This window comes from Cumulibacter manganitolerans, from assembly GCF_009602465.1.
Classification (GTDB): domain Bacteria; phylum Actinomycetota; class Actinomycetes; order Mycobacteriales; family Antricoccaceae; genus Cumulibacter; species Cumulibacter manganitolerans.
Genome location: NZ_WBKP01000023.1, coordinates 1 through 52,223, shown reverse-complemented (window position 1 = coordinate 52,223; position 52,223 = coordinate 1). Strand labels below are relative to the sequence as shown.

Below are 52,223 nucleotides of genomic sequence, written 5' to 3'. Positions count from 1 at the left end.
GAGCACCCGGCTCGCCGCTGGGAACCCAAACGGCTACGTTTCCGAGTCTTTGCCGTGGCCGGGCGCATCATCCGCAGCGGCAGACGAAGACGTCTACGCCTGCCCCGCGACTGGCCCTGGAACCACCTCATCGATACCGGTTGGAACGCGATCCGGACCGCTTGAACAGCCAGACCCCCGCCAACCAGGAACACGGAGAACCGGCGAACGCCAACGCCGGCGATCACCCACGCCCGCCGCCACCACCCGGCCAGCCCGGCCACACCGACAGGCCAGCCGCCCCTCGTGAAACATCGAGGTTAGCGGCTCCGCTCGCTCGACGACCGTGAAGGGGGCGACCTCGACGACCGTGAAGGGGGCGAGTTCGACGACCGTGAAGGGGGCGACCTCGACGACGGTGAGGGGGCGACACCGCGAACCGCGCGGGCGAGGCTAGCTGTAGACCTCGGGCTTGAGGACGCCGATGTAGGGCAGGTCGCGGTAGCGCTCGGCGTAGTCGAGGCCGTAGCCGACGACGAACTCGTTGGGGATGTCGAACCCGACGTACTTCACGTCGACCGGCACCTTGACCGCCTCGGGCTTGCGCAGCAGCGTCACGACCTCGATCGAGGCGGGGTTGCGAGCGCCGAGGTTCTTCAGCAGCCACGACAGGGTGAGCCCGGAGTCGATGATGTCCTCCACGACGAGCACGTGCTTGCCGGAGATGTCCTTGTCGAGGTCCTTCAGGATGCGCACGATGCCCGAGGACGACGTCGACGAGCCGTACGACGACACCGCCATGAACTCCAGCTGCACCGGAAGCGGGAGGGCGCGGGCGAAGTCGCTCATGAACATGACCGCGCCCTTGAGGACGCCGACCAGCAGGACCTCCTTGCCCTCGTAGTCCTGGGCGATGAGCTCCGCGAGCTCGACGGTCTTGGCCTGGATCTCGTCCTCGGAGATGACGGTCTTCTCGATCTCGGCGTCGTACACCTGGGAATCCTCAGCGTTGGGGAGCTCGGGGGGCCGCCCGGCCGGCACTGTCGGCGGGCGCATGTCGAATCCTCCCACGCTCGCGGACGACGCGGCTACCGCCCGGCAGGTAAACCGGTCCCTGGCCGTGATAGCGCGCGATGAGCGCGTCGACGGCCTCGACGTGCGCGGCCGCGGTGAACCCGCCGAGCCGCGCGTCGAGCCACCGCTTGACCACGGCGCGGCGGGTCGGGTCGCTGAAGCGGGCCAGCTGCCGCGGATCGAGCTCGGCACCCAGCAGCGCGCAGATGGCGTCGGCGTCCGCCTCGAGGTCGGTCTCGCGCAGCTGCTCGGCGGTGCGCGCCAGCGCGCCGGCGACTCCCCCGCCCAGGATGTCCTCGAGCAGCGGCAGCGCCTCGGTGCGCAGCCGGACCCGCGTGAACCGCGGGTCGGCGTTGTGCGGGTCGTCCCACGCGGCGATCCCGAGCGCCGCGCAGTAGTCGCGCGTCTGCGCCCGCCGCACACCGAGCAACGGCCGCCCCCACGGCGGGTCGTACGCCGCCATGCCCCGCAACGACCGCGGGCCGGAGCCGCGCCCGAGCCCGAGCAGCACGGTCTCGGCCTGGTCGTCGAGGGTGTGGCCGAGCAGTACGTCGCCGTGCCGCGCGACGGAGAGGGCGCCGTATCGCGCCGCGCGGGCGGCCCCCTCCGGACCGCCGGCGATTCCGACGTCGACCCCGATCGCGCGGGCGGTCACGCAGCCGGCCGCGGCCATCCAGTCGCGGACGTCGGCCGCGCGCTGCGCCGACCCGTCCTGCAACCCGTGGTCGATCGTCACCCCGTGCACGACGACGTCGTCCCGCGCCTCGAACAACACCGCGCTGCACAGCGCCAGCGAATCGGCCCCGCCGCTGACCGCGACGGTGACCTCCGGCTGCGGATGCCCCGCCAGCCAGTGCCGCGCGGCGCGCCGGACCGCGGCGACCGCCGGAGGTGGACCGACCACGGCCGGCTACTCCTCGACTCGCCGCTCGATGATGATCTCGGAGTCGCCGGCCGGTTCGTCGCTCATCGCGATGTGCTCCCGCTCGCGCGGCACGCTGTAGTGCCGCGTCGTGTTGCCGTGCTCGTCGGTCACCTCGGTGGTCGCCTCGATACGACCGTTGGGCCGCACGCGGGCGATCCACGCGGCCGGGTCGGCGAGCTCGGCGCGTGACGGCAGCGTGTCCGGTGACGTCCAGACCCGGTTGAAGCCGGCCATGCCGACCTGCTGGACGACGCCGTCGACGAACCTGCGCCCGTCGGCGTACTGCCGCATCTTGGCGTCGAGGCCGAGCAGCCGGCGCAGCAGCCGGTCGAGCGGCGAGCGGCCCCGCCGACGCTGCGTGAACTTGCGGCGGATCACCGCGACCGAGGGGATGACGTCTGGCCCGACCTCGTCCATCACGTACTCGGCGTGGCCCTCCAGCAGGCTCATCGCGGCGGTCATCCGGTCGAGCACGGCGCGCTGCTCGGGTGACTGCACGAGCGCGAGGATGCCACGCGGCGCATCCTCGTCCCCGCCGTCCGCGACGCGGGTCTTGATGGACGCCGCGATCTGCTTGAGCTGGTCACGCATCGAGTCGGCATCGAGGTTCGAGACCTCCACGAACTCGGCGATCAGCCCGCGCATGTAGTCCTCGAGCCACGGATTGGCGGTGAACTGCAGCCGATGCGTCACCTCGTGGATGCACACCCACAGCCGGAAGTCGGAGGCGTCGACGTCCATCTTCCGCTCGGCGTCGACGACGTTGGGCGCCACCAGCAGCAGCCGGCCGCCGTCCCTCCCGAACACGTCGTACTGGCCCAGCACGCGGCTGGACATGAAGGCCAGCAGGGCGCCCGCCTCGCTGCCGGTCACCCGGCTGCCGATGGCGCGCCCGATCCGGGTGGAGTTCGAGCTCCTGGTGATCTTCTCGATCAGCGGGCTCATCAAGGCGCCGAGCGACTGCGCGTTGACGTCGATCCAGCCGGCGCGATCGACCACGACGGTGGGCGCGTCGTACGCCGGATGCCGGATGCCGGTGACCTCGCTGACGTACGCCTCAGCCCGGGCGGCCGCCGTCTCCAGTTCGGCGACCGCGGCCCGCGCGACCGCCAGGTCGACCCGGGGTCCCGGCTGCACCATCCGCTTCGCCGCTCGGGCGGCGACGCCCCAGTCGATGAACACCTCAGAAGTCATGAGCGCCACGGTACCCGCGCGCCCTGAGCGCCCACCGCTTGTGAGCTGCAGCACGATCCGGGTGCTCCACCCGATTGGTAGTTGACAGTTCAACCAAACTAGTTGTAAATTCAACTTGTAGCCAGGAAGCGGCACCCGAGCCGCTGGTTCACCACAGACCGAAGGAGCCCCGCATGACCACCGCCCAGACCCTCAGCATCACCCCCGGTGTCTACAACATCGACACGACCCACTCGCACGTCGGCTTCAGCGTCCGTCACATGATGGTCAGCAAGGTTCGCGGCGTCTTCAAGGAGTTCTCCGGCGCGATCACCGTCGCCGAGAACATCGAGGACTCGACCGTCCAGGCCTCGATCGTCGCCTCGTCGGTCGACACCGGCAACTCGCAGCGCGACGGCCACCTGCAGAGCGCCGACTTCTTCGACGCCGCCAGCCACCAGACCCTGGAGTTCCGCTCCACCAAGGTCACCGCGGACGGCGGCGACTGGAAGGTCACCGGCGATCTCACCGTCAACGGCGTCACCCGCCCGGTCGTGCTGGACGTCACCTTCGGCGGCGCCGGCAGCGACGGCCAGGGCGGCCAGAAGGCCGGCTTCGAGGCCAAGACCGAGATCAACCGCAAGGACTTCAACGTCAACTTCAACGCGCCCATGGAGGGCGGCGGCGTCGTCGTCGGCGACAAGATCGCCATCAGCCTCGACATCGAGGCCGACCTCGCCAAGTAGGCATCGCAGTCTCGAAAGGGCCGGGAGCGCACGTTCCCGGCCCTTCGTGCGTCCGGGCGGGGCCACGGCCGGCGGGGTGAGCGCCTATCGGCAGCCGCACCCGGCGATCGCCGCGGCGATCTTGTCGAGCGCGGCACGCACGGCCTCGGTGCCGCCGCCACCGTTGGAGACGAACGAGTAGACCAGGACGCGCCCGTCCGCCGTGAGCACGGTGCCGGCCAGCGAGGAGACGCCGGTGAGCGTGCCGGTCTTGCCGCGCACCCGGCCGGCGCCGGACGCCGAGGCCCCGTCGTACCGGGCGGCCAGGGTGCCGTTGTAGCCGGCGACCGCCAGCGCCGAGTCCACCACGTCCAGGTGCTCCTGCTTGCCGCTGGTCGCCACGGCCAGCACCGACGCGATCGAGCGCGCCGACGTCCGGTCCAGCTGCGACAGGCCGCTCGCGTCGTGCCCCTGGTAGCCGGTGAGGTCGACGCCCATCTCCTGCATCACGGCCGAGATCGCGGTGACCGCACCCGCGAACGTGGTCGGCTGGCCCACCTTCTGGGCGACCAGTCGGCCGAGGCACTCGGCGAGCACGTTGTCCGAATGCACGATCGCCTGCTCGATCAGCTGCTCGATCGGGGCCGACCGCACGGTCGCGACCGGCTTGGCGGCGGCGTCCACCGTGCCGCGGACCACCTGGGCCTGCGGGCTGCCGAGGTCCGCGGCCAGCAACGAGGCGGCGTGCAGATCCGGCTCGCCGTACCGCATCGAGTGGTCGTCGGCCGGATTGGTGCGTCCGCCGTCGGCCATGAACGGGTAGATCGGCGCGGCGTACGTCGAGGGTGCGTCGCCGGTGCCCCAGCCCTCGGCCGTCGGCGCGCCCTGGAAGATCGCGTTGTCGACGGTGATCTTGGTGACCTGCGTGACGCCCGCGGCCTTGACCGCCGCGGCCAGCTCGGCGATGGTCGCGGCGCCGGGGTTGAGCACCGACTGCGGCCGGCTGCTGAGCGTCGGGTCGCCGCCGGCCACGATGGTGATCTCGGTCGGGTTGGGCCCCTGGGCCACCGTCGTCGTCAGCCGCATGCCGGGGTCGAGGACGGCGGCCGCGGCCGCCACGGTGTACAGCTTCATCGTCGAGCCGGGCTGCATCGGGGCGTCCGAGCCCCGGTCCAGCAGCACCTCGCCGGTGGCCGGGTCGAGCACCTGCGCCGCGAGCTGCCCGAGGACCCCGTTGCTCATCGGGCCGGCGAGCGCGGCCTGCACGCCTGCCGCGGTGGGCGTCGGCGCGTGCGGATCCAGGTCCGACAGCGCCGGCGCGGGCGCGGGATTGGCCGGGAGTGACACAGTCGGCGCGGACTGGCTGCCCGAACCGCCGCGCGCGCTGTCAGAATCAGTAGGTCCAACGAGTGCGGCGACGCCGACCACTCCGCCGATGCCGACCGCAGCGGCCAGCAGCACCGCGCCCACGCTCCCGAGCGCGCGCCGTGCCGCGGCGCCTCTACCCGGCCTCGGGGAAACGGTGTCGGTCATCGTCGTCCTGCGCTTCGTCGGTCGTCACGGCAGCAACCAGACTACGGGCCACCGGGTGCCGCCCGGCGAAAGCCGAGCCCCACCGGCCAGCCAGGAGATGAATCACAGTGGAGTACGACGTCCTCATCGAGATCCCGAAGGGCTCGCGCAACAAGTACGAGGTCGATCACGAGACCGGGAAGGTCGCGCTCGATCGGTACCTGTACACCTCGATGGCCTACCCGACGGACTACGGCTACTTCGTGGACACCCTCGCGGACGACGGTGACCCGCTCGACGCTCTCGTGCTGCTGCCGGAGCCGGTGTTCCCCGGCTGCTACCTGAAGGTTCGCCCGGTCGGCATGTACAAGATGGTCGACGAGGCCGGCGGCGACGACAAGGTGCTGTGCGTGCTCGCCGGCGACCCGCGCTGGGAGCACATCCAGGACCTCGGCGACGTGTCGACCTACGAGCTGGACGCGATCAAGCACTTCTTCGAGCACTACAAGGACCTCGAGCCGGGCAAGCACGTGCAGGGCTCGGACTGGGTCGGTCGCGACGAGGCGCTCAAGGTCATCGAGAGCTCGGTCGAGGCCTTCGGCAAGGCCGGGCACTAGGACCACCCGGACCGGGCGGTTACGTACCCTGGAGGGGTGCGCCGCATTCTCACCCCCGGATGGATCGCCTGGCACCTGTTCGTGCTGCTGGCGGCGACCGGGTGCATCTGGGCGTTCCAGTGGCAGCTCGGCAAGGCCGAGTCGAGCATCGGCGACTGGCAGAACTGGCTGTACGCCATCCAGTGGCCCGGATTCGCGCTCATGGGGCTGTGGGGCTGGGGCAAGTCGATCTGGCTGGCCTACCACCCGCCCGGGGCCGACGTCCCGCCGCTGCTGCACGACGACCCCGACCCGGGTCGGGTAGTGCACGACGTCCGGCCCAAGGCGATCACCACGGCGCCGCACTACGAGGAATACCCGGACGTCGCCGATCCCGAGCTGGAAGCCTACAACGCCCGGCTGAAGGACCTCAACGAGCGAGCCACCAACCCCTAGGAAGATCTGCGTGACCGAACAGACCGACAAGCTCACCGCCAAGCGGGAGGCCCTGCGGGCCAAGCGCGCGGCCACCCCCGAGGGCAAGACCCGCACGCTGCTGCGCAACTACCGCATCGCGGCCTGGGTCGTCGGCGTACCGCTGGCCCTGCTGTTCCTGGTCGCGATGCCCATCAAGTACTTCGGCGACGACGGCACGCCGGTGACCGTCATCGGCATCGCGCACGGCTGGCTGTACATGGCCTACATCGCCTGCGCCGTCCTGCTCGCGGTGCACCGCCGCTGGTCGCTCGGGCGCACCGTGCTGGTCGTTCTCGGCGGGACCATCCCGCTGGTGTCGTTCTGGACCGAGCACGTCGTGCACAAGAAGGTCGCCGCCGGCGAGCCCGGCTGGTAGCCACCCGACAAACCGTCACGTCAGAGGGCCGCTGTCCATCCTTCATGGACAACGGCCCTGTCGGCTGTCGTTTTCCGGGGCGCATGGGAGATGATCTGGCTGACGACGGTCGGCAGACGGCAACCGTCGGCTGCCCAGGAATGGAGCGAGACGTGAGGCTGGCCAAGCAGAGCATGGACGTGGGGCTCTACTCCAACCGGCGCGACGAGCAGCTGGCGTTCTGGCGGGACCTCGTGGGGCTCGAGTACGACCACCTGGGCAAGCTGGGCGGCGGCGTCCAGCAGCATCGCCATCACATGAACGGCTCGATCCTCAAGATGAACCACGCGCGTGATCCGCTCCCGGACACCGCGCCGTCCGGGATCATCGGGCTGCAGATCGCGCGGGACGGCGTCCTGGACCCTCGGCCGCTGGTGGACCCGGACGGCGACCGGGTGACGCTCGTGCCGCCCGGCCACGACGGGGTCACCGGCATCGCCATCGAGCTGCGCGTCGGCGACCCCGATCAGCACGACCGGTTCTGGACCGAGGTCATGCAGCTCGAGCGCCTCGCGTTCGGCCGCTACCGCTGCGGGACGACGCTTATCGTCCTCGCCGAGCAGGGGCCCGTCGCGCCGCCGACCGAGGCGATCGGTCCCGGGTACCGCTACACGACGGTGCAGGTGCACGACTGCGTCGCGGAGTACGAGGGGATCCTGGCCCGCGGCGGCCAGTCGGCCGGCGCGCCCCGGGTGCTGGGCGACACCGTGCGCTTCGCGTTCGTCGCCGATCCCGACGGCAACAGGATCGAGATCAGCGAGCGGGCCAGCCTCACCGGCCGGGCCCTGACCGACCCCGCCGGCTAGCGCTGCGCGCCCGGCCGCCCTTCCAGTGTCGGTCGGGCCGCCGGGACATCGGGCCCTCCTCACAACGTCGCGATTCTGCGCGCCGGGTCGTTCGGGACGAGCAGCCGCCCGCACAGGTGACGTTTTCCGGAGGGCCGGGAGGGCGGACGGCGACTAGGCAGGTTCTGCGGCGGCGTCCGAGGTCAACGCAGGTTCTCGAACTGCGGGGCGACCCGGCGCTCCCCCTCGGCGTACTCGTAGACCAGGCGCCCGTCGATGACCGTCTGCACGCAGCGCGACATCACGTCCAGCGGATCGCCGTCCCAGATCGCCAGGTCGGCGTCCTTGCCGGCCTCCAGCGAGCCGACGCGATCCGCCAGGTCGAGCATCTCGGCGGGGTTGATGGTGACCGTCTTCAGCGCCTCGTCACGGTCGAGGCCCTCCTTGACCGCGAGCGCCACCTGGTAGATCAGGAACTCGATCGGGACGACGGGATGGTCGGTGATGATCGCGATCTTCACGCCGGCGCGCACCAGGTGGCCCGGGTTCTCCAGCGAGCGCCGCCGCAGCTCGACCTTGGAACGCGTCGTGAACAGCGGCCCGATGACGACCGGGATCTCGCGCTCGGCGATGTACGAGGCGATCAGATGCGCCTCGGTACCGTGGTTTATCACGAGCCGGTAGCCGAACTCGTCGGCGAGCCGGATCGCGGTCGCGATGTCGTCCACCCGGTGGCAGTGCTGGCACCACGGGATCTCGCCGTTGAGCACCCGAGCCAGCGGCTCCTTCGCGAGGTCGCGCGGCGTGTTCTGGTCGCGGCTGCGGGCGGCGGCGTACTCGCGCGCGCCGTTGAGCGCCTCCCGGATGACGGTCGCGACGCCGAGCCGCGTCGACGGGAGCACCTTCTTGTCGCCGTACACCCGCTTGGGGTTCTCGCCGAGGGCCGACTTGATCGAGCACGGCTCCTTCAGCACCATCTCGTCGACGATGCGGCCCCACACCTTGATGGCCACGGTCTGCCCGCCGATCGGGTTGCCGGAGCCGGGCTTGATGACCGCCGTCGTGACGCCACCGGCGAGCGCGTCGCGGAAGCCCTGGTCGTCGATGTTGATCGCGTCGAGCGCCCGCAGGCGCGCGCCGTTCGGGTCGGTCAACTCGTTGGTGTCCTCGCCGGCCCAGCCCTCGGCCTCCTCGGACACGCCGAGGTGCGCGTGCGCCTCGACCAGCCCCGGCGTGATCCAGCTGCCGGCGACGTCGATCCGCTCGACGTCCTGCGGGACGTCGACCTCGGTGCCCACCGCGGCGATCTTCCCGTCACGGACGACGACCGTGCCCGCCTCGACGACGTCGCCGGTCATGGTGAGCACCCGCCCACCGACGAGAGCGAAGTCCTGCTTCTGTCCGAGCCTCAGTGCCATCTTCGATTCCTCTCGTCGGCGACGCGCAGGTCGTCTACAGGGTGAGCAGCATGCGTGAGTTGCCCAGGGTATTGGGCTTGACCCTCGCGAGGTCGAGGAACTCGGCGACGCCGTCGTCGTGCGAGTGCAGCAGCTCGAGGTAGACGTCCGGCGTCACCGGCGTCCCCTCGATCTCGGTGAAGCCGTGCTTCTCGAAGAACGCCACCTCGAAGGTCAGGCAGAACACCCGCTGCACCCCGATGTCGCGGGCGTCGCTCACCAGCTGGTCGAGCAGCGCGTGCCCGACCCGGTGCCCGCGGTAGCGCTGATCCACCGCGAGGGTGCGGACCTCCGCCAGGTCCTCCCACATGACGTGCAGCGCACCCACGCCGGCGACCTCGCCGTCGACCTCCGCCAGCCGGAACTCCTGCAGACCCTCGTAGTACGCCACGTTCTCCTTCGCCAGCAGGATCCGGTTCTCGACGTACGGCTCGATGATCTCGCGGATCCGTCGCACGTCCTTCGTGCGCGCGCGACGGAGGGTGACGGTCGGATAGGTGTCGCTGGTCATGACCCCATCTTGCTCTCCGGTCACAGCAGCGATGCGAGGACCACGACTGCCAGGCCGCCGCCCATCATCACCAGCGGTCCCCAGCGCTGCATGAAGCGCGGCTCGGGGTCGGGGAAGCGCACGTCCTGCCCCGTCAACGGGTCCCGGATCGGATGCGCGTTGTGGTAGGCCAGGTACCGCGCCACATAGGCCATCGCGCCGAGCCCCAGCCCGAGCCCGAGCACCGCCGGCAGGACGGCGCCCACCGACAGCAGCGTGGGTGTCGCCGCGTTGCTCAGGAACACCCACACGAGCATCAGCACGATCGCGGAGCCCAGCACCGCCATGCTCGAGTAGCGCCGAAACGCCCACAGCAGGGCCGGTATGCCGGCGATCACGAGCACCCAGGACAGCAGTCCTCCGACCGTGAGGTCGTACGGTCGGCCGGCCTTCATCGCCCGCAGGGCGTCGATGAGCATGAACGCGCCGACGACGTGCGCCGCGCCGGCGAGCGCCTCCGCGAGGTTGGCGACCCGCCCGCGGTAGGGCAACGCGGCGGCGTACGCCTGCGGGTCGCCCAGGGCGCCCTTCGGCGTCTTGCCCTCGGCCCGGGCCTTCGCGTACGCCGCCGCCAGCTCGGTGCTGATCTCGTCGTTGGAGGCGCGGGTCCGCCGCATGGCCGCGACGAAGCCGTCGCGCCAGGAGTCCTCGTTGTCCACCGTTCCATCCTGCCGCACGGCAACCCGTCGGCCCGGATGCGTCTTGGTGGCGGCCGGACGCCGCATGCGGTAGGAAGGCACGAGCCCTGCACGGAAGAGGACGATGACAGCGGACCTGGTGGCGATCGCGATCCTGGTGGTCGTGTTCGCGGTGGCGGCGATACGCAAGGTCCATCTCGGTGTGGTCGCGCTCGCCGCCGCCACCGGCGTGGGGCTCTGGCTGGCGGACCTGCCGCTCGACGACATCATCGCGGGCTTCCCGGTCGGGATCTTCCTCCTGCTGGTCGGCGTCACCTACTTCTTCGGCATCGCCCAGGTGAACGGCACCATCGACACGCTGGTCGAGAAGGCGCTGCAGAAGGTGGGCACCCAAGCCGTCCTGATCCCGTTCGTGTTCTTCTTCCTCACCATGGGCGTCTCCGCGATGGGCTCGGCGCTGGCCGGGCTGGTGATGGCGCCGGTCGGGATGCCGCTGGCCAGGCGGTTCCGGATCGACCCGATGCTGATGGCGCTGGCCATCGGCTGCGGCCTGAGCGCCGGCGGCTTCGCGCCGACCAGCCTGTTCGGCATCGTCACCTACGGCACCGCTCGCGACAACGGGATCGCGCTGTCCCCCGTCGTGCCGTTCGCGGTCGCGCTGGTGGTCAACCTGCTGCTGCTCGGCCTGGCGTTCCTGCTGTTCGGCGGCCGGGCCCTGCTGCGGTCACGCGGCCCCGGCGCACGGCAGCGTCTCGTCGAGGAGTCCGTGCCGGACGACGCCACGACGGACCGGCGGCTGGCTCCCATCCATTGGGTGACGATCGCCTTCATGGTGTTGCTGGTCGCCGTCGTGGTCGTGCTGTCGCTGACCGGCCACGAGCCGGAGATCGGCACCCTGTGCTTCGCGTTCGCCGCCGTCCTGGCGCTGCTGCGTCCTCTCGACACCAAGCGCGCGATCGCCCAGGTGGACTGGTCGACCGCGCTGCTCGTGGGCGGCATCGTGACCTACATCGGCGTCCTGCGGTCGATGGGCGCGCTCGACACCCTCGGCGAGCTCGCCGCGCGGGTCCACGCGCCGTTGGTCGGAGCCGTGCTGATCCTGATGGTCGGCGCGCTGATGTCGGCGTTCGTGTCGACGACCGGGATCCTGGCCTCGCTGGTGCCGCTGGCGATCCCGATCGTGGCGTCCGGAGCGGTGCCGGGCTGGGCGCTGATCGCGGCCCTCGGCGTGTGCTCGTCGCTGGTGGACGTCTCGCCGTTCTCCACGGTCGGCGCCACGCTCACGGCGACGTCGGACGCCGACGACCGCGCTCGGGTGACGCGGCTGCTGACCCGCTGGGGCATGTCGATGGTGGTGATCGGCCCCGTGCTGCTCATGCTCACCCTGGTCGTTCCCGCCGGCATGTAGCGGGCCACGGGGAATCCCTAGCGGATGGCACTGCTCCGGACGGCGGCGCGCGCGATGAGGGTCTCCGCGGCGCGGCGGCGTGCCGCGCGGCGTCCCTGGGTGCGCTCGATCTGCTCGATGTCGGCCGTGGCGCCCAGCTGGGCCAGGCGCGATCCAAGCATGGTCGTGATGTCCATTGAAAAACAGCTCCGTTGGCAGTGCGGGAAGTCAGGCGCGGTAGCGCACCTGGCACCTATCCATTGTCGCCGCTTTCGCTACCAGCGGGTACGTTCCAAGCCCCCCGGGCAGCAGATCACAGTGAGCCCGCTTACGGGACGACGCTGACGGTGGTCCCGACCAGCACGTCGCTGCGCGCGGCGCCGTCCGCGGACCGCAGATCCAGGGCCGCGACGCCCTCTCCGCGTCCGTCGGTGACCGGCACGAACCGGATCACTCCCTCGTCGAGCTCGATCCGCGGCTCGCCGTCGCTGACGGTGACGCCGCGGTCCAGCACCTGCCCCCAGCGGGCGGCCATCGCCTCCGGGTCGTCGGCCTGGATCGCCACTCCCACGATGTCGGTCACCACGTCGTCGCGGACGTGCTCACGCCACGACGGGCCGGCCCAGCCCCAGTCCGCCCAGCTGTCGGCCTGGTCGACGGAGAGGATCGCGCCGCCGACGTCCTTCGGGTGCAGGTGCAGCCCGGCGATGCCGTCTCCGGCGGGCTCGGAGACGATCCGGATACCGAGGTCGTCGAACCGGCGGCGCAGCGCCGGCAGGTCGTCCACCTGGAGGATCACCATGTAGCCGCCGTCGCCGCCGCGCTTGTCCAGCAGCCGGCCGGCGGTGGTGCCCTCCTGCTGCGGGGAGACCACCTCGAGCAGCTTGTCGCCGATCGCGAACAGCGCGTTGTGCAGACCGTACGTGCCCACACCGGGGTCCCGGAAGCACAGCTCGACGCCGAGCCGGTCGGTGATCTGCCGCTCCGCGGCCTCGAGGTTCGCCGCGACGAGCGCGACCTGACGAAGTCGGATCTTCATGCCCGCACGTTAGCGCGATCGTCCGCGCACGTCACCTGCGCGCACGGTCAGGAGGGGTCGTGGCGGTGGTACATCGGGGTCAGCCTGCCATCGGGGTCGAGGCGCTGGAGGATCGCCTCGCCGATCTCGCGCAGCTGGTCGATCTGCCGGGAGCTGAGGGCGTCGATGACGTCGTGCCGGACGGCCGCGACATGGCCGGGCGCGGTAGCCAGCACCTTCTCCCACCCCTCGTCGGTCAGCCGGGCGTTGGTGACCCGGCCGTCGGTGGGGCACGGGAATCGGGCGACCAGCCCGCGCTTCTCCAGCCGCTGCACCACGTGCGAGAGCCGCGGCGCGGTCGCGTTGGTCTGCGCGGCCAGGTCGGTCATCCGCAGCGTGCGGTCGGGCGCCTCGGAGAGCATCGCCAGCACGTAGTACTCGAAGTTCGTCAGGCCGGCGTCCCGCCGCAGCTGGGCATCGAGGCGGCCGGGCAGCAACTCGAGGACGGCGACCAGCCGCACCCATGCCCGCAGCTCATCGGTGGTCAGCCAGTTCGTCGCCATCCTTCGAGTCTTCCCCACACTGCTTGTAATGACAACTAACTCGGTAGAGCGCGCGGCCGCGACCGACGGGCCGCTGTCGTAGTCTGAGCCGACGTACCGAGCGGAGGCCGCCGTCATGACCGCACCGTCCGTCCTCGTCCGACCCGCCGGGCTCACCGACGAGCAGCGCTGGAGCGAGCTGTTCACTGCCTACCGGGCCTTCTACCGGCTGCCGCCGGACGAGGACGTCGTCCGCCGCGTGTGGTCCTGGGTGGCCGACCCGGCGCACGAGGTCTCGGCGCTCGTCGCGGAGGTCGACGGCACGGTCGTCGGGATCGCCGACTACCGGCGCTTCGCCCGGCCGTCGACCGGCACCACCGGGCTGTGGCTCGACGACCTGTTCACCGACCCGGCCGCCCGCGGGCACGGCGTCGGGCGGGCGCTGATCACGACGCTGCAGGAGATGGCCGCCGCCGACGGGCTCAGCGTCGTCCGCTGGATCACCGCCGCGGACAACGCGACGGCGCAGGCGCTGTACGACGCGATCGCCACCCGCACGACGTGGGTCACCTACGACGCCCCGCCGGTCTCCCGCTGAGCGGGCCCGGTTGTCACCGGCCCCCGCCGGCCGGAATACTCCTGGTCATGGACGAGAAGGCGACCGAGTACATCCGTTCCCAGATGCCGTTGTGCGGCACCCTCGGCATGCGGGCGATAGAGCTGTCTCCGGCGAAGGTGGTGCTCGAGATGGACTGGGCCGCCGAGCTGTGCACCGCGAACGGGCTGCTGCACGGTGGGGCGCTGATGGCCCTCGCCGATGCCAGCGGCGGCGCCTGCGCAGCGGCCAACCTGCCCGAGGGCGCGGTCGGCACGTCGACCATCGAGTCGAAGACGAACTTCCTCGGCGCGGTCAAGGGTGGCACCGTCGCGGCGACGACCACGCCGCTGCACGTGGGCGGCTCGACGATCGTCGTCGAGACCGAGCTGCGGTGCGGCGAGAAGCTCGTCGGCAAGACCACGCAGACCCAGACGGTGCTGCGCCCCCGCTGAGCCGCGTCGCGAGTCGCGTCAGCGCACCGGGTGGGCCCCCGCGGGGCTGACGTGGATCAGCACGCCGGTCAGCCGCGGCACCTCCCGGCGCAGCCGGTCCTCGATGTCGTGGGCGATCCGATGGGCGTCCGCGACGGGCAGGTCGGCGGCGACGGTCACCTCGGCGTCCAGGTGCAAGGCGTGGCCGATCCACCTCAGGCGCAGCGCCCCCGCCTCCTCGGCGCCGTCGGTGCCCAGGATCAGCGCCCGCGCGCGCCGCACCAGCGCCGGGTCCACGGCGTCCATCAGCCGCGCGCCGACCTGCGCGAGCGCCGAGCGCAGCACGCCGAGGATGGCGACCGCGATGAGCAGGCCGACCACCGGATCGGCCCACGGCAGCCCGAGGGCGACGCCCCCGGCGCCCACGACGACCGCGAGGGACGTGAACCCGTCGGTTCGAGCGTGCAGGCCGTCCGCGACGAGCGCCGCCGAGCCGATCTGCCGCCCGACCCGGATCCGGTAGCGGGCGACCAGCTCGTTGCCCGCGAAGCCGATCACGCCGGCCGCGGCGACGGCCGGCAGGTAGGAGACCTCCTGCGGATCGATCAGGCGGTCGATCGCCTGCCAGCCGGCCAGCACGCTGGACAGCGCGATCATCGCGACCACGAACAGCCCGGCCAGGTCCTCGGCACGCCCGTAGCCGTAGGTGAACCGGTCGTTCGCGGGGCGCCGCGCCAGGCGGAAGGCGATCAGCAGCGGCAGCGCCGTGGCGGCGTCCGCCACGTTGTGCAAGGTGTCCCCGAGCAGCGCGACGGAGCCGGTGAACGCCACGACGACGCCCTGCAGGAGCGCGGTGACGGCCAGCGCGGCGAGGCTGATCCACAGCGCGCGGCGTCCTCGCGCGTTCGCCTCCAGGGCCTCGTCGACCTGCTCGGCCGCGTCGTGCGAGTGGCCTCCGAGCAGCGCGGAGCCGAGATGCCGCAGCCGCGACAGGATGCCGTCGTGGTGGTCGTGACCGTGCGGGTCGTCCCCCGGGTGGCCGGCGTGCCGATGCACGCCGCTCACGACGCGGTGCCCTTGGGCCGGTGGTGGGCCGGGACGTCGTCCAGCAGGTGCTCGACGTGCCCGATCGTGTCGATCACGAGCTGGCGCACATGGCCGTTCTCCACCCGGTACAGCACCGAGGTGCCGCGCTTGCGGGTCTCGACCATCCGGGCCATCCGCATCTTCGCCAGGTGCTGGGACACCGCGGGCCCGGGCTTGCCGAGCGCCGTCGCGAGCTCGGAGACGGCTCGCTCCTCATCGAGCAGCAGCCCGGCGATCTGCAGGCGGGTCGGGTCGGCGAGCATCCGCAGGACCTCGACGGCGAGGGTCACCACGTCGTCCGACCACACGGGCGGCTGCGTATCTGCGTGCATGCGCATACAGTACCGGAGTCGCGTCGTCACAGCGTCCACAAAGGTTCGCACGCGCCGATCGACTGCGCCGAGTTTCGCGCGACCCGCTCGTAAGGTCGGTGGCGATCCGGGCGCCGCACTGCCCGGGCGCCTGCACGAACGGTGGCCCCATGCTTCCTCTACGGCCCCAACGCCGCTCCTCGACCGCAGCGTTGATCATCGCCGCCATCCTGCTGCTCGCGGCCGCGTGCACGACCAATGCCCCTCGGGTCGCGGCCGGCACGTCGGCCACAGCCGCGCCGTCCACGGCCGACCCGGCCGCCGGACTGGTCGCCAAGGCCGCGCGGCAGGCGGCCCAGTACGACTACGACGCCGCCATCGCGACGCTGTCCGCCGGCGGCAGCGCCGCGGCGAAGAAGGAGCTCGCCGCCGTCCAGGCCGCGAAGGCACAAGCGGTGACGTGGCGGGACAACAGCACGATCCCGCACCTCTTCTATCACTCGCTGATCGTCGACCCGGCCCGCGCATTCGGCGCCGGGACCCAAGGCGTCGGCTTCAACCAGTACATGGTGACGGTCTCCGAGTTCACCAAGCAGCTGCAGCAGATGTACGACAAGGGATGGGTCATGGTGCATCCCGAACGCATCGCCGCCCCCGGGCCCGACGGAGCGATGGCCGCCCAGCCGATCGTCCTGGCGCCCGGCAAGAAGCCGTTCGTGCTGAGCATCGACGACGTCAACTACTACGAGTTCATGTCCGGCAAGGGGTTCGCGACGAACCTCGTAGTCAAGGGCGACGGCCGAGTGGTCAACACGTACACGAACGCCGCGGGCGCCACGACCGAGGGCAGCTACGACGTCATGCCGATCGTCGACGACTTCGTCCGCGAGCACCCCGACTTCGCCTACCGCGGCGACAAGGGATCGATCGCCGTCACCGGATACAACGGCGTCCTGGGCTACCGCTCCAGCGTGCAGACCTACGGCGACACGCAGAGCACCAAGTCCGCGCAGCAGAAGGCCAAGACCGCGGCGGACGCGCTGAAGAACGAGGGCTGGAACTTCGCGTCGCACTCCTGGGGCCACATCAACATGACCACGCAGAGCCTGGCCCGGATCACCGACGACGCGCAGCGGTGGGACGCCGAGGTGCGGCCGATCGTCGGCGACACGCGCGAGCTGGTCTTCCCGTTCGGCGCCGACCTCGCCGGCATCGAGCACTACGGGCCCGGGAACGCGAAGTTCAGCTACCTGCACGACGCGGAGAAGTTCACGTACTACTTCGGCGTCAACGGCGCGACGCTCCACTGGATGCAGCTCGATCCGTCCATCGTGCGGCAGGCGCGGATCAACGTCGACGGGATCTCGATGCAGCGGGTGCTCGACGGGAAGAAGAGCCCGCTGCCGGAGTTCTTCGACGTGCAGTCGACCATCGATCCGAAGCGTCCGCTTCCGGTGCCGTCCAGCGGCGGCCCGAAGGCCGGCGGCGGCTGACGGACCGGCCCTCGGGGCGTCCCCGGTGCGTCGCCAGGGCGCCGCCGGTCATCCGCTGAGCGCCGAGGCGACGATCCGCGCGGTGGCCTCCCACCCCGGCAGCCGCATCCGATCGCGCAACGCGCCCGCGCGCCACCGCCCTCGCTGATCGGCGTCCTCGAGCCAACCGCGCAGCGCGGCCGCGAGCGCTGCGTCGTCCCCGGGCGGGAACGTCCCCCCGGGCCCTTGCGCCTCGACCGCACCGGTGCCGCTCGCCACGATCGACGGGATGCCGCGAGCCAGCGCCTCGGCGACCACCATCCCGTAGGTCTCGAACCACGAGGTGTGCACCAGCAGGTCGGCGCCGTCCCACACGTCGTCGAGGGCCGCGCCGGTCCGCGGCCCGAGCAGCCGGATGCGCCCGGCCAGCCCCGCGTCGTCGATCCGCCGCCGCACCTGCTGCGTCAGCATCGGGTGCGCCGCGTCCGGGCCCACGATCAGCGCCGTCCACTCCAGGGCGCGCAGCCGCGCGAGCGCGGCCACGAAGGTCAGCGGGTCCTTGGTCGGCGTGAGGCTGCCGAGCCACAGCAGCGTCGGGGCCCGGCCGCGGGCGACCGAGCCGGGAGCCGGCGCGGCGGCATCGACGCCCGGCGGCGCGACGACCGCGTCGTCCCGCCCGTATCTCCTCGCCACCTCGGCGGCGGCCCAGCCACTGGTGACGACGACCGCGCCGGAAGTGGCCACCGCGTCGGCCTCGGTCACCGCGAGCCGGGCGCGGTCGGGCGCCGGCAGCGCCGGGTCGTCGGCCGGGAAGTAGTGCATGAGCAGGGTGACCCGCGCGCCCGCGGCGACCGCGGCCTTGATCGCGTCCGGCGCGGCCGAGCCGACGATGTTGTTCAGCAGCCAGTTCCGCTCGGCACCGAGCACGGCGTCGAGCCGCCGCCGGTCGTCGGGGCCCGGAAGCGGCCACGGCCCCGTGACGGCGTACTCACGTAGCGGGACCCCAAGCCGGTGCAGCCCGGCGACCAGCTCCTCGTCGTACCGGTTTCCGCCGCTCGGGACGTCGCTGCGCCACCGCGCGAATCCCGTCGGTGGTGTACGCATCGGTGTCCCCCGGTCTCGCTCGTGGCCTCACGCTATGCCGCCGTGGCCGGCCAGTGGTGGCCACTTCGTACGCCGCTGCCCGCCAAAACGACGAGCGAGAGCCGCGCTGTGCCCTCCGGGCGGTCCAATCACCTCTCGGCCGACGTTTTGTCGGACGTCGAGGACACCGGCGCGACGCACGGCACGGTCCGCGGCCGACGTCGGCGAGCGCCCGCGGTGTCCGACCACACACTGGCTTTAATTGTCATCTCAGATACCAAATAAGTACCCTGACATCGTGCAGCTAGCCGTGTTCACCGACCTCGCGCTCCGGATCGTGATGCGCCTCGCCGTCCTCGGCGACGAGGAGTCGATCACGACCGCCACGCTGTCCGAGCAGCTGAAGGTCCGTTACAGCCACGCCGCCAAGGTGGTCGCCGCCCTGCGCAAGCTGGGCGTCGTCGACACCCGCCGGGGCCGCGCCGGCGGGCTGTGGCTCACCGACGAGGGCAAGCAGGCCTCCGTGGGCAGCATCGTGCGCGAGCTCGAGGGCGACCGCGAGGTCGTCGACTGCGACGGCGTCAACCCGTGCCCCCTGCGTGGCGGCTGCCGGCTGCGCTCGGCCCTTCGCAAGGCGCAGGAGGCGTTCTTCGCCAGCCTCGACGCCATCCAGGTCAGCGATCTGGTCGCCGCGCCCACCCGCACCGTGCTGCTCACGCTGTCCCCGACCCCCACTTCTTAGCAGCGAGGATTTCGCTGCAGGGCACCCCGACGAAAGGACACCTCGTGCTCTCTCCCGAATCGACCCAGATCGTCAAGGCCACGCTGCCGGTCATCGGCGCCGCGATCGACGACATCACGCCGATCTTCTACAGCCGGATGTTCGCCGCGCACCCCGAGCTCCAGCGCGACCTGTTCAACCGCGGCAACCAGGCGCAGGGCACGCAGCAGCGCGCGCTCGCCGCGTCCATCGCCGCGTACGCCACGCTGCTGGTCGACCCGAGCGCGCCGGACCCGCGTGAGGTGCTCTCGCGGATCGCGCACAAGCACGCGTCGCTGGGCATCCGCCCGGACCAGTACCCGATCGTCCACGAGCACCTGTTCGCCGCCATCGTCGAGGTGCTCGGTGACGCGGTGACGCCGGAGGTCGCCGCGGCGTGGAACGAGGTCTACTGGAACATGGCCGAGACGCTCATCGACATCGAGCGCGAGCTGTACGCCGAGGCCGGGGTCGAGGTCGGCGACGTCTGGCGGCGGCTCGTCGTCCGCCGCCGTACCCAGGAGTCGCCGGACACGGTCGCCTTCACGATGGCCAGCCCGGACGGCACGCCGCTCCCGCGGCCGCGGCCGGGCCAGTACGTCTCGGTCGCCGTGGTGCTGCCCGACGGCGCGCACCAGATCCGGCAGTACAGCATCACCCGAGTGGACGACGCCGACGCGATCGGCTTCTCGGTCAAGCGCGTGACCGAGACGCTGACCCCCGACGGCGTCGCCCCGGCCGGCGAGGTGTCGAACTACCTGCACGACAACGTCTTCGAGGGCGACCTCGTCGAGGTCTCGGCGCCGTTCGGCGAGCTCACGCTGACCGAGTCCGACGCGCCGCTGATGCTGATCTCGGCCGGCATCGGCGTCACCCCGATGATCGGGTTCCTGAACCACCTCAGCCGCACCAACTCCACCCGGCAGGTGCAGGTGCTGCACGCGGACCGCACGCCGGCCCGGCACGCCCACCGTTCCGAGCTCAAGGAGCTCGTCGCGGCACTGCCCGGCGCCAGCCTGCACCGGTGGTACGAGAGCCTCGGCACCCGCGAGGCGCACGAGTACCTGCGGACCGGGCTGATCGACCTCGAGAAGATCGACCTGCCGGACGACGCGGACATCTACCTCTGCGGACCGCTGCCGTTCATGGGGACCGTCCGCAGCACGCTGCGCCGGCGCGGCGTACCGGAGGACCAGATCCACTACGAGATCTTCGGCCCGAGCCAGGAGCTCGAGTGGGTCTAGCCGCCGGTCGCGGCGGCCGCGCGGATTGACGGCTTCGGTCGCCGCTTCCCTGGTACAGCCGCCAAAACGACAGACGAGAGGCGCCTTGCCCACCCCGGGTGGACAAGGCGCCTCTCGCTCGTCGATCTCCGGGCAGCGGCGAGACCGCCGCCCGGGCCGGACGCCGCTACGGGCGCATCACCGGGACCTCGTCGTCGGAGGAGGTCTTGTTCTTCGAGCCGAGCATCGGGTTGATGCGGAAGGTCCCGTCGTGCTTGAGGATCTCGCGGCGCGCGATGGTCATCTTGTGCACCTCGTCCGGGCCGTCGGCGATCCGCAGGGTGCGCATGCTCGCGTACATCTCCGCCAGCGGGGCGAACTGGGTGACGCCGGCGGCGCCGAAGACCTGGATGGCGTCGTCGATGATCTTCAGGGCCATCCGCGGGACGGCGACCTTGATCCCGGAGATCTCGGTGGCGGCGGCCTTGTTGCCGACGGTGTCCATCAGGTGCGCGGTGCGCAGCACGTACTCGCGGTGCATGTCGATGTTGATGCGCGCCTCGGCGATCCAGTCCTGCACGACGCCCTTGTGGGCCACCAGGTTGCCGAACGTCTCGCGCTCCAGGGAGCGCTTGACCATCAGCTCCAGCGCGCGCTCGGCGACGCCGATCGACCGCATGCAGTGGTGGATGCGGCCGGGGCCGAGGCGGGCCTGGGAGATGGCGAAGCCGCTGCCCTCCTCGCCGAGCAGGTTCTCGGCCGGGACGCGGACGTTCTCGTAGTGCACCTCCGGGTGCCCACCGCCGTGGTCGTAGCCGAACACGTGCGGCTGGCGGCCCATCGAGACGCCGGGGGTGTCCTTCGGGACGACGATCATCGACTGCTGCAGGTGGCGCGGCGCCGACGGGTCGGTCTTGCCCATCACGACCAGCACCTTGCAGTTGTCGCGCATGGCGCCCGAGGAGAACCACTTCGTGCCGTTGAGGACGTACTCGTTGCCATCGCGCTCGATGCGCAGGCCGATGTTGGTGGCGTCGGACGAAGCGACCGCCGGCTCGGTCATCGAGAACGCCGAGCGGATCTCGCCCTCCAGCAGCGGATCGAGCCAGTCGCGCTTCACGCGCTCCGAGCCGTACAGGTTGAGGATCTCCATGTTGCCGGTGTCCGGCGCCGCGCAGTTGAGCGCCTGGGAGGCGAAGCCGACCTTGCCGAGCTCCTCGGAGATGGGGGCGTAGTCCACGTTCGACAGCTTGGTGCCGGGCGCCGACGGGTCCAGGTGCGGGATGAACAGGTTCCACAGGCCGCGGTCGCGGGCCGCCTGCTTCATGTCATCGAGCATCGCGGGGAAGCCGCTGTGGCCGAGGCGCTCCGCCTCCTCGTGGTACTCGTCCACCTTCGGGTAGATGAACTCGTCCATGTAGGACTTGACCTTCTCGAGCAGGTCCCGGCCCTGCTGGGTGAACTCGTACGTCATCAACAATCTCCTAGCAGCGCTGGCGCGAACGGTGGTGCGGGTCACTCTCACCATAAACGGCGCGCTCGCGGCGCTTCACCCGGCTCTCACGGCGCGAGACGCTGCCCGGGTGCCGTCCGCGCACCGGGCCGCGCCGCGGCCGGGCGGCCCGTCCGGGACGTCGGCGTACGATCCGAGCGTCGGCACCGGAGACGATGAGGCGTTTGATGTGGTGAGCACGCAGGAGACGGCGGGGCCGGCCGCACGCATGACCGGTGAGCAGCGCAAGCTGCTGGTCGCGATCCTCGTCCCGCTGTTCATGTCGCTGCTGAGCATCTCGATCGTCAACGTCACGCTGCCGACCATGCAGACCTCGCTCCGCGCGTCCGACCAGGCGATCCAGTGGGTGCTCTCGGGCTACACGCTCGCCTTCGGCGTGGTGATGGTGGCGGCCGGTCGGGCCGGGGACCTGTACGGGCGCGGGCGGCTGTTCATGGGCGGCCTCGTCGTGTTCGGCCTCGGCTCGCTGCTGTCCGGTCTGGCGCCCGATCCCGTGGTGCTCAACCTCGCCCGGGTCCTAATGGGGCTCGGCTCCGGTCTGCTCAGCCCGCAGGGCGTCGGGATGATCCAGCAGTTCTTCTCCGGCAAGGCGCGCGGCATCGCGTTCGGGATGTTCGGCAGCGTCGTCGGCGTCTCGGTCGCGATCGGGCCGGTGCTCGGCGGCGTGCTGGTGCTGGGCTTCGGCGACCAGTGGGGCTGGCGGACGGCGATGCTCATCAACGTCCCGATCGCGGCGATCGCGATGGTCGTCGGCCGGATCTGGATGCCATCCGCCGCCTGGACCGGGCCGGCGGCGGCCGATCGCGCGCAGACCGGCCCGCGCCCCAAGGTCGACCTCGACCCGGTCGGCGTCGCGCTGCTCGGCGTGGCGATCCTGTTCATCATGCTGCCGTTCCTCGAGCGCAGCATCGGACCGGCGATCTACGTGCTGCTCGTGGTAGGAGCCGCGTTGATCGTCGTGTGGGTGCGCTGGGAACGGCGGTACGCCGCCCGCGGCGGCGCGCCGATGGTCGACCTGCAGCTGTTCCGCACGCCCAGCTTCGCCTACGGCTCCACGCTGGCGGGCGTGTTCTTCATGGGCCTGACCAGCGTGTGGGTGGTCAGCGCGCTGTACCTGCAGAACGGCCTCGGCTTCAGTGCGCTGGCGAGCGGCCTGATGGGCGTGCCGTCGGCGGTCTTCTCGGCGATCGTCCCGCAGATCACCGGGCGCATCGTGTTCACCTACGGCCGCAAGCTGGTCGTCGCCGGAATCGGCGTGGCCCTGATCGGCGTGGTGGCCTCGATCGGCATCGTGCTCGCGCACGAGTCGCACGGCATCAGCCCGTGGTGGCTGATGCTGACCTTGTCGTTCATCGGCATCTCGCAGGGCATGGTCATCAGCCCCAACCAGGCGCTCACTCTCGCCGAGGTGCCCGTCGAGTACGCCGGAAGCTCCGGCGGCATCATGTCGACCGGCCAGCGCGTCGGCACGGCCATCGGCATCGCGATCATCACCGCCGCGTTCTTCGTCGCGCTCGACCGCGGGTACGACACGGCCTTCATCGCGGCGTACGGCGCGATCGGGGTGTTCATCGCCCTCGCCGGCGTGGTCGGCCTGATCGATCTGGCCAGCGGCCGCGCCCGCCGTCGCGTCGCGCAGCGCGAGCCGGCCTGAGCGACCGGTCGTGCTCTTGGCTGTCGCTCAGCCTCGTTAACTAGCGTCAGGTGATACGGGCGGCACGTCGACAGGAGGCACCCACCGGACGGGCCCACGAAGGTACCGACGGGAGGCGTGGCGATGTGCCGGTTGTTCGGGCTGACCGCGGGCCGCACGCGGGTGGCAGCGACGTTCTGGCTGCTCGGCGCGCCCGACAGCCTCCGGGCTCAGGGGCACGCGAACCCGGACGGCACCGGCCTGGGCACCTTCGACGAGCGGGGCCGGCCCCAGGTGGAGAAGGAGCCCATCGCGGCGTACGTCGACGCGTCCTTCGCGACGGCGGCGCGAAAGCGGCACAGCGCGACGTTCGTCGCGCACGTGCGCCGGTCCACCGGGACGCCGGTGTGCACCGAGAACACCCACCCGTTCACGCTGGACGGGCGGATCTTCGCGCACAACGGAAGCGTCGGCGACCTGCCGAGGCTGGAGGCGCATCTCGGTGCGGATCTGGCCCGGGTGCGCGGCGACACGGACTCCGAGCGGGTGCTCGCGCTCATCACCCGGCAGATTGCCGCGACCGGCGACGTCCACGACGGGATCGTCTCGGCCGTGGGCTGGATCGTCGACAACCTGCCGGTGCGCTCGCTGAACTTCGTCCTGATCGAGCAGCACGACCTGTGGGCGCTGCGGCTCCCGGAGACGAACGAGCTGTGGATGCTGGATCGCCGCGACGGCGACGAGCCGCTCGATCACCGCAGCTCCCTCGGCACCCGCGTGCACAGTGACCATCTCGACGGCACCGCCTCGGTGGTGATCGCCAGCGAGCCACTCGACGAAGGCCGCTGGCGACTGCTCGAGGCCGGCGAGCTGATGCACGTCGACCCCGATCTCCGCATCAACCGGACCGCGATCCGGCGCGACCACCCTGCCGCGCCGGCATCGCCCAGAGAGGAAGTTCGATGACCCGTAGCAGCTCCGTTCGTTCCGTGCTCGCGGCACTGGGCGCCGCCGTCGGTGGGCTCGCCGCGCGCGACCTGGCGCAGAAGAAGCACAGCATCCTGCGCAACTACCCCGTCGTGGGGCATCTGCGCTACCTGCTCGAGGACATCCGGCCCGAGATCCAGCAGTACTTCATCGAGCGCGACTGGGACGGACGGCCGTTCGACCGGGACATCCGGACGATCATCTACGAGCGCGCCAAGGGCATCCACGGCGAGCAGGCCTTCGGGACCGAGCGGGACGTCAACGCGATGGGCTACGAGTACCTCGTGCACTCCATCGCCCCCGTGACGGCGCCGGACACGCCCCCGCGGGTCCGCATCGGTGGCCCGGACTGCGCGCAGCCGTACTCGATGTCCCTGCTGAACGTCTCGGCGATGAGCTTCGGCGCCCTGTCGCCGAATGCGATCCGGGCCTTGAACAAGGGCGCCGCGATGGGCGGGTTCGCCCACGACACCGGCGAGGGCGGCCTGTCGAAGTACCACGAGGAGAACGGCGGCGACCTGGTGTGGGAGATCGGCACCGGGTACTTCGGGTGCCGCACCAAGGACGGCGGCTTCGACCCGCACCAGTTCGCCGAGAAGGCGCGGAAGGACCAGGTGAAGTGCGTCTCGCTGAAGCTCAGCCAGGGCGCCAAGCCGGGGATCGGCGGCGTCCTGCCGGGGCCCAAGGTGAGCCAGGAGATCGCGGAGGCCCGCGGCGTCCCCGTCGGGGAGAAGTGCGTCAGCCCACCCGGGCACAAGGTGTTCTCGACGCCGGTGGAGCTGATCGAGTTCATCGCGCGGATGCGTGAGCTCTCCGGCGGCAAGCCGGCCGGCTTCAAGCTGTGCGTGGGCTCTCGCGAGCAGGTGCTGGCGATCTGCAAGGCGATCCGGGAGGTCGGCACCGCCCCCGACTTCATCATCGTGGACGGCTCGGAGGGCGGTACCGGCGCGGCGCCCCTGGAGTTCGAGGACCACGTCGGCATGCCGCTCACCCAGGGCCTGATGCTGGTGCACAACGCGCTGGTCGGCACCGGGCTGCGCGAGCACATCAAGGTGGGCGCCTCGGGCAAGATCGCGGCCGGCAACGACATCGTGAAGCGGCTGATCCAGGGCGCGGACTATACGAACGCCGCCCGAGCGATGATGATGGCGGTGGGCTGCGTACAGGCGCAGCGCTGCCAGACCAACACCTGCCCGACCGGCGTCGCCACCCAGGATCCGCGACGCAACCGGGCGCTGAACGTGCCGGACAAGAGCGAACGGGCGTACCGGTTCCAGAAGTCGAGCGTGGAGGAGGCGGTCAGCATCATGGCGGCGATGGGCGTGCGTGACCCGGCGGACCTGCGTCCGTCGATGCTGCGGCGCAACGTGACCGAGACCGAGACCGCGTCGTACGCCGAGCTGTTCGGCTGGCTGCAGCCGGGCGAGCTGCTCGAGCAGCCACCGGCGTCCTGGGCGGACGACTGGGCGCACGCGCGCGCCGACAGCTTCGGCACCGATCTCCGCTCGACCGTCCACGGGAGCCGCTGATGACCACCATCGCCGAGTGCATCGTCACGGCCCTCGCCGACCACGGCGTCCGGCAGGTGTGGGGCGTCGTCGGCGACGCGCTCAACCCGATCACCGACGCGATCCGCCGCGACTCGCGGATGGAGTGGATCGGCGTCCGCCACGAGGAGGCCGGCGCCTTCGCGGTGTCGGCGCAGGCGCAGCTGACCGGGACGATCGGCGTCGCGGTGGGCACGGTGGGGCCCGGCTCGATCCACCTGCTCAACGGGCTGTACGACGCGAAGAAGTCGCACGCGCCGGTGCTCGCGATCTGCGGCCAGGTGCCCAGCTCGGAGATCGGCAGCGACTTCTTCCAGGAGGTCGACAACAACCGGCTGTTCGCGGACGTCGCGGTGTTCGCGCGGACCGTGACGAGCGCCGAGCAGATGCCGCTGATGCTCGAGCAGGCGGTGAACGCCGCCTACGCGGAGTCCGGCGTCGCGGTGCTCACCCTGCCGGGCGACCTCGGCGAGCTGAGCATGCCCAAGGGCGCCCGCGTCCCGACGTTCGCTCCCCCGGCGCGGTGGGCCGCGGCACCGGCCGCCCAGATCGACGAGGCGCTCGGCGCGATCGGCAACGCCGCGAAGGTGACGCTGCTCGTCGGCATCGGTGCCCGCGAGGCCCGCGCCGAGGTGCTCGAGCTGGCGCGCATCCTGCAGGCGCCGATGGTGCTGACGCTGAAGGCGAAGGAGGCGCTCGAGCACGAGAACCCGTACCAGGTGGGCCAGTCCGGGTTGATCGGCAACCCGGCCGCGGTGCAGGCGCTGGACGACGCCGACCTGCTGGTCATGCTGGGGACCGACTTCCCCTATCGCGAGTGGTACCCGGAGGGCACTCCCGCCGTCCAGCTCGACGCCCGGCAGTCGCACATCGGACGACGTACCGCCGTCGCGCATGCCCTCGTCGGCGACGTCCGGCAGACGCTCGTGGCGCTGCTCCCGCGGCTGGCCGAGCGGTCGGACAGCGCGCACCTGGACGCAGCGACCGAGCGGTACGCGGACTGGCAGGAGAGCCAGCGCAAGCTGATCGACCCGGACTTCGACGACCGCTCGCTGCTGACGAAGGCGCGCAGCGTCTTCGACAACCCGGACGACCGGATCCGGCCCGAGGCGCTGGCGGCGGCGATCGACCAGCATGCCAGCGCCGACGCGATCCTGACCAGTGACACCGGGATGTCGACCGTGTGGCTCTCGCGGTTCGTGCAGATGGGCCCGGGTCGGCGGCTCATCGGCTCGTACAACCTCGGCTCGATGGCCAACGCGATGCCGCAGGCACTCGGCGCGCAGGCGCTGGACCGGCACCGTCAGGTGATCGCGTTCTGCGGGGACGGCGGCCTGATGATGCTGCTGGGCGATCTGCGGACGGCGGTCACCTACGACCTGCCGGTGAAGCTGATGGTCTTCAACAACGGCCGGCTCGGCATGGTCAAGCTCGAGCAGGAGCAGGGCGGCCTGCCGGAGTTCGGCACCCAGCTGGACAACCCCGACCTCGCTGCCGTCGCGCAGGCGATGGGGCTGCAGGCGCGCCGCGTCGAGGATCCGGCCTCGGTGCCGGGCGACGTCTCGTGGGCGCTGGCGACCCCCGGGCCGGTGCTGCTCGACGTCCGCACGAACCCCGACGAGATCTCGGTGCCGGGCAAGGTGAAGGTCGCCCAGGGGTGGGGCTTCGCGATCGCCAAGATGAAGGAGCAGCTCTCCAGCCGGTAAGCCCCGCACGCTCGAGGGCCGGCGCGGAGCCGTGCGCATCCGGTGGACCTGTGCACGAAAGCCGGGCCGACCGGCCCCACGTCCGTACCGAACCCCAAGGTGCGTGCACAACCCCGATCCACGTGCCGGACGCGCGCACCCCCACGGTCGTCGAGCGAGGGAGCGCCAGCGACCGACGTCGAGACGCCGCACGTCAAGGGCCGGCACGGACCCGCACGCATCCCCACGGTCGTCGAGCGAGGGAGCGCCAGCGACCGACGTCGAGACGCCGCACGGCCCGAGCTCACCCGCCCCGCTCCGTTGGGTCCAAAGGCCCGAAGTCGCGCCGGGCACTGTCGAGCGGCGACGCGGTGACGGATGATGGCGGCATGCCCGCTGAATCGGTCATCCGCACGAGCGGCCTGACGAAGAGCTACGGCCGGACGCCGGCGCTGGAGGACCTCACCCTGGACGTGGCTCCGGGTGAGGTCTTCGGCTACCTGGGACCCAACGGTGCGGGGAAGACGACGACGCTGCGGCTGCTCATGGGGCTGCTGCGGCCCACCCGCGGACGGGCCGAGGTGCTCGGCCGGGATCCGTGGCGCGAGGCCCCGCAGCTGCACCGCGACATCGGATACGTCTCGGGCGAGACGTCGCTGTACGACAAGCTGACCGGCGGCCAGCACGTGGAATACCTGTCGCGGCTGCGCGGTGAGCCGCCGCCGGTGCGCGCCGGCGAGCTCGCGACGCAGCTGGGGGTGGACCTGGCGCGTCGTACCCGGGAGCTGTCCAAGGGCAACCGCCAGAAGCTCGCGCTACTGCTGGGCATGATGTCCTCGCCGCGGCTGCTGATCCTCGACGAGCCGACCAGCGGGCTGGACCCGTTGGCGCAGCGCTCGGTGCACGATCTCCTGCGCGAGCACACGATGGGCGGTGGGACGGTACTGCTGAGCTCGCACGTCCTCAGTGAGGTCGAGCAGATCGCCGACCGCGTGGGAATCCTGCGCGGCGGCCGGCTGATCGCCGTCGAGCGCCTCGCCGACCTGCGCACCAAGTCGCTGCACCACGTGCGGATCGCCTTCAGCGGGCCGATCCGGCGAGAGGACTTCGAGCCGATCCCGTCGCTGCGCGAGCTGTCCGTCAGTGGCAGCGAGCTGGTCTGCCAGGCCCCGCAGTCCGCCCTCGACGACCTGATGAAGGCCGCTGCCCGGCATCACATCGTCGATCTGGACTGCGCCGAGGCCGGGCTCGAGGAGACCTTCCTGGCCTACTACGGCGCACAGCAGGCGATACAGCCATCGGCCTCGGTCGCGGGAGGAGGGCCATCCGATGCTGCGTAGCGTGCTGCTGAAGGCGTTGTTCGACCAGCGCCGCACCCTGCTCGCATGGGCCGTGAGCTTCGCGGCGCTGGAGGCGATGTACATGTCGTTCTGGCCGTCGATCCGCGACCTGCCGACGTTCTCGGACTACCTCGACCAGATGCCGGAGGTGCTGCGCAATCTGTTCGCGATGTCCGGCGCGGACATGAGCACGCCCGTCGGCTACGTGCAGATCGAGCTGTTCGCCTTCATGGGGCCGATCCTGGTGCTGCTGTACACCATCGGCGCCGGCGCGAACGCGATCGCCGGCGAGGAGGACAGCCGCACGCTCGACCTGCTGCTCGCGCAGCCGGTGAGCCGGACCCGGATCGTGCTGGAGAAGCTGGGGGCGATGGTCATCGGCGCGGCGGTGCTGGGCGCCGTCGCGGCGCTCACGTTCCTGGTGCTCGGGCCGGCCTTCGAGCTCCACGTCGACGGCGACAAGATCGCGGCCGCGCTCACGCACCTGGTTCTGCTCGGGCTGGTCTTCGGTGCGCTGGCGCTGGCGGTCGGATCGGCGACCGGGCGGCCCGGCCTGGCCAAGGCGGTGGCCGGCGTCGCGGCGGTCGCGGCGTACGTCGTCAACGGCCTCGCCCCGCTGGTGGACTGGCTCGAGCCGGTGCAGCGGGTCTCGCCGTTCTATCAGTACGGCGCGCACGACCCGCTGCGCAACGGCATCTCGGCCGGCGGGGCGGCCGTCGCGATCGGCACGGTCGTCGTCCTCGCCGCCATCGCCGTACTCACCTTCCGGCGCCGCGACGTCGCCGGCTGACGAGCTGCTCGCCCCCGCTAGGGTCGGGTTCATGACATCCCGAACGGTGCCGGTGATCTTCGAGGGCGGGCCGGCCGACGGCGAGCGCGACCAGATCCGCGAGGACGCCGTCGGCACGCCGGTCGACAGGAGCGGCGAGCTCTACCAGTGGACCGAGGAGACCCGCGATCCCACCGAGCCCGGGGCCGAGGCCTGCCGCGTCCTGCGCCCCGCGAACAGCCTGTGAGGGCCTGACCGCCCGCGACCGCTTGACCTTGACACCATGACAAGGTGCCTAATGGGTCCCGGAGGTAGCGAGATGAGCCAGGACCACCCCACCGGAACAGCCGAGCGGCTGCGACGCGCATTCACGGCGCCGTCGTCCTCGACGCGGTTGCGGGCGGCGCTGACCGCGGGCAGCACACCCAGTTCGCACTACATCGACGTCCTGGTCGAGCAGTGCCGGACCGAGCCGGACTTCTACGTCCGGGACATGCTGACGTGGGCGCTGATCCGGCACGACTCCGAGGCCGTGATCGAGCGGCTGCGTCCCGAGCTGCGGTCGGACGTCGCCCAGGGACGCAGCCAGGCGCTGCACACCCTGTCGAAGATCGGCGATCCGGTGATCTGGCCGGCCATCACCCGAGCGCACCTGCAGGACGACGATGACGAGGTGGCCCGGGCCGCGTGGCGGACCGCGGTCGGTCTCGTCCCGGACGACCAGGAGGGCGAGCTCGCCGAGGTGCTGGCCACCCAGCTCGCTCGGGGCGGCCCCGACGTACAGCGCAGCCTCAGCCGCGCCCTCGCGGCGCTCGGGGACGCCGCGAGACCCGTCGTCGAGCGCGCGAAGGCGAGCCGCACGGGCAACGTACGCGTGCACGCGATCGCTACCGAGCGCCTGATGGACGACCCGGACGAGGGGTTCGACGCGGCGATCGCGGAAGCGCGCCGCGCCGTCGCGCTCCTGGACGCGCCGGGCCTCGAGCGGTGACTCGATGCTGATCGGCGAGGTCGCGGCCAAGTCCGGCGTCAGCGCCCGGATGCTGCGCCACTACGACGCCATGGGGCTGGTCTCGCCCACCGAGCGGACGAGCGGGGGCTACCGGCACTACTCACCGGCCGACGTTCGGCGGCTGTTCCACGTTGAAGGTCTGCGTTCGCTCGGGCTCGGGCTGCACGACATCGCCGCCGTGCTGGACGGCGCGGCGTCCGACCCGTCAGCAGTGGTCACCGAGCTCATCGAGCACACCCGCGCGCGGATCGCTCGCGAGACGGACCTGCTACGCCGGCTCGAGCAGGTTCAGGCCGCGTCACCGGGCGCCTGGGCCGACGTCCTGCACACCATTCGACTGCTCCGCGGGCTGGACGCCGACGACCCGTCCGCGCGCCAGCGGCTCGCGCTGTCGTTGGGCTTCGATGCGACCGGCGATGTCGCGACGCTCGTGGAAGCGGCGCTCAGCGAGCGCGACACCAACGCCGCGGGGGCGCTCGACTGGGCGCTCGCGCGGTTCGGCGACGAGGCGGTTCCCGCCCTCTGCGGTGCGCTCGAATCTGCGAGCGCCGACCGGCGGCGCCGAGCCGTCGAAGCCCTGACCAAGATCGACACCGCCGCTGCCCAGCGCGCCCTGTCCTCAGCGCTCGACCATCCGGACGAGTTCGTCAGCGGCCGCGCCGCGCTGGTGCTCGGCAAGCGTGCCGAACCGGCCGCCGTCCCGGCCCTGCTGGCTCTCGTCGTCCGGGGCCAGGACGATGTCGAGGCGGCCGACGTACTCGCCGCGCTCGCCACGCGGCTCGCCATCGGCGACCGCATCACGACGGCGGTGCTCGACGCACTCGCCGATGCCGGCACCGGCGGCGCAGGGAACGCGGGCGGCGATGAAGGCGCGCGCGTCCGCCTGACCGAGGCGCTCGGGGGCATCCCCGATTCCGCGGCGCGCGCCGCTCTAACGGAGCTCAGCCGCGACCGGAACCGGCAGGTCGCGGTGACCGCGATCGCGCTGCTGCGCTCCCGCGGCGACGACGGCATGACCGAGGACGGCCGCGAAACGAAAAAGCCCGCAGACCGGAACGGTGCTGCGGGCTGATCGGATCGCTGTTGTGGAGCCGCCTTGGGGAATCGAACCCCAGACCTATTCATTACGAGTGAATCGCTCTGCCGACTGAGCTAAGGCGGCGGGTGGTACGCCGAAGAAGTATACGGCTCGCGCACCGTACCGCGCCGACGGGGTGCGGTCCGCAGGCGACCTGCGGCGTCTCGACGTCGCTCGCCTAGCGGCTCGCTCGCTCGACGACCGTGTTGGGCATCCCGGGCCGGCCACCGCACTCGCGGCGTACTTCGGTACCGAATCGAGGGTGATCCGATACCTAAGTACGCCGCGAACAGGGCTGGTCGGTGGCTGGGCCGGGAGCGGCGGGCTAGCGGGAGCGCTGGAGGTGGCGGATGCCGTGGAAGGCCAGCGCGCCCAGGCCCAGCATCATCACCAGCGGGAAGACGAGCCCGATCACCATGCCGGCGAGGTGCAGCGCTCCGAACACCACGTGCAGGGCGATCCAAGCCACGAGCAGCATCAGCGCGATCCGCAGGACCGCCGGCGGACGACGGAAGCCGCCGCGGAAGTCCGGCCGCGGGAAGTCGTTACCGAAGTCGGGACGTCCGAACCCCGGCGCACCCGCGCCTCGGCGTCCTGACCGCTCACCGCGCTCGCGCGGCAGGTCCGCGGCGATCGCCGCCAGCTCGCCGCGGGTGCGGGCGGCGTGCGCGCGCACCACCCGCTCGTCGAACTCGTCGAGCGTGAGCTGACCGAGCGAGTGCGCCTTCGCGAGCCGCTCGCTCATCTCCTCCCGCTCGCGGTCGCCCACCCGGATGTCGTCGTTACGAATCGTGCTCATCATCGGCTCCTTCATCAATGCGTGTGTAGGTGTCAGTGGGTCGGTCATCGGCCGGGTCGCGGGCGCCACCGGCCGCGTCGCCGGCAGCGTCACCGCGAAGACCATCGGCCGGGTCGCGGGCGCCACCGGCAGCGTCACCGCCAAGGCCATCGGCCGCGTCGCCGTCATCGGAGGACCCTGTCGGGTCCGGGGCCGGGGGCGCCGGGTCGTCGGCGCGGTGGATCAGGATGTTGCCGGTGCCGGTCGCGACCCGCACCGTGACGTACCGGTCGCCGTCGGCCGGCGGGTCGCTCGGCGGCGTCCGCACGTCGACCGACCCCGTTCCGGTGTACAGGTCGAGCCAGGTCGGCAGCTGCTCGCGGACGCCGATCCGTACCGCCCCGGCACCGCTGCGGACGTCGACGTCGCCGTTGGCCGACCCGACCTCGACCGTCCCGGTCGCCGAGCGGGCACTCAACGGCCCGTCGAGGCGACCGATGCGGAGTGCGCCGAACCCCGTCCGCGACTCCACGCGCGCGGCCGACCTACCAACCGAGACCTCGGCGGACGCCGAGGCGAAGAACGCCCGCTTGCCGGCGATCTCCGCCACCTCGACCCGCCCCGCCTTCGCGGCGGACTTCAGCCTGTCGACGACGCCCAGCCGGGCAGCCACCTTCGCGCCGGCCAGATCCACCCTGCCGAGCTCGACGTCGGACTCGACCTCGACACGCACCGCGGCGACCTTCAGGTCGATCGGCTCGCGCACCGCCACGTCGAGGACGTAGTCACCACCGCAGCCTCGGGCCTGCTCGCTCCGCACCCGCAGCACGCCGTCGACCTCCACGGCGCTGACGGCCTCGTCGGCGGATGCGATGTGGACGTGCGGCTGCTCCTCCGCGTCGATCTCGCGGACCCGCAGCCGCACCGAGCCGGGCAGGCTGATCGACACCGCCGACACAGCGAGGTCACTGCGTACGTCGCTCATCGCCGATCAGACCCAGCCCTGCACGTTGCCGCCCGGGCCCCGGCCGTGCCGGCCACCCTTGCCGCCGGCCCAGTCGCGGAACGCCTGGCTCGCCGCGTCGATCATCGCGCCGAGGTCGGCCTGGTCGAACGGTCCCTTGTGGGCGCCGCTCTCCTCACGTTCGCCGCTCTGCTCGCGGTCGCGCTCGGCGCGCTGATCACCCTCGGGTCCGCGCTCTCCGTCGCGATCCTCCGGCCCCCGGCGTCCGCCCCAGAACGGCGGCGGGCCGAACGGCGGACCGCCGAACGGGCCACCGAACGGCGGCCGGCCCGGCCGACCCCGGCTCGACAGCTCGCGGATCACCCGCTCCGCCAGCCAGGTGTTGGTCGACACGCCCTCCTCGGACGCGCGCTTGTCGGCCTTGTCCTTGGCCCACTTCGGCAGCCGCAAGGAGAACCGCACGACCGTGTCGTCGGCGTCCTCACCGCCCTCCTCGGTCGGCTGCTCCTCCGGCGCGAGGTACGTCGGCTCGCCGGTGGCCGGCGGCAGCGCCACGGTGAACCGCGGGGTCAGCCCCTGCATCGACATGCCGACCGAGCCCGGCGCCAGCTCGGCACCGATCTCCGCCGCGGCGTCCGACAGTGCCTCGATCAGGGCCAGCTGCACGGCCGACTCGATCGACGTCCCGAGCCGCGCGACGACCTGCTTGGTGTCGTCGTCGGCGAGCGCCGCCGCGTTGCTCACGCCTTCTTGTACCCGGCGCAGGTAGTTGGAGATATCCATGGCTCCATGGTGCACCCAACCGTGGCGCCACGCAACGCCATATTGGCACCACTTTGGCGCTACAGCGTGCGGCGCACGAGGAGATCCCCCGGTCCCCGTTGAGTTGTGACGACTCGGGGAGACATCGCCCGGAGTCGCAACAACACAACGGGCCGGTCGGGCCGGGCCCGACGTCACGGGTCGCGCCGGTCCCGACGGATGGCGCAGAATGCAGGGACCACTGCCGACGAGCCCTCAGGAGCGCCATGCCGACCCCCCGCCTCGACCCGATCCCGCCGCAGGAGCGCACCGAGCAGCAACAGCAGCTCGTCGACGCCGCCGGCAAGGACTATCGCGTGTTCAGCACGCTGATCCGCAACCCCGAGGTGTTCGGCGCGTACCTGCCGCTGGGCTCCCAGCTGCTGGCGCGCTCCGGCCTGACGGCACGCGAGCGGGAGATCCTCATCCTGCGGACGGCGTACGGCATCCGGGCCGACTACGAGTGGGGCCACCACGCGCGCATCGGCAGCAAGGCCGGCATCGAGGACGACGTGATCGCGCAGCTCGCCCAGGCCTCCCCCGCTCTCGGTGCGGACGACGCCCTGCTGGCCACCGCCGCCGACGAGCTCGTCGGCGACCACCGGCTCAGCGACGCGACCTGGACGGCGCTCACCGCGCGCTTCAGCGAGCAGCAGGTGATCGAGATCTGCATGCTGGTCGGCTCGTACGTCATGCTCGGCGGTGCGCTGAACTCGATGCAGGTCCAGCTCGAGGAGGGCTACCCCGTCGCTCCCTGGCTCTCGGCCTGAGCCGGCGCCTCCCGGCGCGGCCGGTTGCGGATCGTCACCGCCGCCAGCACGGCCCCGGCGGCCAGCAGCCCCGTGCAGATCAGCATCGCGCGGCGGTAGCCCGCCGAGAACACCTCCGGGCGGGCGTAGTCGTCGCCGGAGAGGCCCACCAGCAGCGGTAGGGCCGACACCGCGAGCAACGTGCCGGCGCGGGCGGTGGCGTTGTTGATGCCCGACGCGATGCCCGCGAACGCGTTCGGCGCCGCGGCGAGCACCGTCGCGGTCAGCGGCGCCACCATCGCCGCGAGCCCGAGACCGAAGACCACCAGCGGCAGCGCGACGCCGCGCCAGTACGCGATGCCGGGGCCGATCCCCGACAGCCACCACGTGCCGACCGCGCACAGCAGCGGGCCGACGGTCATCGGCAGGCGCGGGCCGATCCGGGTGGCGAGCGCCCCGCCCTGGGCGGCGAGCAGCAGCATCACCACCGTGATCGGCAACGTGGCGGCACCGGCCTGCAGCGGGCTGTAGCCGGCGGCGGTCTGCAGCTGCAGGACGACGAAGAAGAGCACCGAGCCGAGCGCCGCGTACACGAGCAGGGTGATCGCGTTCGCGGCGCTGAACTGGTGGTCGGCGAACAGCCGCAGCGGCATCATCGGGTGCGCGGAGCGGACCTCGTTCAGCACGAATCCGGCCGCCGCGACGAGCCCGATACCGAGAGCTATCAGCGCGGTCAGCGGCCGCTCGCTCAGCTCGATCAGCGCGTAGGTGATGCCGGCGAGCCCCGCCCCGCCGAGCACCGCCCCGCTCACGTCGAAGCCGGCCACCCGCTCCGGATTGCGGCTCTCGGGAACGCGCCGCGCGGCGACCAATGTCAGCACGCCGATGGGCACGTTAATCAGGAACACCCACCGCCAGCTCACCGCCTCGACCAGCCAGCCGCCCAGGAACGGCCCGATCGCGGTCGCGATGCCGCCAAGGCCCGTCCACGCCCCGATCGCCTTCGCGCGGTCGTCCGGCACGAAGGACCCCTGGATCATCGCCAGGCTGCCCGGTGTCAGGAGTGCTCCCGCGACGCCCTGCAGCACCCGCGCGACTACCAGCATCGGCGCGTTGAGCGCGAGGCCGCACAGCAGCGAGGCCACCGCGAACCCTGCCACCCCGATCGTGAACACCCGGCGCCGTCCCAGCCGGTCACCCAGCGACCCGCCGATCAGGATCAGCGATGCCAGGCTCAACAGGTAGCCGTTGGTGATCCACTGCAGGTCGGCCATCGAGGCGCCCAGATCCGCGCCGATGGCGCGCAGCGCCACGTTGACGACCGTCGCGTCGAGCATCGCCATCCCGGATCCGAGGATCGCGGCCACCAGCACCGCGCGCCCAGTCGGCGAGGCAAGGGTGACCCCGGCCGGCCTGCTCACCGCGGCGCTACTTCGGGCGCGAGTCGTAGGCCTTGCGCGAGGCGCACACCGACGCGACCGGGCAGGTGACCCGCGACCCGTCGGCGTCCAGCCGTACGACGACCGCGTCCTCCGGCACGCTGTGCCCGACCACGCGGCCGGTGCCCTGCGCGGTGTCCACGCACGAGCCGTGGCTCGGCGCCCGCTTCTTGTAGTCCTGGTACAGCGGGTGCTCGTACTTCAGGCAGCACATCAGCCGCCCGCACGCGCCGGAGATCCGCATCGGGTTCAGCGGCAGGTCCTGGTCGCGGACCATCCGCAGCGTCACCGGCTCGAAGTCCTTCAGGAAGGTCGAGCAGCACGTGTCGCGGCCGCACGAGCCGATCGAGCCCTGCAGCTTCAGCTCGTCGCGCGCGGACACCTGGCGCAGCTCGATCCGGGACTCGAGGGTCGCGCCGAGGTCGCGCACCAGCGCGCGGAAGTCGACGCGGTGCGGCGCCGAGAAGTAGATCGTCACCACCTCGGCGTACGCCGCACCCGGCGCGACCGTCACGTCGACGCCGACGATCTTCATCGGCAGGTCGTGGTCGCGCACGAGGCGCTTGGCCGCCACCCGGGCGCGGGCCTTGAGCTTGCGCACCAGCGCGGACCGCTTGGCGTCGGCGGGGCTCGCCTTGCCGACGACCTTCTCGAATCCGCTCGTGTCGTCGCCCACCCACTCGGCGGCCCAGACGACCTCGGCCATCTCCGGCTGGTCACCGACCGGCACCAGGACGTAGTCGCCCACGGCGACCTCATGCCCGTCGGGGTCGTAGTAGTAGAGCTGTCCACTGCGGTTGAACACCACGGCACACAGCATTCCCATGACCGGAAGTCTACGTCCGCGACGGCCAGTTCCTGCACTGTCGACCCGGTCCACGGCCGTCGGGGCCGCCCACTGCCGTCGCACCCCCGCGCAGAGGCGGCGGGGAAATCGTGATGGCTCGTCATAGTCGCGCCCGTCCGCCGGCCGGTCGCTTCCCAGCTCAGTGACGCCGCGGGGCGGTCGGTGCCAGGATGAGCTTCTCGAGGGACGGTGAACCATTCGCGGCCGCGCGACGTAAGGATGGACGTGAGCGCCCACGTGAACGAGGACGAGCGCCTGCTGCGCGCGCTGTTCGCCGAGCACGGCGCGGCGCTGTGGTCGTTCGTCGTCCCGCTCGTCCACGGCGACGCCGCGCGCGCCGAGGACGTCGTCCAGGAGACGATGCTCCGCGCGTGGCGACGTCCGGAGATCCTCGCGCAGCGGCGCGGATCCGTGCGGTCCTGGCTGTTCACCGTGGCGCGGAGGATCGTCATCGACCAGTGGCGGCACGACGGACGGTCGGAGGGCACCGCGGAGCTGACCGCCGACCCGTCGGATCCGGCGCAGACCGGGGCGGTCGAGGACCTCCTCGAGCGCCTGGTCGTCGCCGAGGCCCTCGACCGGCTGACGCCGGCGCACCGCTCGGTGCTGCAGCTGTGCTACTACGACGGCTGCACCACCGCCGAGGCGGCGCGGCGGCTCGGGATCCCCGAGGGCACGGTGAAGTCGCGCGCCCATTACGCCCTCGAGGCGCTACAGCTCGCGCTGCGTGAGATCGGAGTGACGCCATGACGTCCGCACCGCAGCCGCACCCCTTCGCGTCGTACGACGCGGCGTACGTGCTCGGTGCGCTCACCGAGGACGACCGGGCGGCATACCGCTCGCACCTCGAGGAATGCCCGGACTGCCAGGCGGCGGTCGCGCGGCTCGCGGCGCTGCCGCGGCTGCTCGCCCGCGTCGAATCCGCCGAGGAGGTCCCCGGGCCCGGCGCCGCCGGCGACCCGGTCCGCCGGCCGCTGCCGGACACCCTGCTGCCGGGGATCCTGCGCGCCGCGCGCCGATCCCGGCTGCGCCGGCGGGTCGCGGCCGGCGCCGTCGCCGCGACGCTGGCGGCCGGTCTGGTCACCGGCACGGCGCTCGTCGCCAGTCACGACACGCCCGCGCCGCAGGGCCGACAGGTCGCGCTGAGCACCATCACCGCCGCGCCCGTGGAGGCCTCGCTGAGCATCCGCGAGACCGCGTGGGGCGCCGAGCTGACGATGGACTGCCGCTATCTCGGGTACGCCGTCCCGCCGGACGCCGCGTACGAGCTGGTCGTCGTGCCGCACTCGGGCGGGACGCCGCAAACCGTCGCGCGGTGGAAGGTGCTGCCCGGGCGCGACGCGCACGTCGTCGGCAGCACCGACCTGCCGCCGGATCAGATCCAGCAGGTACAGGTGCAGACCTCGACCGGGGAAATCTTGCTGCACAGCTGAACCGGCCCGCGGGCTGCGACGTACGCAAGGGCATGAGCATCCATCACGCACAGCACCCGCTCGGCCGGGTCGGGCTCGGGCTCGTCACCGCCGTCGCCACCGTCACCCTCGCCGCCTGCGGTTCCTCCGGAAGCGGATACGGGTCGAGCAGCACCACGCCGGCCGCCTCGGGCGCCGGCTCCGGCGCGGGCTCCGGCTCGTCGACCCCGGCCCTGCACACGACGTCCATCAGCCTCGGCACGATCCTCGTCGACGGCAGCGGCCGCACGATCTACTACTTCGCCGGCGACAAGGGGACGACGTCCTCGTGCACCGGCGCCTGCGCGACCAACTGGCCGCCGGTCCCGGCACCGGCCTCCACCGCGTCGGCCCCCGGCATCAGCGCCCCCCTCGGGTCGACGACCCGCTCGGACGGCGCCAAGCAGCTGACCGTCGACGGCCACCCCGTCTACACGTTCGTCGGCGACAAGGCGCCGGGCGATGCCAACGGCCAGGGCAAGATGCTCAACGGCGGCCTGTGGACGGTGGTCTCCCCCGACGGCAAGGCGGTCAGCGGATCGGGGACGACGACCGGTGCCTACGGATACTGATCGGCGGCAGGGCGCGATCGCGCTCGCCGCGCTGACCGCGGCCGCCCTGGTGGTGGACGGCGTCGTGCACCTCGCCGTCGCCGGCCGCTACGAGGTACCCGGCGGCGGACTGCTCACCGAGAGCAACCTGTTCCGGGCGCAGGCCGCCGTCGCCCTCCTCGCCGCGGTATGGGTCATCGCGCGGCCACGACCGCTCGCCTTCGCCGTCGCTGCTGTGGTCGCCGGGATCGCTGCCATCGCGGTGATCGCGTACACCTACGTCGACATCGGTCCGATCGGTCCGCTGCCGGACCTGTACGAGCCCACGTGGGCGGCATCGGGCAAGGTGCTCTCCATGGTCGCGGAGGTGTGCGCGGTGCCGTTGGCCATCGCCGGCGCTGTCGCGACGAGGCGCCGGCGTGGTCGCCGGCGCCTCGTCGCAGGTCGCGCGCTACGCGTGTGACCGGCTGCGCCGTGCCCGCACCCGGCGTACGACGACGTACCCGGTCGCGGCGAGCGCGATCAGCCCGAGCACGGTGAGCGCTCCGCCGAAGAACCCCCAGGCCGCACCGTGGTCGGCGACCTGCGCGTGCCCGGCGCCCAGCCGATCGCCCATCCGATCGCGCATGCGATCGCCCATCGGTCCCCCGCGGCCGCCACGCCACTCCCGCGGCCCGTCGTCGAAGGCCACCGCGGCGATCGTCAGCGCGGCCAGCGCCGCGGCGAGCACCACCCAGACCGCTCGCGGCACCTGGCCGAGCATCGCGCCGGCCGCCCGCGCCCGACCGCGAAGCCGGCCGGACGACGGGTCGGTCAGCTGCGCGGAGCCGGGGAGGTCACGCACCAGAACATCGAGATCGTCCTGGGTACGGCCCGCATGCGCGGCCTCGACGCGTTCATGGAACTCGTCGACGTCGAGCTGCCCGAGGGCGTGGGCCGTGGCCAGCCGATCGGCCGTCTGCTGCCGCTCGGCGTCGCCGATGCGCAGGCGGCCGGGTTCCAACGGAGAGTCGTTCATCAAGCTTCCTTACTCGAACGGGATGGCTAGAAACTAGGGGCGCCGGCTGTGCGAGGGCCCAAGCCGGCCTGTGCACAGCCTGTCGACGGCGGCCGGGCCGACGTCGTTTGTCGGACGACCACGGGGGTACTGAGGGGAGAGGTCGAGCCAAGACCCTCGAGGGGGGAAAGATGTCCGAACGCCGAGTCACCGCGGTGATGATCACCCACAACCGTCGCGCGGAGGCGGACCGGGCATTGACGCGCCTCGAGGGGCTGCCCGAGCAACCGCCGATCATCGTGATCGACAACGGTTCCACCGACGGCACGGCCGAGATGGTGGCCGACCGGCACCCCGACGCGACCCTGATCACGCCGGGCGAGAACCTGGGAGCGGTGGGTCGGAACCTCGGTGTGGCACGCGCGAGGACGCCCTATGTCGCATTCTGCGACGACGACACCTGGTACGACCCCGGCGCCCTGACCGCGGCCGCGGACCAGCTCGATCGCCACCCTCGACTCGCCGTCGTCACCGCCAGCCGGGATCCCCTGGGTGCTGCGCGACCGAGCCGTCGTGCCGCCGCATGTGGAACGCGGCTACCGCGCGTTGGATCACATGCAGCTCGACGGCAAGGCGCGTTCCTACGTCTCCTAGGCCGTCGCCTCGCCCCTCGACCCGGAGCGTCCGGGCGGTCGCCGCGCCTTCAGCCGTCGTCTCGCGGATCCGCCGGACCCCGCGAGCCACGCTCGCCGCCGTGGTGGTGGCGATGTCCGTGACAGTCCGGCCCGTGCCCGTGGCCCCCCTCGTGGCCGCGGCCGTCGGGACGACGCCGCCCGCGCGGTCCACCCGGCTCGCCGAGGCCGCGCGCGAGCATCCGGCCCAGCTGCCTCAGCATCTCGGGGTCGACGCCGGGCCCGAAGTCCCCGCGCGGGCCGAAGCCCGGGCGTCCGGGGCCGAAGCCCGGGCCGCCGCGCCGGGGTCCGTAGCCGCGGCCGAACCCCGACCCACCCTGGGGGCCGGGCCCGAAGCCGGGACCGCCGCCGCGAGGACCGCGCCGCCGCGCCACCTGGCTCACGATGAGCTCGGTCAGGTAGGCGTTGGTCGACATGCCCTCCTTCTCGGCCCGGCGGTCGACCTTGTCCTTGGCCCACTTGGGCAGCCGCAGAGAGAACCGGACCAGCGACTCGTCGTCGTCCTCGTCCCCCGCCTCCGGCTCCGGTTCGCCCTCGCCCTCGGGCTCGGCGGACGAGTCGTCGTCCGTCTCGTCGTACGACGCGAGCTGGGCCACGGAGATGCCGTGCTCGTCGATGACGAACTCGGGGTTGCCCGCGACCAGCGTCATGCTGACATCGGCAGTGGCCAGCTCGTCGTTGATCTCATTCGTGGCGTCCGAGATCGCCTCGATGAGCGCGAGGCGCACGGACGGCTCCACCGTTGACGCCACGCGCGACGCCACATCCTGGGTGCGATCATCGGCCAGCGAGGTAGCGGCGTCGAAGCCCTCGCGTACTTTGCCGAGATAGTTCGAAATATCCATGGCGCCAACCGTAACGCCATCTATGACGTCATGCAAGGCGTCATGCGTCGGCGATCACCAATCCCCGCGCCAGATCGGCGACGATGTCCGCGGCGGGCTGCACGCCGGTGATCCGCTCGGCTCCGCAGCCGGCGTACAGCGCCATCTCGCCGATCTCGCCGGTCATGCCGCTCACCGGCGGCCGGTCGTCGTAGCGCGGAACCGGTGCGCCGTTCGGCGTGGCGGCGATCGGGTCACGCCCGGCCCGCACGCCGTCACGCAGGTACGTCTCCACGGTGGCGTTGCGCAGTACCCGGTGCGGCGCGTCCTTCCACGACGAGTCGAAGCAGTCTGCGGTCCAGACCGTCGCGTCCGGCCCGGCGTCGACGATCGCCCGCTGGTACGCCGGGTGCGCGCGGGCCTCGGAGGCGACGACGAAGCGGGTGCCGACCCACACCCCGCACGCGCCGAGACGGACGACCGCGGCCACGTCGTCCGCGGTGGCGATGCCCCCGGCGGCGATCACCGGCAGCTCGCAGGCCGCCACGATGTCGGCGAGCAGCCGGTGCAGCGGCTGCGTCCCGTACACGTGGCCGCCGGCCTCCACGCCCTGGGCGACCAGCACGTCGACGCCTGCCTGCTCTGCGGTCTTGGCGTCCTCCACGCTGCCGACCGTGTGCAGATGCAGCGCCGAGGACGGCGAGACGAGGCGTGCCGCCTCGGTCGGATCGCCCCAGAACGTCGATATGACGGGGATCCCGAGCTCGATGGCCTGGAGGAGGCCGGCGTGGACGTCGAACTCGAGCACGAAGTTCGCGCCGAACGTACCGTCGGTGCGGGCGCGCACGGCCTCCACCGAACGGGTCAGCAGCGCGGGCGGCAGCCAGGTGGCCGCCAGCATCCCGACGCCGCCCGCATCGGCGACGGCCGCGCACAGCTCGGGTCCGGAGACCGGACCCATGGGCGCCTGGATGATGCCGAGCGGCGAGGGGAGCGGCCATCGGCCAGGTGAAGCACTCATGCCCGCAGTCTGGCACGCGAATCAGTGCGCCGGGCGGCGTAGATCACCCTGCGACACGCCGGTCGAGTCTTCACAAGAATCTCACCCCGCGCTAATTTAATTGAGTCAAATCCGGGATCACTTCCAAGGACGGCGATCATGAACGTCGCGCATCCCCACCCTTCCTCCGCCCGCTCCGCGAACCCGGCCGCCGCCGCGCCCGCCGCGACCGGCAGCCCCTGGCTCCAGCTGATCATGGCCACCGTCGGCTTCGCGGTGAACTTCTGGGCGTGGGCGCTGATCAGCCCCCTCGGACCCCTCTTCCGCCAGAACGGGCAGCTCGGCCCGCTGACCGAGGGCGACGTCGCGCTCATGGTCGCCGTGCCGGTCGTCGTCGGCTCCCTCGGGCGGATCATCGTCGGCGCGCTGACCGACAAGTACGGCGGACGACGGATGTTCCCCATCATCTCCGTCACCACGATCATCCCGGTGCTGGTCATCGGCCTGTGGGCGCAGAGCTCCTACGCCGCGGTGCTCGTCTTCGGCTTCTTCCTCGGCATCGCGGGCACCTCGTTCGCCGTCGGCGTCCCGTTCGTGAACGCCTGGTTCCCACCGGCCAAGCGCGGCCTGGCCATCGGAATCTTCGGCGCGGGCATGGGCGGCACCGCGATCAGCGCCCTGACGACCGTCCCGCTGTGGAAGAACGTCGGCTCGTCGGCGCCGTTCGTCATCTGCGCGATCGTGCTCGCGGCATACGCCGTCCTGGCGTGGCTGATCATGCGCGACGCCCCGGACCGCGTGATCCCGACCGCCTCGCTCGGCTCCCGGCTGGCGGCGAACTCCCGGCTGGCCATCACCTGGCAGGCCTCGATCCTCTACGCGGTGGCCTTCGGCGGCTACGTCGCGTTCTCGGTCTACCTGCCCGCCTACCTCAAGAACGCCTACGGACTGGACCCCGCCGACGCGTCCAACCGGATGGCCGGGTTCGTGGTGATCGCGGTGCTCATGCGCCCGGTCGGCGGCTGGCTGTCCGACCGGCTGGGCAACGCCATCCCGGTCCTCACCGGCGTCTTCGCCGTCGTCGCCGTCTGTGCGGCCATCGCGTCCGGGAACCCGCCTCTGAAGGGAATCGGCACCGTGGCGTTCCTGGTCATGGCCGCGGCCCTCGGCGCCGGCTCGGGCGCGACGTTCGCGCTGATCGCGGAGTCGACCGACCCCGCGCGAGTGGGCGGTGTGACCGGCATCGTCGGCGCCGCCGGCGGCCTGGGCGGGTTCGTCCCCCCGCTGATCATGGGCGCGATCTACGGCCAGACGCAGTCCTATGCGATCGGGCTGTGGATGCTCGCCGGCGCGGCCGCGCTGACGCTCCTGCTGACCGTGACCGCCGTCCGGCACACCAAGCAGCGGGCCGATGCCGACGCCGTCTGAGGCCCACCAGGAGCCGAGCCTTCCGCTGACCCCGCAGGCCGGCCCCCGGCCCGCGGGGTCGGCGGTGCGCCGCCGCATCGTCGAGGAGCTCGAGCAGCGCCCCGACGAGGGCCTCACAGCGGTCGAGCTGGCCGGGGTCCTCGGCGTGCACACGTCGACCGCCCGGTTCCACCTTGACCAGCTCGTGTACCGCCACACCCTCGATGCGGCCTTCGAGCGCCGCGGCGTCGGGCGGCCGCGCAAGGTCTACCGGCTCTCCCCCGGCCGGGCACCGGTCGCGCTGCCCGAGCAGCAGGCCAGCTCGCTCGGCCTGCTGACCGGACTGCTCACCGAGATGGTCGCCTCGCAGGGCAGCCGGCTCACCACACCGGACGAGGCGGGACAGCGCTGGGCGGCGGCCAACGTGCGTCCCGATGCGCCGGCCACGCCGGCGCGTACCCAGCGCGAGTGGCTGCACAAGGTCCGCAGCCTGATGCACGTCCTCTCCTCCTGGGGCTACGGGCCCACCGTCACCGCGCACGCCACGGATCGCGAGGCCGAGATCGTTCTGACGCACTGCCCGTTCCGCGACCTCGCCAAGGCCAACCCCGACGTCGTGTGCGGCATCCACCGCGGATTGATCCGCGGCTCCATGCAGGGTCTCGGCGAGCAGCACACCGAGGTCGACCTCGTCCCGTTCGCGCAGGGCGGCGACGCCTGCATCGCGCACCTCTACGATCCCCAGTCCACCGACGTACCGCCGAAGGAGTCCTGACATGACAACCTCGAGGCTCGACGGGCCGCTCAGCGCGGCGCTCGTCGGCACCCGCCGGTTCTTCACGACCGCCGAGGTCTCCGCCGACCACCGCACCCTGTTCCGGGAGGGTGGCCGCCAGGGCGACTCGTTCTACCGCGACCGCTGGAGCCACGACAAGGTCGTGCGCTCGACCCACGGGGTGAACTGCACCGGCTCGTGCTCGTGGAAGGTGTACGTCAAGGACGGCATCATCACCTGGGAGGCGCAGCAGACCGACTACCCCTCGACCGGGCCGGACAAGCCGGAGTACGAGCCGCGCGGGTGCCCGCGCGGCGCGGCGTTCTCCTGGTACACCTACTCGCCGACCCGGGTGCGCTACCCCTACCTGCGCGGCGCGCTGCTCGAGATGTACCGGGAGGCCAAAGCGCACTACAGCGATCCGGTCGTCGCCTGGGCGTCCATCGTGCAGGATCCGCAGAAGGCGGCGCGGTACAAGTCCGCGCGCGGCAAGGGCGGCCTGGTGCGCAGCACCTGGGCGGAGGCCGTCGAGATCGTCGCGGCCGCGCACGTCTACACGATCAAGCGCTGGGGACCCGACCGGATCGCCGGCTTCTCCCCCATCCCCGCGATGTCGCAGGTCTCCTACGTCTCGGGCGCCCGGTTCAACGAGCTCATCGGCGCCCCGATGCTTTCCTTCTACGACTGGTATGCAGACCTGCCGGTCGCCAGCCCGCAGATGTTCGGCGACCAGACCGACGTACCGGAGTCCGGTGACTGGTGGGACGCCGGCTACCTGATCATGTGGGGATCGAACGTCCCGCTGACGCGCACCCCGGACGCGCACTGGATGACCGAGGCGCGGTACCGCGGCCAGAAGGTCATCGCGGTCGCTCCCGACTACGCCGAGAACGTCAAGTTCGCCGACGAGTGGGTCTCCGCCGCGCCGGGCACCGACGCCGCGCTGGCGATGGCGATGGGGCACGTGGTCCTCAAGGAGTTCTTCGTCGACCGCAGCACCGGGTTCTTCGACGACTACACCACCAAGTACACCGACCTGCCGTTCCTGGTCGCGCTCGACGAGCAGGACGACGGCACGTACCGCACCGGGAAGTTCCTGGTCGCCGCCGACCTGGCCGACCACCCGAAGGCGGCCTCGGAGAACGCGGAGTGGAAGCCGACGGTCTTCGACCGGGCGACCGGCGAGGTGGTGGTTCCCAACGGGACCCTCGGTGACCGGTTCGGTGACGAGGGTGTCGGCAAGTGGAACCTCGACCTGGAAGGCATCCAGCCCGCGCTGAGCATGCTGGACAGCGACGAGGCACCGGTCGAGGTCATCCTCCCGCGTTTCGACGCCCTCGACGGGCAGGCCGTCCAGCAGCGCCGCGGTGTGCCGGTCCGGCGGGTCGGCGACCGGTTGGTCACGACCGTCTTCGACCTGATGCTCGCGCAGTACGGTGTCGCCCGCGACGGGCTCCCGGGCAGCTGGCCGACCGGATACGACGACGCCGACGCGGCGTACACGCCCGCGTGGCAGGAGTCCATCACGTCGGTGCCGGCCGCCCAGTGCGCGCGGATCGCCCGCGAGTTCGCCCAGAACTCGGTCGACACCCAGGGCCGCTCGATGATCCTGATGGGCGCCGGGACCAACCACTGGTACCACTCCGACCTGATCTACCGCGCGATGCTGATGCTCACCACGATCACCGGCTGCCAGGGCCGCAACGGCGGCGGCTGGGCGCACTACGTCGGCCAGGAGAAGGTCCGCCCGCTGATGGGCTTCCAGCACGCGGCCTTCGCGCTGGACTGGCACCGGCCGCCGCGGCACATGAACCAGACGGCGTACTGGTACGTGAACACCAGCCAGTACCGCTACGACACCTACCGCGCCGACGACATCGGCGCCGGGATGGGCGCCTTCCCCGACATGTCGGTGATGGACCTGCTCGCGAAGTCCGTACGGCTGGGCTGGACGCCGAGCTACCCGACGTTCAACCGCTCCTCGATCGCGCTCGCCGACGAGGCGGCCGAGGCCGGTCAGGACGTCAAGGACTACGTCGTCGACCAGCTCAAGTCGGGCGCGCTGTCCTTCGCCGTCGAGGATCCCGAGGCAGAGGAGAACTGGCCGCGGGTGCTCACCCTGTGGCGCGCCAACCTGTTCGGAAGCTCGGCGAAGGGCGACGAGTACTTCCTCAAGCACCTGCTGGGCACCGAGAACGCCGTCAACGCCGCGCAGGCCGCCCCCGAGCAGCGCCCGCGCACCGTGGCCTGGCCCGAGCAGATCCCGGACGGCAAGCTCGACCTGCTGATGACGATCGACTTCCGGATGACGAGCTCGACGATGCTCTCGGACGTCGTCCTGCCGGCCGCCACATGGTACGAGAAGCACGACATCAACACCACGGACATGCACCCGTTCATCCACTCCTTCAACCCGGCCATCGCGCCGCCGTGGCAGTCGAAGACGGACTGGGACGCCTGGAAGGAGATCGCCAAGCGGTTCAGCGAGCTGGCCGCCGAGCACCTGGGCACCCGCACCGACCTGGTGGCCAAGCCGCTGTGGCACGACACCCCGGAGGCGATGGCGACCCCGCACGGCGTCGTCCGCGACTGGAAGACCGGCGAGTGCGAGCCGGTGCCGGGCAAGACGCTGCCGGTGCTGGTTCCGGTCGAGCGCGACTACGCGGCCGTGTACGACAAGATGACCGCGGTCGGCCCGCTGCTGGAGAAGCTGGGCACCGCCTGCAAGGGCATCGTCTACGACGTCACGTCTGAGGTCGAGCGGCTCGGGCGCGCCAACGGCCTGCGCCACGGCGGTCCGGCCGACGGCCGGCCCCGGCTGGACACCGACGTGCAGGTGGCCGAGATGATCATGAGCCTCTCCGGAGCCACCAACGGCCACCTCGCCACGCAGGGCTTCAAGACCCAGGAGAAGCGCACCGGGCAGCTGATGCACGACTTGGCCGCCGAGCACGAGGGCAAGCGGGTGACGTTCGCCGACACGCAGCAGGCCCCGGTGCCGGTCATCACCACGCCGGAGTGGTCGGGATCGGAGTCCGGCGGACGCCGCTACGCGCCGTTCACGATCAACATCGAGCGGCTCAAGCCGTTCCACACCCTCACCGGCCGGCAGCAGTTCTACCTCGACCACGACTGGGTGCTCGGGATGGGCGAAAGCCTGCCGACGTACCGCCCGCCGCTGAACATGACGCAGCTGTTCGGCGAGACGGCGCTGGGCACGACCAACGAGCTCGGCGTGTCGGTGCGCTACCTGACCCCGCACAACAAGTGGTCGATCCACTCGGAGTACCAGGACAACCTGTTCATGCTGTCGCTGTCGCGCGGCGGCCAGTCGGTCTGGATGTCGGACAAGGACGCCGCGAAGATCGGCGTCAAGGACAACGACTGGATCGAGGCGGTGAACCGCAACGGCGTGGTCGCGGCACGGGCCGTCGTCTCGCACCGCATGCCCGAGGGCACGGTGTTCATGCACCACGCCCAGGACCGGCTGATCGACGTACCGCTGACCGAGACGAACGGCAAGCGCGGCGGCATCCACAACTCGATGACCCGCATCATGGTCAAGCCGAGCCACCTGATCGGCGGGTACGCGCAGCTGTCGTACTTCTTCAACTACATCGGCCCGACGGGCAACAACCGCGACGAGGTCACGATGATCCGCAAGCGCACGACCCCGATCACCTACTAGGCAACCGATCCAGGCAGAGGAGAACGACATGCGCGTCATGGCACAGATGGCCATGGTCATGAATCTGGACAAGTGCATCGGGTGCCACACCTGCTCGGTCACCTGCAAGCAGGCATGGACCAACCGGGCCGGCACCGAGTACGTCTGGTTCAACAACGTCGAGACCCGCCCGGGCCTCGGGTACCCCCGCACCTACGAGGACCAGGAGACCTGGCAGGGCGGCTGGGTGCGGGACCGCCGCGGGCGCCTGCAGCTCAAGGCCGGCGGCCGGTTCAAGAAGCTGGCGAGCATCTTCAGCAACCCGAAGATGCCGAGCATCCAGGACTACTACGAGCCCTGGACGTACGACTACGAGACGCTGCTCAACGCGCCTGCGCAGAAGAGCTTCCCCGTCGCGCGGCCGTACTCCCTGATCTCCGGCGAGCAGATGAACGTCTCCTGGTCGGCGAACTGGGACGACGACCTCGGCGGCTCGCAGGAGCACGCGGTCCGCGACGAGATGTTCAAGGGCATCGAGGACAAGGTGAAGCTCGAGTTCGAGCAGACCTTCATGTTCTACCTGCCGCGGATCTGCGAGCACTGCCTGAACCCGTCGTGCGCGGCGTCCTGCCCGAGCGGCGCGATCTACAAGCGCAGCGAGGACGGCATCGTGCTGGTCGACCAGGACCGCTGCCGCGGCTGGCGCATGTGCATCTCGGGCTGCCCCTACAAGAAGGTGTACTTCAACCACAAGACCGGCAAGGCGGAGAAGTGCACGTTCTGCTACCCCCGCGTCGAGGTCGGCATCCCGACCGTCTGCTCCGAGACCTGCGTGGGCCGGCTGCGCTACATCGGCCTGATGCTGTACGACGCCGACAAGGTGCTCGAGGCGGCGGCGATCGAGGACGAGCACGCGCTCTACGAGGCGCAGCGCTCCGTCTTCCTCGACCCCGATGACCCGGCCGTGCAGCAGGCGGCCCGCGAGGCCGGCATCCAGGACGACTGGATCGCCGCCGCACAGCGCTCGCCGGTCAAGCGGCTGATCATGGACTACCGCATCGCGCTGCCGCTGCACCCGGAGTACCGCACCATGCCGATGGTCTGGTACATCCCGCCGCTGTCGCCGGTCGTGGACGTCGTCAAGGACAGCGGCCACGACGCCGAGGACTACGGCAACCTGTTCGGCGCGATCGACGCGCTGCGGATTCCGATGCAGTACCTCGCCAACCTGTTCACCGCCGGTGACACCGCGCCGGTCGAACGCGTGCTGCGCACCATGGCGGCCATGCGCTCCTACATGCGCGACATCAACCTCGGACGCGACCCGGACGACTCGATCCCCGCCGCGGTGGGCATGTCGGGCGAGGAGATGTACGAGATGTTCCGGCTCCTGGCGATCGCCAAGTACAGCGAGCGGTATGTCATCCCCGCAGCGCACTCCGAGCAGGCGCACGCCCTCGAGGAGCTCGCCACCGACTGCCCGGTGAGCGAGTACGGCGGCGGCAACCCGGAGATCTTCGGCGAGGGGTCGGGCGGCGTGACGCCGGTCGCCGTCGAGAACTTCCGGATGCTGCAGGAGCGGCAGACCTCCGACTCCTTCGACACCGAGCTCATCGGTGGCGGCTCGGCCCGTGGACGGGTGAACCTGCTGAACTGGGACGGCAAGGGCATGCCCGACGGGCTGTTCCCCGATCGCGGCGGTGAGCGATGATGCGCTGGAACCGGAACCGGCGCAGCGAGCCGACGCTTCCGGTCGATGCGATGCAGGCCGTCTGGCAGTCGGTGTCGCTGCTGCTGGAGTACCCCGGCGACGACTTCGCCGACCGCCTCGACGCGGTCGCGTCCGTCGTCCCGCAGCTGCCGGGCGCGGCCGGGGCGGCGCTGGAGACGTTCGTGCGCGACGCGCGATCGGACCTGGCCGCCCTGCAGACGGAGTACGTCGACACCTTCGACGTCACCCGCAAGTGCTGCCTGCACCTGACGTACTACACGCACGGTGACACCCGCCGGCGCGGCGCAGCGCTGGTGCAGTTCAAGCAGGCCTACCGGCGATCCGGCGTACGGCTCGACGACGAGGACGCCGAGCTGCCGGACTACCTGCCGGTGGTGCTGGAGTTCGGGGCGTTCACCGACCACGCCGCCGCGTGGAAGCTGCTGAACGACCACCGGGTCGGCATCGAGCTGCTGCGGCTCGCGCTGGCCCGGCGCGAGTCCCGCTGGCTGCCGGTGATCGAGGCGCTGCGCGCGACGTTGCCGCGCCTCGACGGCGACGATCACGAGGCGCTGGCGGCGCTGATCGCCGCCGGGCCGCCGTCCGAGGAGGTCGGCCTGGACAGCTCGCCGTACTCCCTCGACCCCCGCCTCGACCCCAAGCCGGGCAGCCATGACCTCGGCGCGACCATTCCGATCGGAGCCCCGAGATGACGACGTTCCTGTGGGTGATCTTCCCGTACATCTGCCTGGCGGTGTTCGTGGTCGGGCACTTCTGGCGCTACCGCTACGACAAGTTCGGCTGGACGACGCGCAGCTCGCAGCTGTACGAGTCGCGGCTGCTGCGCTGGGGCAGCCCGCTGTTCCACTTCGGCATGCTGGGCGTGGTCGGCGGCCACATCATCGGGCTGCTGATCCCCCAGTCGTGGACCGACGCCGTCGGGCTCAGCCGCGAGGCCTACCACCTGATCGCGCTGGTCGGCGGGCTGATCGCCGGCATCATGGCCGTGGTCGGCATGGTCATCCTCATCTACCGGCGCCGGGTCACCGGTCCGGTGTTCAGCGCCACGACGGTGATGGACAAGGTGATGTACGCCTTCCTGGGCGCGGTGATCTTCCTGGGGATCTGGAACACCATCGCCTCGGGTGTCTTCGGTCTCGGCGGCGAGTACAACTACCGCGACGGCGTCAGCCCGTACTTCCGCAGCATCTTCACCTTCAACCCGAAGCCGGAGCTCATGGCGTCCGCGCCGGTCGGGTTCCAGCTGCACGCGCTGGTCGCGTTCGCGCTGTTCGCGCTGTGGCCGTTCACCCGCCTCGTGCACGTCTTCAGCGCGCCGATCGGCTACCTGACGCGGCCGTACATCGTGTACCGCTCGCGGGACACGCGTCCCGGGGCCGGGACCGGCAGCCGGGCGCCGCAGCGCGGCTGGGACCGTCCCGAGCTGGCGCGGCAGAAGGCGCGCCGCTAACCGATGTCCGACACCGCGCCGTACGACGCGATCATCCTGGCCGGCGGCCGGGGCTCGCGCCTCGGTGGCGTCGACAAGGCCCAGGTCGACCTCGCCGGCGCGCCGCTGATCGACCGTCCGCTCGCGGCCTGCGCGACGGCACGGCGCGTCGTGGTGGTCGGTCCGCCGTCCGCCGTGGCGCATCTGCGGGGCAGCCAGGAACGCTATGCCCCCGATAGCGTCACCGGCAGCCCCGCAGATCGCGTGCAGGTCACGCGCGAGCAGCCGCCCGGCGGCGGTCCGGCCGCGGCGACCGCCGCCGGACTGGCCGCGCTGGAC

Annotated in this window: 56 protein-coding genes and 1 tRNA gene; 34 read left to right on the top strand and 23 right to left on the bottom strand. The window is 71.5% G+C overall.

What is annotated here, in order from left to right; translation table 11 throughout:
• Positions 1 to 165 (top strand): transposase (locus F8A92_RS10220; RefSeq protein ID WP_194291441.1); only part of this gene is annotated, 165 nt, incomplete at its 5' end.
• Positions 166 to 432: 267 nt separating this feature from the next.
• Here the strand turns inward: F8A92_RS10220 and hpt are convergent.
• Genes hpt through F8A92_RS10205 form a run of 3 tightly spaced genes read right to left on the bottom strand, consistent with a single transcriptional unit; the run spans position 433 to position 3,172 of the window.
• A complete protein-coding gene (hpt, locus tag F8A92_RS10215) occupies positions 433 to 972 on the bottom strand; it encodes a hypoxanthine phosphoribosyltransferase (RefSeq protein WP_153505056.1) in 540 nt (179 codons plus the stop codon).
• A 10-nt stretch (positions 973 to 982) separates the two neighbouring features.
• Positions 983 to 1,957, bottom strand: a complete 975-nt coding sequence (gene tilS / locus F8A92_RS10210; RefSeq protein ID WP_153505055.1) for a tRNA lysidine(34) synthetase TilS — start codon at positions 1,955 to 1,957, stop codon at positions 983 to 985.
• 6 nt (positions 1,958 to 1,963) lie between these two features.
• On the bottom strand, positions 1,964 to 3,172 hold the full coding sequence (locus tag F8A92_RS10205; protein ID WP_153505054.1) for a zinc-dependent metalloprotease: 1,209 nt from the start codon (positions 3,170 to 3,172) through the stop codon (positions 1,964 to 1,966).
• A gap of 173 nt (positions 3,173 to 3,345) precedes the next feature.
• Here F8A92_RS10205 and F8A92_RS10200 point away from each other — a divergent pair, with 173 nt between their 5' ends.
• Positions 3,346 to 3,897, top strand: coding sequence for a YceI family protein (locus F8A92_RS10200; RefSeq protein ID WP_153505053.1), 552 nt, complete (start codon positions 3,346 to 3,348; stop codon positions 3,895 to 3,897).
• A gap of 84 nt (positions 3,898 to 3,981) precedes the next feature.
• Here the strand turns inward: F8A92_RS10200 and dacB are convergent, their stop codons facing one another.
• On the bottom strand, positions 3,982 to 5,223 hold the full coding sequence (gene dacB, locus F8A92_RS10195) for a D-alanyl-D-alanine carboxypeptidase/D-alanyl-D-alanine endopeptidase (protein ID WP_194291440.1): 1,242 nt from the start codon (positions 5,221 to 5,223) through the stop codon (positions 3,982 to 3,984).
• Positions 5,224 to 5,516: 293 nt separating this feature from the next.
• On the opposite strand from dacB, the gene F8A92_RS10190 reads away from it, so the two are divergent.
• The 4 genes from F8A92_RS10190 to F8A92_RS10175 all read left to right on the top strand — a co-directional run bounded on the left by F8A92_RS10190 (position 5,517) and on the right by F8A92_RS10175 (position 7,682).
• Positions 5,517 to 6,005, top strand: coding sequence for an inorganic diphosphatase (locus F8A92_RS10190; RefSeq protein WP_153505051.1), 489 nt, complete (start codon positions 5,517 to 5,519; stop codon positions 6,003 to 6,005).
• A gap of 36 nt (positions 6,006 to 6,041) precedes the next feature.
• Positions 6,042 to 6,440: a hypothetical protein gene (locus F8A92_RS10185; protein ID WP_153505050.1), complete on the top strand. Its 399-nt coding sequence runs from the start codon at positions 6,042 to 6,044 to the stop codon at positions 6,438 to 6,440.
• 10 nt (positions 6,441 to 6,450) lie between these two features.
• Entirely contained in the window at positions 6,451 to 6,837 is a 387-nt protein-coding gene (locus F8A92_RS10180; RefSeq protein ID WP_228389347.1) for a DUF3817 domain-containing protein, read from the top strand.
• Between the two features lie 152 nt (positions 6,838 to 6,989).
• Positions 6,990 to 7,682 (top strand): VOC family protein, encoded by a 693-nt coding sequence (locus F8A92_RS10175; RefSeq protein WP_153505049.1) that lies wholly within the window; start codon positions 6,990 to 6,992, stop codon positions 7,680 to 7,682.
• A 182-nt stretch (positions 7,683 to 7,864) separates the two neighbouring features.
• Here F8A92_RS10175 and F8A92_RS10170 read toward each other — a convergent pair whose 3' ends face one another.
• Genes F8A92_RS10170 through F8A92_RS10160 form a run of 3 tightly spaced genes read right to left on the bottom strand, consistent with a single transcriptional unit; the run spans position 7,865 to position 10,327 of the window.
• Positions 7,865 to 9,079, bottom strand: a complete 1,215-nt coding sequence (locus F8A92_RS10170) for an amidohydrolase (RefSeq protein WP_153505048.1) — start codon at positions 9,077 to 9,079, stop codon at positions 7,865 to 7,867.
• Positions 9,080 to 9,113: 34 nt separating this feature from the next.
• Positions 9,114 to 9,629 (bottom strand): amino-acid N-acetyltransferase, encoded by a 516-nt coding sequence (locus tag F8A92_RS10165; RefSeq protein ID WP_153505047.1) that lies wholly within the window; start codon positions 9,627 to 9,629, stop codon positions 9,114 to 9,116.
• 20 nt (positions 9,630 to 9,649) lie between these two features.
• Complete coding sequence (locus F8A92_RS10160) at positions 9,650 to 10,327, bottom strand: hypothetical protein (protein WP_153505046.1); 678 nt, start codon at positions 10,325 to 10,327, stop codon at positions 9,650 to 9,652.
• Between the two features lie 103 nt (positions 10,328 to 10,430).
• On the opposite strand from F8A92_RS10160, the gene F8A92_RS10155 reads away from it, so the two are divergent.
• Positions 10,431 to 11,714, top strand: a complete 1,284-nt coding sequence (locus tag F8A92_RS10155) for an SLC13 family permease (protein ID WP_153505045.1) — start codon at positions 10,431 to 10,433, stop codon at positions 11,712 to 11,714.
• 17 nt (positions 11,715 to 11,731) lie between these two features.
• Here the strand turns inward: F8A92_RS10155 and F8A92_RS10150 are convergent, their stop codons facing one another.
• The 3 genes from F8A92_RS10150 to F8A92_RS10140 all read right to left on the bottom strand — a co-directional run bounded on the left by F8A92_RS10150 (position 11,732) and on the right by F8A92_RS10140 (position 13,274).
• Positions 11,732 to 11,890 carry a hypothetical protein gene (locus tag F8A92_RS10150; RefSeq protein WP_153505044.1) on the bottom strand — a complete coding sequence of 53 codons (159 nt, stop codon included), beginning with the start codon at positions 11,888 to 11,890 and terminating at the stop codon, positions 11,732 to 11,734.
• 131 nt (positions 11,891 to 12,021) lie between these two features.
• The gene (locus F8A92_RS10145; RefSeq protein ID WP_153505043.1) at positions 12,022 to 12,732 is read right to left on the bottom strand and encodes a VOC family protein; all 711 of its coding nucleotides are present in this window, start codon (positions 12,730 to 12,732) and stop codon (positions 12,022 to 12,024) included.
• A 47-nt stretch (positions 12,733 to 12,779) separates the two neighbouring features.
• The gene (locus F8A92_RS10140) at positions 12,780 to 13,274 is read right to left on the bottom strand and encodes a MarR family winged helix-turn-helix transcriptional regulator (RefSeq protein ID WP_153505042.1); all 495 of its coding nucleotides are present in this window, start codon (positions 13,272 to 13,274) and stop codon (positions 12,780 to 12,782) included.
• A 115-nt stretch (positions 13,275 to 13,389) separates the two neighbouring features.
• On the opposite strand from F8A92_RS10140, the gene F8A92_RS10135 reads away from it, so the two are divergent.
• Complete coding sequence (locus tag F8A92_RS10135; protein ID WP_153505041.1) at positions 13,390 to 13,851, top strand: GNAT family N-acetyltransferase; 462 nt, start codon at positions 13,390 to 13,392, stop codon at positions 13,849 to 13,851.
• Positions 13,852 to 13,898: 47 nt separating this feature from the next.
• Positions 13,899 to 14,303, top strand: a complete 405-nt coding sequence (locus tag F8A92_RS10130; protein WP_153505040.1) for a PaaI family thioesterase — start codon at positions 13,899 to 13,901, stop codon at positions 14,301 to 14,303.
• Between the two features lie 18 nt (positions 14,304 to 14,321).
• On the opposite strand, the gene F8A92_RS10125 is transcribed toward F8A92_RS10130, so the two are convergent.
• Positions 14,322 to 15,347: a cation diffusion facilitator family transporter gene (locus F8A92_RS10125; RefSeq protein ID WP_153505039.1), complete on the bottom strand. Its 1,026-nt coding sequence runs from the start codon at positions 15,345 to 15,347 to the stop codon at positions 14,322 to 14,324.
• On the bottom strand, positions 15,344 to 15,700 hold the full coding sequence (locus F8A92_RS10120) for an ArsR/SmtB family transcription factor (protein ID WP_153505038.1): 357 nt from the start codon (positions 15,698 to 15,700) through the stop codon (positions 15,344 to 15,346). The genes F8A92_RS10125 and F8A92_RS10120 overlap by 4 nt, the downstream gene beginning before the upstream one ends.
• Positions 15,701 to 15,849: 149 nt before the next feature.
• Here F8A92_RS10120 and F8A92_RS10115 point away from each other — a divergent pair, with 149 nt between their 5' ends.
• Positions 15,850 to 17,172 (top strand): polysaccharide deacetylase family protein, encoded by a 1,323-nt coding sequence (locus F8A92_RS10115; RefSeq protein WP_153505037.1) that lies wholly within the window; start codon positions 15,850 to 15,852, stop codon positions 17,170 to 17,172.
• Positions 17,173 to 17,220: 48 nt separating this feature from the next.
• Here the strand turns inward: F8A92_RS10115 and F8A92_RS10110 are convergent, their stop codons facing one another.
• A complete protein-coding gene (locus F8A92_RS10110) occupies positions 17,221 to 18,255 on the bottom strand; it encodes a glycosyltransferase family 4 protein (RefSeq protein WP_153505036.1) in 1,035 nt (344 codons plus the stop codon).
• A 277-nt stretch (positions 18,256 to 18,532) separates the two neighbouring features.
• On the opposite strand from F8A92_RS10110, the gene F8A92_RS10105 reads away from it, so the two are divergent.
• Both F8A92_RS10105 and F8A92_RS10100 read left to right on the top strand, forming a co-directional pair.
• A complete protein-coding gene (locus F8A92_RS10105; RefSeq protein WP_153505035.1) occupies positions 18,533 to 18,976 on the top strand; it encodes an RrF2 family transcriptional regulator in 444 nt (147 codons plus the stop codon).
• 44 nt (positions 18,977 to 19,020) lie between these two features.
• Positions 19,021 to 20,238: a globin domain-containing protein gene (locus F8A92_RS10100; RefSeq protein ID WP_153505034.1), complete on the top strand. Its 1,218-nt coding sequence runs from the start codon at positions 19,021 to 19,023 to the stop codon at positions 20,236 to 20,238.
• A 166-nt stretch (positions 20,239 to 20,404) separates the two neighbouring features.
• Here F8A92_RS10100 and F8A92_RS10095 read toward each other — a convergent pair whose 3' ends face one another.
• Positions 20,405 to 21,691, bottom strand: a complete 1,287-nt coding sequence (locus F8A92_RS10095) for an acyl-CoA dehydrogenase family protein (protein ID WP_153505033.1) — start codon at positions 21,689 to 21,691, stop codon at positions 20,405 to 20,407.
• 211 nt (positions 21,692 to 21,902) lie between these two features.
• On the opposite strand from F8A92_RS10095, the gene F8A92_RS10090 reads away from it, so the two are divergent.
• The 9 genes from F8A92_RS10090 to F8A92_RS10050 all read left to right on the top strand — a co-directional run bounded on the left by F8A92_RS10090 (position 21,903) and on the right by F8A92_RS10050 (position 31,775).
• Positions 21,903 to 23,384, top strand: a complete 1,482-nt coding sequence (locus F8A92_RS10090) for an MFS transporter (protein ID WP_228389346.1) — start codon at positions 21,903 to 21,905, stop codon at positions 23,382 to 23,384.
• 123 nt (positions 23,385 to 23,507) lie between these two features.
• Positions 23,508 to 24,329: a class II glutamine amidotransferase gene (locus tag F8A92_RS10085; protein WP_153505032.1), complete on the top strand. Its 822-nt coding sequence runs from the start codon at positions 23,508 to 23,510 to the stop codon at positions 24,327 to 24,329.
• The gene (locus tag F8A92_RS10080) at positions 24,326 to 25,879 is read left to right on the top strand and encodes an FMN-binding glutamate synthase family protein (RefSeq protein WP_153505031.1); all 1,554 of its coding nucleotides are present in this window, start codon (positions 24,326 to 24,328) and stop codon (positions 25,877 to 25,879) included. Before F8A92_RS10085 ends, F8A92_RS10080 begins: the two co-directional genes overlap by 4 nt.
• A complete protein-coding gene (locus F8A92_RS10075) occupies positions 25,879 to 27,603 on the top strand; it encodes a thiamine pyrophosphate-dependent enzyme (RefSeq protein WP_194291439.1) in 1,725 nt (574 codons plus the stop codon). The genes F8A92_RS10080 and F8A92_RS10075 overlap by 1 nt, the downstream gene beginning before the upstream one ends.
• Before the next feature lie 368 nt (positions 27,604 to 27,971).
• On the top strand, positions 27,972 to 28,922 hold the full coding sequence (locus F8A92_RS10070; protein ID WP_153505029.1) for an ABC transporter ATP-binding protein: 951 nt from the start codon (positions 27,972 to 27,974) through the stop codon (positions 28,920 to 28,922).
• Entirely contained in the window at positions 28,912 to 29,712 is an 801-nt protein-coding gene (locus F8A92_RS10065; RefSeq protein WP_153505028.1) for an ABC transporter permease subunit, read from the top strand. The genes F8A92_RS10070 and F8A92_RS10065 overlap by 11 nt, the downstream gene beginning before the upstream one ends.
• A 31-nt stretch (positions 29,713 to 29,743) precedes the next feature.
• Positions 29,744 to 29,938 (top strand): hypothetical protein, encoded by a 195-nt coding sequence (locus tag F8A92_RS10060; RefSeq protein ID WP_153505027.1) that lies wholly within the window; start codon positions 29,744 to 29,746, stop codon positions 29,936 to 29,938.
• 72 nt (positions 29,939 to 30,010) lie between these two features.
• Positions 30,011 to 30,682 (top strand): HEAT repeat domain-containing protein, encoded by a 672-nt coding sequence (locus tag F8A92_RS10055; protein ID WP_153505026.1) that lies wholly within the window; start codon positions 30,011 to 30,013, stop codon positions 30,680 to 30,682.
• 4 nt (positions 30,683 to 30,686) lie between these two features.
• Positions 30,687 to 31,775: a MerR family transcriptional regulator gene (locus F8A92_RS10050; RefSeq protein ID WP_153505025.1), complete on the top strand. Its 1,089-nt coding sequence runs from the start codon at positions 30,687 to 30,689 to the stop codon at positions 31,773 to 31,775.
• A 14-nt stretch (positions 31,776 to 31,789) separates the two neighbouring features.
• Here the strand turns inward: F8A92_RS10050 and F8A92_RS10045 are convergent.
• The 4 genes from F8A92_RS10045 to F8A92_RS10030 all read right to left on the bottom strand — a co-directional run bounded on the left by F8A92_RS10045 (position 31,790) and on the right by F8A92_RS10030 (position 34,306).
• Positions 31,790 to 31,865, bottom strand: a tRNA-Thr gene (locus tag F8A92_RS10045).
• A gap of 241 nt (positions 31,866 to 32,106) precedes the next feature.
• Entirely contained in the window at positions 32,107 to 32,580 is a 474-nt protein-coding gene (locus F8A92_RS10040) for a DUF1707 SHOCT-like domain-containing protein (RefSeq protein ID WP_228389345.1), read from the bottom strand.
• Positions 32,564 to 33,544, bottom strand: a complete 981-nt coding sequence (locus F8A92_RS10035; RefSeq protein WP_153505023.1) for a DUF4097 family beta strand repeat-containing protein — start codon at positions 33,542 to 33,544, stop codon at positions 32,564 to 32,566. The genes F8A92_RS10040 and F8A92_RS10035 overlap by 17 nt, the downstream gene beginning before the upstream one ends.
• Before the next feature lie 6 nt (positions 33,545 to 33,550).
• Positions 33,551 to 34,306, bottom strand: a complete 756-nt coding sequence (locus F8A92_RS10030; RefSeq protein WP_153505022.1) for a hypothetical protein — start codon at positions 34,304 to 34,306, stop codon at positions 33,551 to 33,553.
• Between the two features lie 245 nt (positions 34,307 to 34,551).
• Between F8A92_RS10030 and F8A92_RS10025 the strand changes: the two genes are divergently transcribed.
• Positions 34,552 to 35,094: a carboxymuconolactone decarboxylase family protein gene (locus F8A92_RS10025; RefSeq protein WP_153505021.1), complete on the top strand. Its 543-nt coding sequence runs from the start codon at positions 34,552 to 34,554 to the stop codon at positions 35,092 to 35,094.
• Here F8A92_RS10025 and F8A92_RS10020 read toward each other — a convergent pair.
• Together F8A92_RS10020 and F8A92_RS10015 are read right to left on the bottom strand one after the other, a co-directional pair.
• Positions 35,064 to 36,494: a DHA2 family efflux MFS transporter permease subunit gene (locus tag F8A92_RS10020; protein WP_153505020.1), complete on the bottom strand. Its 1,431-nt coding sequence runs from the start codon at positions 36,492 to 36,494 to the stop codon at positions 35,064 to 35,066. The two genes, F8A92_RS10025 and F8A92_RS10020, sit on opposite strands and share 31 nt — an antisense overlap.
• Positions 36,495 to 36,501: 7 nt before the next feature.
• Positions 36,502 to 37,338, bottom strand: a complete 837-nt coding sequence (locus tag F8A92_RS10015) for a PSP1 domain-containing protein (RefSeq protein ID WP_153505019.1) — start codon at positions 37,336 to 37,338, stop codon at positions 36,502 to 36,504.
• 246 nt (positions 37,339 to 37,584) lie between these two features.
• Between F8A92_RS10015 and F8A92_RS10010 the strand changes: the two genes are divergently transcribed.
• Genes F8A92_RS10010 through F8A92_RS09995 form a run of 4 tightly spaced genes read left to right on the top strand, consistent with a single transcriptional unit; the run spans position 37,585 to position 39,824 of the window.
• On the top strand, positions 37,585 to 38,109 hold the full coding sequence (locus F8A92_RS10010; RefSeq protein ID WP_228389344.1) for a sigma-70 family RNA polymerase sigma factor: 525 nt from the start codon (positions 37,585 to 37,587) through the stop codon (positions 38,107 to 38,109).
• Positions 38,106 to 38,792, top strand: a complete 687-nt coding sequence (locus F8A92_RS10005; RefSeq protein ID WP_153505017.1) for an anti-sigma factor family protein — start codon at positions 38,106 to 38,108, stop codon at positions 38,790 to 38,792. The genes F8A92_RS10010 and F8A92_RS10005 overlap by 4 nt, the downstream gene beginning before the upstream one ends.
• Before the next feature lie 32 nt (positions 38,793 to 38,824).
• Complete coding sequence (locus tag F8A92_RS10000) at positions 38,825 to 39,382, top strand: COG4315 family predicted lipoprotein (protein WP_153505016.1); 558 nt, start codon at positions 38,825 to 38,827, stop codon at positions 39,380 to 39,382.
• Positions 39,366 to 39,824: a hypothetical protein gene (locus F8A92_RS09995; protein WP_153505015.1), complete on the top strand. Its 459-nt coding sequence runs from the start codon at positions 39,366 to 39,368 to the stop codon at positions 39,822 to 39,824. The genes F8A92_RS10000 and F8A92_RS09995 overlap by 17 nt, the downstream gene beginning before the upstream one ends.
• Here the strand turns inward: F8A92_RS09995 and F8A92_RS09990 are convergent.
• Positions 39,813 to 40,379, bottom strand: coding sequence for a DUF1707 SHOCT-like domain-containing protein (locus tag F8A92_RS09990; RefSeq protein ID WP_153505014.1), 567 nt, complete (start codon positions 40,377 to 40,379; stop codon positions 39,813 to 39,815). The genes F8A92_RS09995 and F8A92_RS09990 overlap by 12 nt on opposite strands.
• 170 nt (positions 40,380 to 40,549) lie before the next feature.
• On the opposite strand from F8A92_RS09990, the gene F8A92_RS09985 reads away from it, so the two are divergent.
• On the top strand, positions 40,550 to 41,134 hold the full coding sequence (locus F8A92_RS09985) for a glycosyltransferase family 2 protein (protein WP_153505058.1): 585 nt from the start codon (positions 40,550 to 40,552) through the stop codon (positions 41,132 to 41,134).
• Here F8A92_RS09985 and F8A92_RS18595 read toward each other — a convergent pair.
• Together F8A92_RS18595 and F8A92_RS09975 are read right to left on the bottom strand one after the other, a co-directional pair.
• Positions 41,062 to 41,895 (bottom strand): hypothetical protein, encoded by an 834-nt coding sequence (locus tag F8A92_RS18595; protein ID WP_194291438.1) that lies wholly within the window; start codon positions 41,893 to 41,895, stop codon positions 41,062 to 41,064. The two genes, F8A92_RS09985 and F8A92_RS18595, sit on opposite strands and share 73 nt — an antisense overlap.
• 40 nt (positions 41,896 to 41,935) lie before the next feature.
• Positions 41,936 to 42,895, bottom strand: a complete 960-nt coding sequence (locus F8A92_RS09975; protein ID WP_153505013.1) for an NAD(P)H-dependent flavin oxidoreductase — start codon at positions 42,893 to 42,895, stop codon at positions 41,936 to 41,938.
• Positions 42,896 to 43,033: 138 nt separating this feature from the next.
• Between F8A92_RS09975 and F8A92_RS09970 the strand changes: the two genes are divergently transcribed.
• The 7 genes from F8A92_RS09970 to F8A92_RS09940 form a co-directional block, all read left to right on the top strand.
• Positions 43,034 to 44,302, top strand: coding sequence for a nitrate/nitrite transporter (locus F8A92_RS09970; protein WP_153505012.1), 1,269 nt, complete (start codon positions 43,034 to 43,036; stop codon positions 44,300 to 44,302).
• Complete coding sequence (locus F8A92_RS09965) at positions 44,286 to 45,056, top strand: helix-turn-helix transcriptional regulator (RefSeq protein WP_153505011.1); 771 nt, start codon at positions 44,286 to 44,288, stop codon at positions 45,054 to 45,056. The genes F8A92_RS09970 and F8A92_RS09965 overlap by 17 nt, the downstream gene beginning before the upstream one ends.
• Before the next feature lies 1 nt (position 45,057).
• Positions 45,058 to 48,744, top strand: a complete 3,687-nt coding sequence (locus F8A92_RS09960) for a nitrate reductase subunit alpha (RefSeq protein ID WP_153505010.1) — start codon at positions 45,058 to 45,060, stop codon at positions 48,742 to 48,744.
• Between the two features lie 28 nt (positions 48,745 to 48,772).
• Complete coding sequence (narH, locus tag F8A92_RS09955; protein ID WP_153505009.1) at positions 48,773 to 50,434, top strand: nitrate reductase subunit beta; 1,662 nt, start codon at positions 48,773 to 48,775, stop codon at positions 50,432 to 50,434.
• Positions 50,431 to 51,147, top strand: a complete 717-nt coding sequence (gene narJ / locus F8A92_RS09950) for a nitrate reductase molybdenum cofactor assembly chaperone (protein ID WP_228389343.1) — start codon at positions 50,431 to 50,433, stop codon at positions 51,145 to 51,147. Before narH ends, narJ begins: the two co-directional genes overlap by 4 nt.
• Positions 51,144 to 51,905, top strand: coding sequence for a respiratory nitrate reductase subunit gamma (gene narI, locus F8A92_RS09945; protein WP_153505008.1), 762 nt, complete (start codon positions 51,144 to 51,146; stop codon positions 51,903 to 51,905). The genes narJ and narI overlap by 4 nt, the downstream gene beginning before the upstream one ends.
• Before the next feature lie 3 nt (positions 51,906 to 51,908).
• A partial coding sequence (locus tag F8A92_RS09940) for an NTP transferase domain-containing protein (protein ID WP_153505007.1) occupies positions 51,909 to 52,223 on the top strand: 315 nt, incomplete at its 3' end.

Excerpts from the sequence above, each read along its gene's own strand:
- F8A92_RS10205 (WP_153505054.1), bottom strand. The coding sequence starts at position 3,172 with ATGACTTCTGAGGTGTTCATCGACTGGGGCGTCGCCGCCCGAGCGGCG.
- F8A92_RS10200 (WP_153505053.1), top strand. The coding sequence starts at position 3,346 with ATGACCACCGCCCAGACCCTCAGCATCACCCCCGGTGTCTACAACATC.
- F8A92_RS10170 (WP_153505048.1), bottom strand. The coding sequence starts at position 9,079 with ATGGCACTGAGGCTCGGACAGAAGCAGGACTTCGCTCTCGTCGGTGGG.
- F8A92_RS10165 (WP_153505047.1), bottom strand. The coding sequence starts at position 9,629 with ATGACCAGCGACACCTATCCGACCGTCACCCTCCGTCGCGCGCGCACG.
- F8A92_RS10155 (WP_153505045.1), top strand. The coding sequence starts at position 10,431 with ATGACAGCGGACCTGGTGGCGATCGCGATCCTGGTGGTCGTGTTCGCG.
- F8A92_RS10150 (WP_153505044.1), bottom strand. The coding sequence starts at position 11,890 with ATGGACATCACGACCATGCTTGGATCGCGCCTGGCCCAGCTGGGCGCC.
- F8A92_RS10145 (WP_153505043.1), bottom strand. The coding sequence starts at position 12,732 with ATGAAGATCCGACTTCGTCAGGTCGCGCTCGTCGCGGCGAACCTCGAG.
- F8A92_RS10140 (WP_153505042.1), bottom strand. The coding sequence starts at position 13,274 with ATGGCGACGAACTGGCTGACCACCGATGAGCTGCGGGCATGGGTGCGG.
- F8A92_RS10135 (WP_153505041.1), top strand. The coding sequence starts at position 13,390 with ATGACCGCACCGTCCGTCCTCGTCCGACCCGCCGGGCTCACCGACGAG.
- F8A92_RS10130 (WP_153505040.1), top strand. The coding sequence starts at position 13,899 with ATGGACGAGAAGGCGACCGAGTACATCCGTTCCCAGATGCCGTTGTGC.
- F8A92_RS10120 (WP_153505038.1), bottom strand. The coding sequence starts at position 15,700 with ATGCACGCAGATACGCAGCCGCCCGTGTGGTCGGACGACGTGGTGACC.
- F8A92_RS10115 (WP_153505037.1), top strand. The coding sequence starts at position 15,850 with ATGCTTCCTCTACGGCCCCAACGCCGCTCCTCGACCGCAGCGTTGATC.
- F8A92_RS10110 (WP_153505036.1), bottom strand. The coding sequence starts at position 18,255 with ATGCGTACACCACCGACGGGATTCGCGCGGTGGCGCAGCGACGTCCCG.
- F8A92_RS10095 (WP_153505033.1), bottom strand. The coding sequence starts at position 21,691 with ATGACGTACGAGTTCACCCAGCAGGGCCGGGACCTGCTCGAGAAGGTC.
- F8A92_RS10085 (WP_153505032.1), top strand. The coding sequence starts at position 23,508 with ATGTGCCGGTTGTTCGGGCTGACCGCGGGCCGCACGCGGGTGGCAGCG.
- F8A92_RS10080 (WP_153505031.1), top strand. The coding sequence starts at position 24,326 with ATGACCCGTAGCAGCTCCGTTCGTTCCGTGCTCGCGGCACTGGGCGCC.
- F8A92_RS10075 (WP_194291439.1), top strand. The coding sequence starts at position 25,879 with ATGACCACCATCGCCGAGTGCATCGTCACGGCCCTCGCCGACCACGGC.
- F8A92_RS10070 (WP_153505029.1), top strand. The coding sequence starts at position 27,972 with ATGCCCGCTGAATCGGTCATCCGCACGAGCGGCCTGACGAAGAGCTAC.
- F8A92_RS10065 (WP_153505028.1), top strand. The coding sequence starts at position 28,912 with ATGCTGCGTAGCGTGCTGCTGAAGGCGTTGTTCGACCAGCGCCGCACC.
- F8A92_RS10060 (WP_153505027.1), top strand. The coding sequence starts at position 29,744 with ATGACATCCCGAACGGTGCCGGTGATCTTCGAGGGCGGGCCGGCCGAC.
- F8A92_RS10055 (WP_153505026.1), top strand. The coding sequence starts at position 30,011 with ATGAGCCAGGACCACCCCACCGGAACAGCCGAGCGGCTGCGACGCGCA.
- F8A92_RS10050 (WP_153505025.1), top strand. The coding sequence starts at position 30,687 with ATGCTGATCGGCGAGGTCGCGGCCAAGTCCGGCGTCAGCGCCCGGATG.
- F8A92_RS10040 (WP_228389345.1), bottom strand. The coding sequence starts at position 32,580 with ATGAGCACGATTCGTAACGACGACATCCGGGTGGGCGACCGCGAGCGG.
- F8A92_RS10035 (WP_153505023.1), bottom strand. The coding sequence starts at position 33,544 with ATGAGCGACGTACGCAGTGACCTCGCTGTGTCGGCGGTGTCGATCAGC.
- F8A92_RS10030 (WP_153505022.1), bottom strand. The coding sequence starts at position 34,306 with ATGGATATCTCCAACTACCTGCGCCGGGTACAAGAAGGCGTGAGCAAC.
- F8A92_RS10025 (WP_153505021.1), top strand. The coding sequence starts at position 34,552 with ATGCCGACCCCCCGCCTCGACCCGATCCCGCCGCAGGAGCGCACCGAG.
- F8A92_RS10015 (WP_153505019.1), bottom strand. The coding sequence starts at position 37,338 with ATGGGAATGCTGTGTGCCGTGGTGTTCAACCGCAGTGGACAGCTCTAC.
- F8A92_RS10005 (WP_153505017.1), top strand. The coding sequence starts at position 38,106 with ATGACGTCCGCACCGCAGCCGCACCCCTTCGCGTCGTACGACGCGGCG.
- F8A92_RS10000 (WP_153505016.1), top strand. The coding sequence starts at position 38,825 with ATGAGCATCCATCACGCACAGCACCCGCTCGGCCGGGTCGGGCTCGGG.
- F8A92_RS09990 (WP_153505014.1), bottom strand. The coding sequence starts at position 40,379 with ATGAACGACTCTCCGTTGGAACCCGGCCGCCTGCGCATCGGCGACGCC.
- F8A92_RS09985 (WP_153505058.1), top strand. The coding sequence starts at position 40,550 with ATGTCCGAACGCCGAGTCACCGCGGTGATGATCACCCACAACCGTCGC.
- F8A92_RS18595 (WP_194291438.1), bottom strand. The coding sequence starts at position 41,895 with ATGGATATTTCGAACTATCTCGGCAAAGTACGCGAGGGCTTCGACGCC.
- F8A92_RS09975 (WP_153505013.1), bottom strand. The coding sequence starts at position 42,895 with ATGAGTGCTTCACCTGGCCGATGGCCGCTCCCCTCGCCGCTCGGCATC.
- F8A92_RS09970 (WP_153505012.1), top strand. The coding sequence starts at position 43,034 with ATGAACGTCGCGCATCCCCACCCTTCCTCCGCCCGCTCCGCGAACCCG.
- F8A92_RS09965 (WP_153505011.1), top strand. The coding sequence starts at position 44,286 with ATGCCGACGCCGTCTGAGGCCCACCAGGAGCCGAGCCTTCCGCTGACC.
- F8A92_RS09960 (WP_153505010.1), top strand. The coding sequence starts at position 45,058 with ATGACAACCTCGAGGCTCGACGGGCCGCTCAGCGCGGCGCTCGTCGGC.
- narH (WP_153505009.1), top strand. The coding sequence starts at position 48,773 with ATGCGCGTCATGGCACAGATGGCCATGGTCATGAATCTGGACAAGTGC.
- narJ (WP_228389343.1), top strand. The coding sequence starts at position 50,431 with ATGATGCGCTGGAACCGGAACCGGCGCAGCGAGCCGACGCTTCCGGTC.
- narI (WP_153505008.1), top strand. The coding sequence starts at position 51,144 with ATGACGACGTTCCTGTGGGTGATCTTCCCGTACATCTGCCTGGCGGTG.